Here is a 55631-nt window from a genome sequence, read left to right as displayed (position 1 = left end):
CGCTGAGCAGGTACAGCGCGGCCGAGCCGACTTCTTCCTGGGTGACGTTGCGCTTCAGCGGCGCCGCCTTCTCCTGGAAATGCAGCATGGTCCGCAGCCCCGAAATGCCGGAGGCCGCCAGCGTCTTGATGGCGCCGGCCGAGATGGCGTTGACGCGAATGTTCTGCGGGCCGAGGTCATGCGCCAGATAGCGGACCGACGCTTCGAGGGCCGCCTTGGCGACGCCCATGACGTTGTAGTTCGGCACGTATTTTTCGGCGCCGTAGTAGGTCAGCGTCAGCAGCGAGCCGCCGGGGTTCAGCATGGCTTCGGCGCGCTTGGCGACGGCGGTGAACGAGTAGACCGAGATGTTCATGGTCAGCGCGAAGTTCTCAGCGCTGGTGTTGATATAGCGGCCCTCGAGCTCTTCCTTGTTGGAAAAGCCGATGGCGTGGACGAGGAAATCCATCGTCCCCCACTTGTCCTTGAGCACGCGGAAGGTCTCGTCCATCGCGGCGTCGTTCGACACGTCGCATTCGACGAGCGTGGTGACGCCGATCTCGGCGGCCAGCGGCTCGACGCGCTTCTTCAGTGCTTCGCCCTGGTAGGAGAAAGCGATTTCTGCTCCCTGGTCGGCGAGGGCCTTGGCGATGCCCCAGGCGATCGAGCGGTTGTTCGCCACGCCCATGATCAGGCCCTTCTTGCCGGCCATCAGACCCTGCGCCATCGTCGTGCTCCCAGATGGAATGTCTCGTTGGCGCCGCTTGTCGCATAGCGACCGGTAGCGGGCAAGTTCGCCCTTGCGCCAACCCTGTCCGGGATTATCTTCCCCCGCCATGACCACGCTCACGCCCAAAGACATCGTCCGCGCCCTGAAGCCGCTGGTCGGCGAAGGCGGCGCGCTGCTCACCGATATCCGGGAGATGACGAGCTATCTCAGCGAGCCGCGCAAGCGCTTCCATGCGCCGGCGGTAGCGGTGGCGCTGCCGGGGAGCGTCGCGGCGCTGCAGGCGATCTGCCGCTGGGCCAACCAGCATCGGGTGCCGCTGATTCCGCAGAGCGGCAATACCGGCCTCGTCGGCGGCCAGGTGCCGCTCAGCGGCAACGAGGTGATCGTCAACCTTTCCCGCATCAACCGGGTGCGGGAGGTGAATGCCGCGGCCGGGCACATGACGGTGGAAGCCGGGCTGATCCTCGAAGAAGCGCATAAGGTGGCGGAAGCCGCCGGGGCGATTTTCCCGCTCTGGCTGGCGTCGCAGGGCTCGGCCCGGATCGGTGGCGTGCTCAGCTCCAACGCCGGCGGGGTGCAGGTGCTGGCCTATGGCAATGCGCGCGAGTTGACGCTGGGAGTCGAGGCGGTGCTGGCCGATGGCCGGCTCTATAACGGCCTCAATGCGCTGAAGAAGGACAATACCGGCTACGACCTCAAGGACCTGCTGGTCGGGGCCGAGGGCACCCTGGGGTTCATCACCGCGGCGACGCTGAAGCTGTTTCCGGTCCCCGAGGCGCAGGAGACGGCGCTGATCAACGTCGCCGACCCCGGCGTGGCGCTCGAACTGTTCTACCTGCTGCGCGAGCGCGCCGGCTCGCGGCTCACGGCGTTCGAGCTGATGAACCGGTTCGGCATCGACCTGCAGCTCGAATATGGGCTGTTGCCGCGCGACCCCACCGCAAGTCTGTCGCCCTGGTATGTGCTCGCCGAAGTCAACCGGATGAAGGGCGGCGCGCCCGGGGCGCTGCAGGCAGCACTCGAGGACGTGCTGGCCAGCGGTCTCGTCGCCGATGCCGTGGTGGCCGAATCGGAGGCCGATCGCACCCTGATGTGGGCGGCGCGCGAGCAGATGAGCGAGGTGCAATCGAAGGAAGGCGCCTCGATCAAGCACGATGTTTCGGTGCCGATCGGCGCGGTGCCGCAGCTGATCGCCGAGGGCAGCGCCGCGGTCGAGCGGGCCATCCCCGGCGTCAGGCCCTGCCCGTTCGGGCACATGGGCGACGGCAATATCCATTTCAACTTCAGCCAGCCCGCCGGCGCCGATCCCAAGTCGTTCATGGCGCGCGAGGCCGACGCCAATGCGGCGGTCTACGAGGTGGTGCGCCGGCTCGGCGGGTCGGTATCGGCCGAGCACGGCATCGGCCAACTGAAGGCTGGGCTGCTGCGGCAGGTGAAGGACCCGGTGGCGCTCGAGATGATGCAGGCGATCAAGGCGGCGCTCGACCCCAACGGCATTCTCAACCCAGGTAAGGTGCTTTAGAGCGTTGCTCTGCAGGTTCCCCGAACTCGGTGTCATCCCCGCGAAAGCGGGGACCTCCGTTTGCGATCGTGCGGCAGGCAAGAAAAACAGAGGTTCCCGCTTTCGCGGGAATGACCCGGTGCGTGGGGCACTACCCCTGACCTTGCGCGCGCTCCCGGAGGTGACATCGCGGATGGTGCAGTTCGTCCGTGAAACCCTCGGTCACCCCGAGGTACCCTGTTGACGGGTCGACCTGGTCGTCCCATCTCACGGCCATGCTGCTCGATATCGGATTTCTCGACGACGCCACCCGGCCCGCGCCGATCAGGCTCGAAGGCCTGACCGAGGCGCAACGCGCGCCCGGACTGCACCTCAAGGAGGTGCACGATCACCTGCGCGACAACATGAAGACCCTGGCGGTACTGATCGATCGTGCTGCCTCGGGTGAGATCGGCGCCAAGGCCGCGACCGACGAGGCCGCGAGCCTCGCCATGGTCGCCAACTACCGGCGCTTCGGCAACCTCTGCGGCCAGCACTGCAACATCGTCAATGTCCATCATTCGATCGAAGACGAGGCGATATTCCCTGCAATCGCCGCGCAGGGCGCCGTCTTCAAGGCAATCGCCGACCGGTTGCGCGCCGAGCACGTGGTGGTGCACGAGCTGCTGGTGCGGCTGATCGATAGGCTTGGCGAACTCGCCGCCGACCCGGGTCCGAGCCGCTTCGCCGACACGCTCGAAATCTATCGGGCGCTCGAGCGGGTGCTGCTCAGCCATCTCGGCTACGAGGAAGAGGCGATCGGCGACGCACTGGGCTATTTCGAGCTGTTCTAGAACAGGTCGAGCTGCCCGCCACCGCCGGCGGCGACTTTCTTCGGCTTTGCGACCGCTGCGGCTTCGGCTTCCGCCTGTTCGGGGCTGATCGGGCGGATCAGCTCCGGCCCATCGGCGTCGGCCCGGCCGACCGCCTTGCTCACCGGGTGGTATTTCAGCGAGCCCGGCGGCAGCGGCAAGGCCAGCTGGGTTGCTGCCTTGACGTCGAAATCGCGGGTGTTGAGCCACATGTCGACGGCATCGCCGGTGAGCATGGCCGGCATCCGGTCATGGACCGAGCTGATCCCAAGATTGGGCTCTACCGTGACGATGCAAGCGGTATCCACCTCCTCGCCCTGCGGCCCCGACCAGTTCGAGTAGAGCCCGGCAAAGATCATCGGCGAGTCGTCAGCCATGGTGATGTAGTAGGGCTGGCGCTTGCCATCCGGCCCCTTCATCCACTCGTAGTAACCCGAGGCCGGCACGATGCAGCGCGAATGGCGCACCGCGTCGCGGAACGAGGGCTTTTCCGCCATGGTCTCGGCCCGGGCGTTGATCAGGAGCGAGAACTCGCGCGGATCCTTCACCCAGTTCGGCACGAACCCCCAGCGCACCAGCTGGATGGTACGGCGCCCCGACTGCTCCCAGACCACCGCGATCGGCTGGGTCGGGGTGATGTTGTAGCGTGGCGGAAACTCGATCTGGTTGAGCAGGTTGAACAGCTCGACCAGCATTTCCGGCGGCAGGGTGGTGGCGTAGCGTCCGCACATAGTCGAGGCCTCTCTTCACCCCCTAGTTAGGCACTTGCCGCGGCGAGGACAAACCACAATCATCGGTTTATGCCCGAACTCAGACAGCCTCCCAATGCCGCCAGCGTCGCCCTGATCGATCGCGACAAGGTGCTGTTGATCCAGCGCGCCAGGAAGCCATATTTCGGCATGTGGAGCCTGCCGGGCGGGCGGCTCGAGCCGGGCGAAACACCCGAGCAGACGGCCGAGCGCGAGATCATGGAAGAGGTGGGCCTCCGGGTCTGGCGGCTGCACCCGATCCGACGGATGTTGCTCGGCGAGGGCAAGTTCGTATTGCAGGTCTATGCCACCGAAGCGTTCGAGGGCGAGATCGGCGCTTCGGACGAAGTCAGCGCCTGGCGCTGGGTGCGGCTCGACGAGATCGGCGGCATGTACACCACGCCGGACCTCGGCGAGGTGGTGGCGGGCGCCTTCCGGGTCTTCGATCGCAGTTGAGGCATTTGGGCGTTTCACATAAAGGTCAAGCCATGCGCCTTCGCCCGCTTCGCATTGCTGTCGTTGTCCTGTTGCTGGCGGTGGCTCCGGCACGCGCCATCGATCCGCCCTACCAGGCCGAAATGGAGCGGCTATCCGAGATCCTCGGGAGCCTGTATTTCCTCAATCCGCTGTGCAAACCCGACGCCCGCTCCGACTGGCGCAGCGAGATGGCCGACCTGATCGCGCTCGATGAACCCGACGACGACCGCCGGCAGCGGCTCAGCGGCGCATTCAACTCCGGCTACGAGGCCTATGCGCGGCTCTACCGGGTGTGCACGGTGTCGGCCGAGCAGGCGATGTCACGGCTGCTGGTCGAAGCGGAAAAAACCGCCCGCGACATCCACTCGCGCTACGCCGAGTAGGCCTGCGACAGGCTTTGTCCTTGCCGGTTAACAATAATTGCAGAGTGCATATTAACCTTTTGGAGACGGATGGGGCGCGCCATCGGTCGGCTCGTGCTAGGGCCGATAGCATGAAACTTTCCAAGACCCTCAAGGGTGACAACGGCAGCATCGAGCGACTCGCCGAGGCGGAGCGCGAAGAGCGCCAGGTGGCGCTCGAGTATATTGCCGAGGCCTGGAACACGGCCGAGGATGACGGCATCGCCACTGAGGCGCTGGCGCATGCCTCGCTGTTCGCGGCGATCACCTCGCTGGTCGAACACCATGGAGAGACGGCGATCGCCGAACTGATCGCCACCCTGCCCGACCGCATCCAGGCCGGCGAATACAGCCTCAGCCGCTCACTGCAGTAGCGTTCGCACGCCCTCTGACTACGGTCCCGTTGGCCACCGTACGGTGCAGCGCCGGGACTCGAGCGACGCTCCGCGCGTTCATCAAACTCGATGTCATCCCAGCGAAAGCTGGGACCCATTCATCCACGTGCGCTGTGGCGAGTTGGGTCCCTGCTTTCGCAGGGATGACACGCGGTGAGTGAGGCTCGACCTGTGGCTCCGCGCGGAGAAGACGACGGTAGGAGTGTCCCCTAAAGCGCTTCCAGAAACCGCATCGGCTGGCCAACGCTTGGCGTCACCAGCTCGCCCTGCCACATCACGGTGTTACCGCGTACGATCGTTCCCACCGGCCAGCCGGTGACGGTCACGCCATCATAGGGCGTCCAGCCGGCGCGGCTCTTCACCCAGGCGTTGGTGATGGTCTCGCGCCGCTTCATATCCACCACCGTCAGGTCGGCGTCGTAGCCCACGGCAATGCGGCCCTTGTTGGCGATGCCGAACAGCCGGTTCGGCCCGTGGCTCGACATATCGACGAAGCGCTCGAGGCTCATCCGCCCGGCATTGATGTGGTCGAGCATGATCGGCACCAGCGTCTGCACCCCGGTCATGCCGGAATGCGACTGCGGGTAGGGATGATCCTTTTCCTCGCGCGTGTGCGGGGCGTGATCGGAGCCGAGCACGTCGGCGACGCCGTTCTGAACCCCGGCCCAGATGCCCTCGCGATGCGCCTTGTCGCGCACCGGCGGGTTCATCTGCGCATAGGTGCCGAGCCGGGTGTAGGCCGTCTCGTCGAGCGTCAGGTGGTGCGGCGTCACTTCGACGCTCGCCACGTCCTTGTGCGCGGCCAGAAACACCATCTCCTCGGCGGTCGAAATGTGGAGGATGTGGACGCGCTTGCCGGTCTTTCGCGCCAGGGCCACCAGCCGCCGGGTCGAAAGCATCGCCGCTTCGGGGTCGCGCCACACCGGGTGCGAGCCGGGATCACCCGGGACGCGCAAGGGTTTACGCTCCTCGAGCCGATATTCGTCCTCGGAGTGGAAGGCAGCGCGGCGGGAGATGGCGCTGAGGATCGCCTCGACGCCATCGTCGTCCGGCACCAGCAGCGAGCCGGTAGAGGAGCCCATGAACACCTTCACCCCGGCGCAACCGGGCAGGCGCTCGAGCTCGGGCAGTTGCCCCACGTTGTCGTGCGTGCCGCCGATATAGAAAGCGAAATCGCAATGCATGCGGCGGGTGCCGAGGCGGATCTTTTCCTCGAAGGTCTCGCGCGTCGTGGTCAGCGGGTTGGTGTTTGGCATCTCGAACACCCCGGTGACGCCCCCCATCACCGCCGAGAGCGAGCCTGACTCCAGATCTTCCTTGTGGGTCAGCCCCGGCTCGCGGAAATGCACCTGGGTGTCGATGACGCCGGGCAGGACATGGAGGCCGGCACAGTCGACGATCTCGCCTGCCGACGCCGTGCCGAGGTTGCCGAGCGCGACGATCCGTCCGTCGTTCACTGCAATGTCGGTCTGGTGCACACCATCGTGGTTCACCACCGTGCCGTTCTTGAAGATCGTCTCGTACTGCGCCATGTCTCAAGTCCGCCTGCCGTTTCGGCGGGTGTAGCGGAACCATCCCATGCCCACAATCCTCCGTCCGTCCCGTGCTGCCTTCCGATTCTCCGGACCTGAGGCGCAGAAACTGTTGTTCGACGTGGTTACCGGACGATTGCTGGCGGCGCCCGGCCCGGCGGTGTGGTGGGCGCTGCTGTCTCCGCAGGGCAAGGTGCAGGCTGAAGGGTTGAGCGGCTGGGCCGAGGACGCCTTCTGGCTCGATGTCGACGCCACGGTGGCTGACGCCTTCTTGAAGAAGATGAAGCTCTATCGGCTGCGCGCCCAGGTGCAGATCGACGACCTCAGAGACACCCATTCGGTCGGTTGGAGCTTTGACGGCTGGACCGAAGGGATCGTCCATGCCGATCCGCGCGGCCTCGGCGAACGGGTGATCGCCGAGAATACCGCGACCGCCGGCTGGCTGCCGCCCGACGACAGCTTTGCGGCCCATCGGATCAGCGCCGGCATCCCCGAGGAGGGGCCGGATTTCGGCATCGACCAGAATTTCGCCCATGATATCGGGCTCGACCTGCTCGACGGCATCGACTTCGTCAAAGGCTGCTATATCGGCCAGGAAGTGGTGAGCCGGATGAAACATCGCGGCACGGCCCGTCGTCGCCCGGTGATCGTTTCGGGTATCGATGCGCCGGCCGGCACGCCGGTGGTAGCGGGGGGACGCGACGCGGGTCCGATCGGCGAGGTGGTGGACGGGCGGGCCGTCGCCATCCTCAGGCTCGACCGCATCACCGATCCGGCCGCCGTCACGGTCGACGGCAAGCCGGTGACGGTGACACTGCCGCCTTATGCTACCTACCAATTCGGCGACGCCACCACGGACGACTAACTCGCGAATCAGCGCCGTTCCCACTACGTTCCTCGGCTTCGGAACAGAGGGGTCGATGATGGCGCGTGGCAAGGAGCGGGCGTGGCAGCGCATGTTGTCGGGCAGGCGGCTCGATATCCTCGATCCGTCCCCGCTCGACGTCGAGCTGAGCGATATCGCGCACGGCCTCGCCCGCGTCGCGCGCTGGAACGGCCAGACCATCGGCGACTACCCGTTCTCGGTGGCGCAGCATTCGGTGCTGGTGCTCGAACTCTACCGCGCGCTGAACCGCGACGCCGAGCCGCGCGCCCTGCTCTATGCGGTACTGCACGATGCGCCCGAGTACGTGATGGGCGACATCATTTCGCCCTTCAAGGCGGCGATGGGCGGCAACTACAAGGAAGTGGAAAACCGGCTGCTGGGCGCGGTGCATCTGCGCTTCTCGCTGCCGGCAACGCCACCTGCAGCGCTGCAGAAGCAGATCAAGCGCGCCGACCGCGAGGCGGCCTTTCTCGAGGCGACACACCTTGCCGGGTTCGAGGCGGAGGAGGCCCGGCGGTATTTCGGCGAGCCGAGCTTCCCGGTGTTCGAATTCGAGCCGTTCGAAAGGCTGATCCGGCCCTGGCCGACCCGCGAGGCCTATGATCGCTTCGTCGAGGTGGTCGAGAAATTGGCGGCCGCGCTGCCCTAAGTGCCGGTCCGGCAAAGCCCTGGTTAAATTTACCTTAATCGCTGTTCCATTTTGACACGCCTTTCGGCGCCATGGTTGATGGTTGGTTAACAAACCGACCGGAGAACGGCCATGGACGCTACCAAGACGATCATGCTTGGAGGAGCAATCGGACTGGGGGCAGCTTTACTGTTGTCGCTGCCGAACGTGCTGCCGCGCGCCGTGGCCGAGGAAGAGCCGATGCGGACGTTGTTCAGCTCGCCGCGCGAGATCTGGCCGCCGGCGTTCGATCCGGACCGGCTGATGCGCTGGAACTACTATGTGCAGCCGGGCGTCTCGGTCGAGCCGATCCGCGAAACCGTGGTTCGCAAGATCGGTTATGGGCGCACCACGTTCGTGAACGTCATGGAAACGGCGAGCGGGGTCTACTCCACTGACGGGCTCGCCAGCCCTCACATCCAGTATCCCGGCATTGTCAAGGAAATGAAGCCGTCACCGAAGGCCGGCCTGTGGTTCTGGAGCGGCGGCCAGTGGGTGGCGAGCACATCGGCGGGCGCCGATTCGTTCGTCTCGATCATCCCGTTCGATGGCAACCAGGCAACCACCGGGGACGGCAACTGCATCGCCGTTGAAGACAGCTTCTACTGCTAGCCTACCCACCGGATGTCATCCCTGCGAAGGCAGGGACCCATCTGTCCATCCTGCGGTGGCTGTGAGTTGGGTCCCTGCTTTCGCAGGGATGACGCCGAGTTGGTGAGCCAATGGTACTCGAACAGGGTGACTACAGCTTCGGCCCCTCGGCAACGCTGGCGGCGCCGATCGACACCTGCTTGATCACCAGCGCATACTCACTGCGTCCATCAGGGAGGAAACGGAACACCCCGTCGCGGCCGTTGAAGCCCGCCGGCAAGGTCAGCTGGGCGCGATCGTATTTTGGCGTGCCATTGGCGAGCGAGCCGGCATTGGCGAGGATGGTCGCGGTGTAGGCGATGGTGGCGAATTTGTGCGGCGCCGAGCCGAACTTGGCCTGATACTCCGGCAATAACGCGTTATATCCGGTGTCGTCGATGGCGGGGAAGATCGCTCCGGCCAGCGTCGTGGTGTTGAGCACCGAAGGATCGCCGTCCCAGTCGGCCGAGCCGATCAACTGCACCTTGCCCGGCGCGATGCCAGCCTCGTTGAGGAGGTTGGCAAAGCTCGGCGCCGTCGCCCGGTCGGGGATGAACAGCGCATCGATCTGTCCGGCCTGCAGCATCGGCACCAGTTGGGTGACGACGTTACGGGCCTCGGCCTCGGACGAAAAGTTGTAGACGGCGCGGGCATTGAGCCCCAGGTCAGCCGTCGCCTGGCGGAAGGCGCCTTCCTGGATGCGGCCGAAATCGGTGGTCGGGAACACCCCGGCAAAGGCCTTCTTGCCGAGCTTTTTGGCATAGCCCATCGAGCGCTTCACTTCGCTTTCGGGCAGGATGTTGAGCAGGTAGACGCCCGGCGAGGCGGCGCCCGAATTGTTGGAGAAGCCGATCACCGGCACCCCGGCGGCCTTCGCCACCTGACCCGCCGCCGTCACCTGGTCAGCCCGCAGCGGCCCGAGGATCAGGCTCGCGCCTTCGCTCAGCGCCTGCTGCGCCGCCTGGGTGGCGCCGCTGGCGGTGGCGCCGGTATCCTTCAGCACCACGGTGATGTTTTCACCGATATTGGGGTTGGTCTCGACGAAGCTGATCGCCAGTTCCGAGGCATTGGCCATCGAGGTGCCGACGCTGGCAAGGTTGGGGTCGCCCGACAGCGGCAGCAGCAAGGCCACCCGCACCGGACCCTTGCCGAAGGTCTTGCCGGTGGCGAGCGGCCGTGAGGCGCCGCCGCTGGTGCCGCCGGCCGGACCGAAGTTGAAGTTGCCCGCCGAGCAGGCCGACAGCAGCGCTGCCGCGGCCAGGCCGAGCCCAACATACCTGAGCCCAGTCAGCACCCCGGCACCACCAGCAATTCTCACTTGCCCAACCTTTATCGAGTCCCGCACTGTGGCGTAGAGCGCCACTCCAAGCGTGGTCTATACAGAATCGAGCCCGGCTCATAAAGACCGAGCTTAACCTTGGCTTAACTTTCGGGGGTTGCGTGGACGATCGCCAAAAGAGCTATTTCATTGCCGGGACTGAGTTTCCGGCGCCGCCACTGGCGGCGGGGCTCTATGTGGTCGCCACTCCGATCGGCAATCTCAAGGACATCACGCTCAGGGCACTCGAGACGCTCGCGTCGGCCGACCTGATCCTCTGCGAAGATACGCGCCACTCGGCGACGCTGCTCGATCATTTCGGCATCCGCACCCCGCGCAAGTCGCTGCACGAGCATAATGAGCGGGCCCGCATCGGCGAGGTGATCGCTTCGATCGAGGCCGGCCGCGCCATCGCGCAGATCTCCGATGCCGGGACGCCTTTGCTCTCCGACCCCGGCTTCCCGCTGGTCCGCGCGGTGCGTGAGGCCAGGCTGCCGGTGTTCGCCAATCCCGGCGCTTCGGCGCTGCTCGCGGCGCTGGCCAGTGCGGGCCTCCCCACCGACGCCTTCGGCTTTATCGGCTTCCTGCCGTCCAAATCCGGGGCGCGGGCCAATGCACTCGCCGCGCTCAAGGCCCGCACCGACACGCTGGTGTTCTACGAATCGCCGCGCCGGCTCGGCGATACGCTCGCGGCGATGGCGGAAGCCCTGGGCGATCGGCCTGCCGCAGTGGCGCTGGAGCTGACCAAGCGCTTCGAGCGGGTGGAGCGCGGCACGCTTACCGAACTCGCGACGCAGTTCGGCGATGGCGACACCAAGGGCGAAGCGGTGATCCTTGTCGGCGGCGCCGAGGGTGTGGTGGTCGAAGCCGCGGACTGGCAGGCGGCGCTCGACGAGGCGCTGGCCACCGGCCCGCTGCGCGCCGCCGTCGACGAAATCACCGCCCGCTTCGGCCTCAAGCGCAAGGAGGTCTACGATGCCGCCCTGGCGCGCAAGGCCGAGCAATAACCGGACGCGCAGCAGCCGGCTCGGTGCCGAAACGTTCGGCCGCCGCAGTGAGACGCTGGCGGGCTGGTTCCTGCGGCTCAAGGGCTATCGCATCGTCGCAACGCGGGTGAAGACGCCGGTCGGCGAGATCGACCTCATCGCCCGCCGCTTCGGCACCACCGCCTTCATCGAAGTAAAGGCGCGGCAGCACCGCAACGAGGAAGCCGAGGCGCTCGAGGCGGTCAATACCAGCCGGATTTCCCGTGCTGCGCAGTACTATGTGGCGCGCCACCCGGCCCTTGCCGAAACGCCGCTCCGTTTCGACGTGATTTTCCTTGCACCGGGCACCTGGCCGCGCCATGTGATGAACGCTTTTCAGGGCGAGTGAGGCATCCTTCCTACCTCTCCTCGGTGTCTTTCCCGCGAAAGCGGGAACCTTCGTTTGCTGAGTACGCCTTGCCCTCGAAAACAGAGATTCCCGCATTCGCGGGAATGACACCGCTTGGTGCTTGAGCGTCGGAGCCAAAACGTGACTTTGAAGATCGCCGTGCAGATGGACCCCATCGCTTCGATCAACCCCCAGGGGGATTCGACCTTTGCGCTGATGCTCGAGGCGCAGGCGCGCGAGCACCAGATCGACTATTACGTGCCGCAGAGCCTGGCGCTGCACGACAACCACGTCTCGGCCGAAGTCGCGCCGATCACCCTGTTCGACAAGCCCAAGGGCGAGCACTACGCGCTGGGCGCATTCGCCCGCGTTGATCTTCAGAGCTACGACGTGGTGCTGATGCGGCAGGATCCGCCGTTCGACATGAACTACATCACGCTCAGCCACCTCCTGGAGCGGATCCACCCGAAAACCTTCGTGGTGAACCCGCCGGCGGCCGTGCGCAACGCGCCCGAGAAGATCCTCGTCACCGAGTTCCCCGAGCTGATGCCGCCGACGCTGGTAACCCGCGACCGCGGGATGATCCATGAATTCCGCAAGGAGCATGGCAACATCATCGTCAAGCCGCTCTACGGCAATGGCGGCGCCGGGGTGTTCCTGATCCAGGAGACCGACCAGAACCTCAACTCGCTGATCGAGCTGTTCGAGCAGAGCTTTCGCGAGCCGTTCATGGTGCAGAAATATCTGCCGGATGTGCGTAAGGGCGACAAGCGCATCATCCTCGTCGACGGCGAGCCGGTGGCCGGCCTCAACCGAATCCCGGCCGAAGGCGAAGCGCGCTCCAACATGCATGTCGGCGGCCGCCCGGAACTTTCGCCGCTCACCGACCGCGAGCGCGAGATCTGCGCCACCATCGGGCCGGCATTGAAGGAGCGCGACATGATCTTTGTCGGCATCGACGTGATCGGCGATTACCTCACCGAGATCAACGTCACCTCGCCCACCGGCATCCGCGAGATCAAGCGCTTCGGCGGGCCGGATATCGCCGTGCTGATCTGGGACGCCATCGAGAAGCGGCGGGCCTGAGCCCGGTGACCCCGCTCGCGACGCTGGTCGAGCGAGCGGGTTTTGCTCCCGGCACGCCGGTGGCGGTGGCGCGAGTGGTTGGCGACACCGTCGAGGATCACATCAGCGGCGCCTGGCCCAACGGGCGGCCGGTTGCGCCGAACGACCGGTTCTATGTCGCAAGCCTCGCCAAGCAGGTGACCGGTGCGGCGTTGGCGCTGCTGGTGCGCGACGGCCGGATCGATCCGGATCGGCCGGTTTCCGACCATATTGCCGGTCTGCCGCCTTGGTCGGCCCGCATCACGCCACGCCAGCTTGCCCATCACAGCAGTGGCCTGCCTCCTGCCGGCGAGTTGGAGGCGCGAATGGCCGGCGACTGGACCGATGCCTTCGTTTTCGAGGCGCTGGGCGAGCTCACCGAGCTGCCCTCCCCGCCGGGCGTTGCCCATAGCTATTCCAACGCCGGCTATGTCCTCCTCGGCCGTGTCATCGCGGAAGCCAGCGACATGCCGCTCGCCGAGTTCGCCACAGCGCGGCTGCTCGAGCCGCTGGGCCTCGACGGCATCGGCTTTCCCAGCACTCCCATAGGCCAGCCGCAATTGCCGCTGCTTGGTGCGCATCTGCCGCTCACCCACGGCGATGGCGGCTTGTGGTCCAGCGCCCGCAGCTTGGCGCAGTGGTTGCAGCAGCAGAACCGCGACACCCTCGGCATTGCCCACCTCGTCACCACTGCCGGCCACCTCAGTGACGGCAGCTCCGTCGACTATGGCTGGGGCCTCGGTCTACGCAGGCATTGCGGCGAGGCGCTGTTGATCCATGGCGGCGAATGGACGGGCGCGGCGGCGAAAGCGGTGCGCAGCCCGGCATTGGGGATCGCGGTGGTCGGCATGGCGGCGGGCGCACCGTTCGAGACGCTGAACCGGCTGGTCAGCGCGGTGCTCGAGGATATCGGCTGATCACTCGTCGCTCTCGGCGGCGGTGAGATAGTGCTCCTCCCACTGGTCGTGCGGGATGAAGCCGCCGATCGAGAACTCGAAGCGCTCGACCGTCGAGTAGTTCGCGGTGGCGGCACAACTGAACTTCACCTCGTACCATTCGCGCCGGCTGCGGAAGGCACCGCCATCGGCGATCAGCGCGCCGTCGCGGGTCGCCATGTCGGCCATGGCATAGGCGACGACAGTGTCGGGATCGAATTCCGGCCGAGCGCGGCGGATCTGCTCGATCGCCTCGATACTGCAGAGCTGGACCAGCCGCTCGCTGCCATCGAGCGTCTTCATGGCGGCACGGACCTTGGCGCTGGCGGGTTCGGCCAGCAGGTTGCCGGCATAGAACTGGGTGGCGCGAATGGTGCCGCCGGGTGGGGGCTTCGCAACAGGCGGTGCGGGATTGGAGGCTGACGGCGCTGCGGCGGCGGGCGCACTGGGTGCCGCTGCCGGCGGCGCTTCCTCGGGTGCGGTGAGGGCGGCAAACTGCGCCGCCGTCATCAGTTCGACCGCGATAGAAGGTGGCAGCACCGACTTCGGCGCGTCGCGATCCGGTCCCAGCAACACCAAACCGAGCAGTGCGGCGTGAATCGCGAGCGATGTGACAGTTCCCCACGCCGATCGCGGCGCGGGTGGCAGGTCGATCGGGGCTGCGTCGAGGGTGATGGACATGGCGACACCCTGTCAGTCGGGCGGCTTTGCGGCTGATTTGCGGAGCTTGTGGGGGCTCGGGGCGAAATCCTCAGGGCCCCCTCGCCTTTCGGCGCCGGCTCAGCCATTGTCCGGCCATGCCGATCGACACGTTCCTGCTTGCGCTGACCACCTTCTTCGCCACCCTCGGGCCGGCGGACCTCCTGGTCGTCTATGCGGCGCTGACGCAGAAGAACACCCAGGCCGAGCGGCGCGCCATGGCGCTGCGCGGTACGGTCATTGCGGCAGTGATCCTCTTATTCTTTGCAGTGTTCGGCGAGGTGCTGCTGCGGCTGTTCGGGATTACCCTGCCGGCGTTGCGCATCGCGGGCGGGATCCTGTTGCTGTTGATTTCGATCGACATGGTGTTCGCCCGCCATTCCGGCGGCACCGGCACGACGCCCGAGGAAGAGAACGAAGCGCAGAGCCGCGCCGATATCTCGGTGTTCCCGCTGGCAACGCCGCTGCTGGCCGGTCCCGGCGCGATCAGCGCGGTGATCCTGCTCACCACCGGCTCGGGCGGCTTCAACGTCGAATGGGCCGTGGTGGTGCTGGCGCTGCTGGCGATCCTGTTGCTCTGCTATGTGGTGATGCTGGTCGCCATTCCGATCCAGCGGCTGCTCGGCATTACCGGCCTTGCCGTGGTCAGCCGTGTCGTCGGCGTGCTGCTCGCGGCGCTGGCGGTGCAGTTCCTGCTCGACGGGCTCAAATCCAGCGGGTTGATCCCGGGGCTTGCCGGCTAGGTTGGCTGCAGTTCAGAGAAGAGCACCCAAATAACATCCGCCACCGGGTCATTCCCGCGAAAGCGGGGATGACATCGAGCGTGCGGCTCGCTCCACCTCTCAAAAGCAAAGGCCGCGGCGGGTGCCACGGCCTTCGCGAATTCAAGCTGCAAGTCGCCCCGTTACTTCTTCTTTGCCGGTGCGGCGGTGGCGGGGGTCATCCCGGCCGTGGCCAGCACTTTCGGCTTTTCCTTCTTGGGCTTCTTGGCTTCCTTGTTGGATCTCAGCTGACCTTTGGCCATCGGCATCCCCTTCCATTGTTGATCCGGCAGCAACTCCGGCAAATCACTAGCTGAGGCTAGAACCAAGGCAGAATCCTGACAAGGTCACCGCCAGGCGAGAGTCTTTGATTTGTCGCGCTTTCGAGGTGGAAAAGTCTGCAAGTTTTCCCGAAAACGCTCCGGCCGTTACTTGTGGCTCTGGCAGCGGCCCTGGGGGCCCAGCCGATCGACAGTGCGCGGATCGCACCCGGTAAGCAGGAACGTCACCCAGTCGCCTTCGCTGCCATAGAAGGCATTGCGATCGACCTCGGTGCGAATGCCCGACATGGTGCCGGTTTGCGTCCACTGCCAGAAGATCCACGGCCGGTCGCCATACTTGGTATGCGGCTCGGCGGCAGTCGAACGCAGCCAGAACGATGAATCGAAGTGCTCTCCGGCGAGGATGTCGTTGTAGAAATTCATGTCGGTATAGATGATCGGCACCTTGCCGGTGTGCCGTTCCATCTCATCGAGCATGACGTGGACCTTCTCCAGCACGTCAGTCCGGTTGAACTTGTTCTTGCAGCTCGAATGGTTGTTCCATTCGAGATCGAGCACCGGTGGCAGCGCGTCGGGATCGTTGGGCACCATCCTTTTGAACCAGGCGGCCTGCTGCGAGGCGAGACTGCACCAGGTCATGAAGTGGTAGGCGCCGCGCGCCATGCCGGCAGCCTGCGCGCCGCGCCAGTTGTCATAGAAATTGGGGTCGATGTAGTCCTTGCCTTCGGTCGACTTGATGTAGACGAAGTGCACCCCACCGCCGCGCGCCGCGTTGAAATCGATACGGCCCTGGTAGCGCGCCACGTCGAGCCCCTGGATCGGCAGGCCCCAGGCCCGGCGCACCCCGTCATGCGGGTCGTTATCGCCGGGGATGCCGCGATAGTCATGGGTGGGCGAGCGCCCGCAGGCAGCAAGCAGCAGGGTCAGCCCGACCAGCAGCAGGGTTCTGGCAAACGGCAGGGCGGGACGGGCGGCGGCGAACATGCTGGACGTCTGGCTTTCGGACGGAGATCGGAAGCCTTTGAATCAACATGGGCCGCTTAACGAAACCTTGCGCTAACCCTTTGTTATTCCAGCATGGTTAACGGCCGTGGTCCGGATCTGCCGGCATATCGATCACCTTCATGACCGCGCGGCGGGCTTACGAGGCACTGCGTCCCTGAGGCGGGATCGTCAGCGGCAATGCCGGTGCGTGAAGGGCCTCCGATGCCAACGCGGAGACAAGCCCGCCGTCCACGACGAGCGGACCCAAGCAATTGCGTCACGCTGGGCAGGCTGTTGGCCAGCCGACCTCCAACTGCAGGCAGGTTCACAACGCCCGTTACCTCGTGCATACTTGTTGTATTGGGGCGCCCGTCAGGGCTAGCTATACGGCATTGTGAGGGGACAGCGATGCGTTATATTTTGAAAGTGCTTCTGGCGGCGGTCGCTATTGCCGCGCTGTTCGCCGCGCCGAGCCATGCGGCAGACGCCGAGACTGCCTTGCTGCGCTCCTATATTGGGAACTGGAGCGGGAGCAGCGTGCTGCGCGGGGGAGACCAGCCCGAGGCGTTTAGCTGCCGCCTGAAAGTGACGCAGGGCAGGCTGGTTAAGATCAACTATGCCGGGCGCTGCAGCCTGGTGAACATGAACCTGTCGGTGTCGGGTACGATCTACTTCAACGACCAGGCAAACCGCTATGAGGCGACGATGCGCTCCAACGTTGGCCTCTCCGCCGGGGCGGTGGGGGTGGCGCGAGGCGGCAGCATCGTCTTCAGGCTGAGCGAAAAGCAGAGCGACCGGGTCGGCACGCCCATTCAGATCAACGCCATCCTCGAACTCAGCGGCAAGCAGATTACCGTCGATTTTACGGTTGAGCTCAATCGGTCAGGACAAACGTTGACGACGAAGGTGCCTTTCCGGCGGCAGTAACTCCAGCCGGCTCAGCGGCCCCCGGAGCGAAGGGCGCCATTGGCGCTCTCCGTTCCGGATCCGCGGTCGGCAGAGCCTATGCGCGCGCCTTCAGATAGGCGTCGCCCTGTCTGGTCAGCTCGGTCATGATCACGTCGAGGCCGGCCGCGTCGGCGGCCTTTTTCAGCTTGTCGAGCCCGGCATCGACGTCGCCGACGCCGTAGAACAGCGGGTTGGCGTACTGGGTCATCACGTTGCTCATCTGCGCCGCGGCTTCCTTGACCGGCGTCACATCGGCGATGAACGAGGCGAAGGTGTCCGAGGTGAAGTTGTCGTAGTTCTGCGCCCAGCCGAACACTTGCTTTTCCGACTCGGTCATCGACGAGGTGAGGCGCTCGAGTCCGGCGCGCCAGAGGATGGCGTAACTGGGGAAGCTGTAGGTGCTGAGCTGCTCGAAGCCGCGGTCGCCAACCGCCTTCCAGTCCGTGCCCTCGATGCCGAGCCCGACCAGATCGTGGTTCTCCTGCACCGAGAACCAGTCCTGCAGCGCCATGGCGCGATCGACGTCGCCGCCATTGGCATTGACCACGATCATGTTGTCGGCCTGGAAAGTCTGCACCGGCTTGACGCTGCCCAGCGGCCCGCCAAATGGCAGGACCTGACCCAGAGCCGCGGTGGGGACGGCTCGCTGCAATCCAGCCAACCGGTTGGATTGCAGGCCATCCGTCATCGACCAGAGGCCCGCGAAGCGGCCAGCACCGAACTGGCTTTCGATGGTGGCCTGATCGACGTTGAGCGCGTCGGCGTTGATGATGCCATCCTGGTAGTACTGGCGGATCTTGCGCAAAGCCGCGACCGTACCGGCATCGTCCCACCAGGGGATCGGCCGCGACGAGCCGGTGGTGGCGGCATCCTTGTCGAAGTAGAAGCGCAGGCCCGACCCCGCCAGCGAGTACTGCATGGTGTAGGGATTTTCCCACGAGTACTCGTTGAACATGCCGGTGGGGGTCGCCACTGCCGTCTGCCAGCCAGTCTGCGACGCGAGGGCGAACGGGGTGACCCCCGATTCCTTCTCCTTGATGGCGTAGAAGAACTTCTCGAGCGTACCGAAATCATTGATTTCGGCGAAGCCGTGTTTCTCCGCCAGATCCTGCCGAATGCCGAAGTGCTGGATGCGGCCGGCGCTGTTCACCTGCGGGATGCCCCAGAGCTTGCCACCCCAGGAATTGGCCTCGATAAGCTTGGGCGCGATCTGCTTCTTGAGGTTGGGCCACTTGTCGATCTGCCCGGTCAGGTCGGCGAGCGCTCCGCTCTGCTGCAGTTGCGCCATGTTGAGCCACAGGGCCTGCAGCGCCGTATCGAACTGAGCGCCGGCAGTGAATTTCAGCAGCGACTGCTGGCCGTAGTTGGACCAGTTGATGAACTGCGCATCGAAGGTGAAGCCATGCTCCTCCAAGAGTTTGGCATTGGCCTTGTCGAGCACGGCCTTCCAGTTGGTCGGCGCTTGCGACGGCAGCAGGGCCACCGAGGTGCCCGAGCTGGCGCCGAATGCCGGCGACAGGCCCGAAAGGGCCGTGGCCATGCCGGCGGCCCCACTGAGGGCCATGAACTGTCTGCGCGTGAGTCTCATCTTGGTAGTCTCCTCCTCATTTTGTGCGACGTGCTTGGGTGCCGTCGTCACCCCTTGGTGGCGCCAAGGGTGATGCCCTTGACAAAGAAGCGTTGTGCGAATGGGTAGGCGAGCAGAATGGGGCCGACGGTGAGCACCGTCATGGCGAAGCGCAGCTGGTAGACCGGCGCCATCGCAGCCCCGGCCGAGCTCGGCAGGCTGGCCGCATTGGTGACGTTGGAGATGAGGTTCTGCAGGATCAGCTGCAGCGGGAACCTGTCCGGATCGGAGATGAACAGCAGGCCGGTGAACCATTCGTTCCAGTAGGTGACGGCGTAGAACAGCCCGAGCACCGCGAGGATGGGTTTGGACAGCGGCAAGACGATCTGGAAGAAGATGCGCAATTCGCCGGCCCCATCGATGCGGGCCGCATCGAGGATTTCCTCCGGCATCTGCCGGAAGAAGCTCACCGTCACGAAAATCAGGAAGGGCGCCAGCATCAGTGGCAGAATCATCGCGAACCAGCTGTTGGTCAGGTTCAGCACCTGCGTCACCAGCAGGTAGAATGGCACCAGCCCGCCGTTGAACAGCATCGGCACATAGGCAAAGATAGTCAGTGGACGGCTGATGAACGGCAGCCGCCGGGCTATGACCCAGGCGATCGACGCGGTGCACGAGATCGAGAGGATCGTGCCCACCACAGTGATGAACAGCGATGCGATGTAGCCGTTGAGCAGCGATTGCCCGGTAAACAGCAACTCGTAGGCCCGCAACGAGAAGGGCTGCGGGAACAGGCTGTAGCCATTGAGGCCCAGCACCGACTCGTCGGTCAGCGAGCCCGCGACGATCATCCAGAGCGGCACGAGGCAAAACAGCCCGAACAGCGTGACGGTGACATAACTGACGGCCGCGAACGGCTCCAGCCGGCGTCGCGCCGGCTTTCGAACGGGTTGCGCAGCGATGTTCGCCGCGCCCCCCGGAGCTGCGCTCTGCTGATCGATGGCGCTCACAGGATGCTGCTCTCTTTGTGGAAGCGGCGCTGCACGAGGACCGCTGCCGCGACAAAGACGAAGCCGACGACCGACTGGAACAGGCCGATGGCAGCCGTGGTGCCGAAGTCACCGATCGTTCGCAGCGAACGGAAGACGTAGGTGTCGATGACGTCGGTGGTCGGAAACAGCACGCCATTGTCCTGGACGATGGCGTAGATGGTGGCGAAATCGCCGAAGAACATGCGGCCGACGCCAAGCACCACCAGCACCGCGAAGGTCGGCAGCAGCAGGGGCACGGTGATCGACAGCGCCATGCGCCAGCGGCTGGCGCCATCGAGCGCCGCCGCCTCGTAGACCTCCTCGGAGATCGAGGTGATGGCGGCGAGAAAGATCACCGAGGTGTAGCCGCCCAGCTGCCACACCTTGACGATGGTGAGGATCCACGGCCACGCCCCGGGCTCGGTGTACCAGCTGACCTGCGGCAGATCGACGACGCTGAGCAGGTTGTTGACGAGGCCGCCCCGCCCGCCGACCCCTGAGAGGATCACCTGCAGCATGATGGAAATGACGATCGGCGAGACGAAATAGGGAAAGAAGATCACCGACTGCATGAAGCGGCGATACGGGCCGCCGCGGATCTCGTTCAGCATCAGCGCCAGCACGAGCCCGGCGAACAACGACGCGCCGAGAAACAGCGCGTTGAGAAACACCGTGTTGAAGACGACGGTCACCGCATCGCCGCTGGTAAAGAAGTAGCGAAAGTTGGCAAGCCCGTTCCAGGGGCTTCCGAAGATGCCGTCGCGGATGTTGAAGGCCTTGAACGCCACCACGAGGCCAACCATCGGGCCGTAGGCAAACACCAGGAACCAGGCGATGCCAGGCACCGCCAGCAGCAGCAGCACCAGGCTGTCGCGCGACGACAACCCGCCGCGGCGCGCGCCGACGCGAGTCTTTGACTCCCTGACGGTCATTGATTGCTCGGCCGGCCGGCGCCGCCAATGACGCGCAAGATTCGATGAGTCACCGGACTCCTCCCGTAACCGTATGGCGTTTGAGTTTCTTATTTGAAACTCTTGGTACCATATGATAACCGTGGAGGACAAACCGATGGGATGTCAAGCCGTGCGTGAGTCTGAGATCGAGGCGCAGAACCGCAATCCGACGATCGAGCGGATGATGGCCATTCTGCAGCAGCTGGAGCGGGCGCCGAACGGACTGGGCCTCAAGCGCCTGGTCGAGCAGTCGGGAGTAACGCGCTCGACCGTCTACCGCATCCTCAACTCACTGTCGGCGCACGGGCTGGTGCGGCAGCTGGAGAATTCCGACTACGTGCTGGGGAGCCGGCTGCTGTCGCTGGCAGATGCCGTGGGGATGCCGTCCGGCGGGCAGGTCGCCAAGGCGGCGCAGCCGCATCTGGACTTCGTGGCGCGCTCGCTGGGGGAGACGGCGAAGGTCTCGATCTACGATCGCGGCCATGTGCTAGTCGTCGCCGTCGCCCCCGGCATCAAGCAGCATGCGTTGCATGCGAGGGTCGGCGAGCAGTTGCCGATCCATGCCGGCGGCAGCAGCAAAGCGCTGTTCGCCTTCCTGCCCGAGGCGGAACGCCAGCGCATCTATTCGCGACCGCTGACGCTCTACAACGAGCGTACTCTCATCGAGCCGGAGGCGCTGGAGGAGGAGCTGACGCGCGTGCGTGAACAGGGATGGGCGCGCGACCATGGCGAGTTCAGCGCCTCGGTCAATTCCTACGCCGCGCCGATCCGGGACCGCTCGGGCGACGTCGTCGCCGCCGTCAGCATCCCGTTCCTCGCCGGCCGCGACGCCGAATACGAGCAGCTGGTGCGCGCTACGGCGCTCGCCACCGCCGATCGGATCGGCGGCGGTCTCGGATGAGACGCAGCCTGCTTTCTCCAACAGAGCGGTGAAAAACCAGCGCCGAGCAGCGGTAAGCCAAGGAGGTCGCCGCACCATAGATCGGCACCAGAGCAGGTGGGCATTCTCAAGCGACGGAGGATGTCTACATGCCCGACCGTTCACCGCGAACAACAGCACCTTACCGGGTTCAGCCGCTCGGGAGATACTTGCGCCAGTTGTGCTGTTCCTTGAATCCGAGAATGGTGCGGATCTTGCGGTTCGAAAGGGGGGCTTCGCGCTCGCCCATCGGGCGTGTGATCGGCGTGTTCTGCGCGTACTTGCGCAATACGGTCTCTGTCGGCTCGTTGGCGACGATCTCGTCATTGACCGCGTTGAAGACCTGAAACCCCAGCCCATCCTTGCCGATGCACAGATCGACGATCTGGCCGAGGTCGCGGGCGTCGATATAGCTCCAGGCATTGCGCTTGCGCGACGGTGGATCGGCCAGATAACCGGGGAAGTTCGCATAGTCCTCCGGCGACATCACGTTGCCGATGCGCAGGGCGTAGATGTCGGCGCCGGTGCGCGCGGCAAAGGCGCGCGCGGTCTTCTCGTTGACCAGCTTGGAAAGTCCATAGCTGTCCATCGGGTCGATGTCGTAGTCTTCCTCGAGCGGGAACGCCTGGTAGTCACGGTCGCCTTCTGCAAAGCACACGCCGTAGGTGGTCTCGCTGGAAGCGATGACGATCTTGCTGATCCCGAGCTTGGTCGCGGCCTCGATCACATTGTACGTCGAAACGACATTGGCCTTGAACGTCTCGTTGTCGGGCTGCAGCAGCACACGGGGAATGGCAGCGAAGTGCACGACGGCGTCGACCGGAGCTGGCCCCTTTCCGGTCCTGAAGCCGTCGAAGTCGAAATGCATCGAAAGAGCGTTGAACACCTGGCCGCTGTCCGTGAGATCGGCATTGAGCGTGTTGACGCCCTCGATGTCGAGCGGCTTGAGGTCAAGGTTGAAGACGCTGTGACCCTGGGCAAGAAGATAGGCAACGGCATGCCGCCCGGCCTTCCCACTGCCGCCGGTGAATACTATGCGTTTGCTCACTTGAGTTCCTTGCAGCGATTCATGAAGCGGTGAAATGCTCTAGATCGGACGGGACAGCGTCGTGGCGCGGCCCGTGGCGTGGAAGGTCTTGATCGCAGCATACTGATCGCAGCCGGGAGCCATTTCCATGATTTCGATCCGATTGCCGTCGGGATCGACAATCCACATGCCGCGATTGCCATCCACGCCGCGTCTGGTGGGATCGAGCGGCGAGACGAGAGGAATGCCGACGCTCGCCAGGTGCGCGGCTGTGTCCTCGATGTCAGGCGTCGTCAGGCAGAGGTGATTGAGGCCGGCGGCCTGCTGGTCACCGGCGCGGCCGGTGCCTCCCGGCAGCAGCTCGATATAGAGCTCGTCGGTGATGCGCAGGTAGACGATCCAGGTGCGGCCGTCCGCCTGGGTCAGGCGCAGGAATTCGGGAAAGCCGAGCTTGGCATAAAAGTCGATCGAGGCCTGAAGATCGTTGGCCTTGAGGTTGAAGTGACCGAGGCTGGTGAAAGGCTGCACGTTGATCTCCAAATCCAGGGGCGCGAGGCTCAGGCCGCTTTGCGCATCGGTCGGCTACATGGGCGAAGCGCCGGCTGTCGGGGGCCGGTCGAAACCGGGAGGACCGGCAGGGAGTTGGGAGCTCTCCCCGCCGGCCACGAACGGTCAGTTGAACGTCAGGTCGTACGCGTCCTTGAGTGCTGCGACGGCATCGTCCGTCGTCTGATTCTTGTCACTCCAGAAGTTGTACATTGCCGTCCAGATGCCGTTGTTCCAGTCGCCGGTGATGACGTTGAAGGGGTTCTTCACCGCGCCGTCTGGCTTGTTCATGGCGTCCATGGCGACCTGGTTGCAAGCATCGCGGAACTCGGTCGGAGCGTCGGCGCGCGGGCTGGTCGAACCCTTCTGCTGATTGGCCTTGGCCGAGACGACCGGGTCGACGAAGGCAGCGACGAGGTCGAGTTCGGCCTTGTCCTTTTCCGGCGGCTGGCCGCCGAGGATGCCCATGGCATCGGAGGTCACCGGAACGGCGAGGGCGCCGGGGATGACTTCACAGCCAAAGTCGACCCCCGGGACCTTGCCCGCGGCGAGCCATTCGCCCTTCATCCAGTCGCCCATGATGTGGAACAGGGCCTGGCCGGCGATCACCGTATTGGTGGTCTCGTTCCAGGGACGATTCTCGCTTTCCGGGGTGGCTTCGTTGGAGAAGGCCCGTACGACTTCGATGGCCTTGCGCACTTCGGGCGTATCGAAGGCGGTCGGGTCGGGGGCTTCCGAATAGATGCGGTCGTAGATGTCCGGCCCGGCTATGGCAGCGACCATGGCATGGAACAGGTATCCGACCTGGAAGGCTTGGCCACCGACGGCAGCAGGCACGAAGCCAGCGGCTTTGACTTTGGGGAAGTCGGCGATCATGTCGTCGACGCTCTTCCAGGCGGTCGGATCGACACTGGCTTTTTTGGCGACCTCCATGTTCCAGTAGACCATGCCGTCGATGTGGAGGAAGAGCGGCACCTTCACCATCTTGCCGTCGACCGTGGAGAGATCCTGCACGATCGGGAAGAAATTGTCGGCCGCACCGATTTCCTTGTAGTAGTCGGTCAGGTCACGCTCGAGGCCGAGACCGGCAAGGTCGCGGAAAATATGCGGATCGGAGGTGACGAAGGCGTTCGGGGGATCGCCACCAGTCACCATGTTGACGATGGAGACGTTAACGCCCGAATTGTGCGGAATCGCCAGATCCTTCCACGTGTGGCCCTTTTCGTTGAGGGCAGCCTGAAGGATGTTCAGGGCCGCGACTTCGGCCTTGGACGACCAGCCGTGATAGACGATCAGTTCTTCGGCGGTGGCACCGAGCGGCGCGGCGCTGAGCAGCAGTGTGGCCGCCATGGTCGCCAGTGATTTCATATGCATTCGTGTCTCTCCCTTTGGGCTCGCCTTCCGACGAGTCGACGTTTCACGTCCCTGTCTTGCGGCAGGGCCTGCCGGAAGATCCGGCCATCGGTCACGCTCAAGCCCTTCCTCCAAGGCTCGCGTGCGGTTCGCCCGCTACCCGGGAGAACCTGGTAGGCTCGGGCCGGTGAGCCCGGGCATTGGCGTCCCGTTGCCTTTCGGCCGGGTCGCCTCATCGATCACCGCCACCCTCAGCAGAATAGGGGGTGCGACGCTCGATCTAGAGTCGGCGCCCACTCTGGGCGTCGAAGACATGCAGCTTCCCCTGTGGGAAGGAAATGTTGACCGTATCGCCCTGCCTGAAGCGGCCGATCTGTTCGGGGTCGACACGGGTGGCAATCAGGCCATCGCCGAATTTGAGATAGGCGGTGGCGTCGCTGCCGGTCTTTTCGCTGTACTGGACGGGCAGCGAGAAATTGCCTGCGGGATCGGTTACGGCCGCGTCGGGCTCGCCGAAATGTTCCGGCCGCAAGCCGACGACGACGCTCTGGCCATCCTGCGGCGGGCTGACAAAACCGTAGCGGCTGACGTCGAGGTCGACGCCGGCGGCGCGCGCGGCGACCTTGCCGCCGGCCACCGAAAGGGTGGCGGGGCGCAGATTCATGGCGGGGGAGCCGATGAAGCCGGCGACGAACAGATTGGCGGGGCGGCCGTAGATCTCGTCGGGCGATCCGAACTGCTGGATGACACCGGCATCCATGACGGCGATGCGGGTGGCCATGGTCATGGCCTCGATCTGGTCGTGCGTCACGTAGACGATTGTCGACTTGAGCTCGTCATGGAGCTTTTTGATCTCGAGCCGCATCTCGGTGCGCAGCTTGGCATCAAGATTGGAGAGCGGTTCGTCAAAGAGGAACACGCCGACCTTCTTGACCAGCGCCCGGCCGATGGCGACGCGCTGGCGCTGGCCGCCCGAGAGTTGGGCCGGCTTGCGGTCGAGCAGCGGCTCGATCTGCAGCAAGCGGGCGGCCCAGGCGATACGTTGCTCGATCTCGGCGGCTGGCAGCTTGTGAGCAGCCAAGCCAAACTTCAGGTTTCCGCGCACTGTCTTGGTGGGATAGAGCGCGTAGGACTGGAAGACCATGGCAAGGCCACGGTCCTTGGGGTCGAGGTCGGTGACGTCGCGGTCGCCGATCGTAATCCGGCCCGCAGTAACGTCGAGCAGGCCGGCCAGCAGATTGAGCAGGGTGGTCTTGCCGCAGCCCGAGGGGCCGAGCAGCACCAGGAACTCGCCGTCGTCGATGGCCAGATCGAGGTTCTTGAGAACCGTCAGCTTTCCGTAGCTCTTGATGATGTCTTCAAAGGTGACCCGTGGCATGCCCGCTTACCCCTTGATTGCGCCGGCAGTGATGCCTTGGACGAAGAACTTGCCGAGAATGAAGTAGATGACGAGTGGCGGAATAGCGGTGAGCAGCGCTGCCGCCATGTTCTCGTTGTAGGCCGCCTCGCCGGTGGTGGTGATGACGACATTGGCGAGTACGACGCTCATCGGCTGGGTACCGAGGCCGCCAAAGGTCAGGCCGAGCAGGAAGTCGTTCCAGATCGAAGTGACCTGCAGGATCAATACGACGATGAAGATGTTGCCGCTCATGGGCAGGATGATCTCGCCGAAGACGCGCCAGAAGGAGCCGGAGTCCATCATCGCGGCACTCATGATCTCCTGCGGAATGCCCTTGTAGTAGTTGCGGAAGACCAGCGTCAGGAACGGCATGGAGAGCACCGCATGGATGATGGCGATGCCCCATATGGTGCCGTAGACCTTGAGGCCCGAACTCAGAATGATGAGCGGGATCATGATGATCTGGAAAGGCACGAAGGCGCAGATGAAGAGGATGAAAAGGAAGGTGCCGGCCCAGCGCACATGCCATAGCGCCAGCGCGTAGCCGGTGACCGACGACAGCGTCATCGACAGCACCAGGCTGGGGAAAAGGATCGCCACCGAGTTCCAGAAGCCGACCTTGAGACCTTCGCAGCGGATGCCGGAGCAGGCATGGTCCCAGGCGTTGACCCAGGGCTCGAAGGTGATGGGCGAGGGCAGCGAGAAGATCGCGCCTTCGCGGATCTGTTCCATCGTCTTGAAGGAGGTGGTGACGATCACATAGAGCGGCACGCAGAAGAAGGCAGCGCAGATGCTCAGGAAGACCAGGATGGCGATTGAGCGCCCCGAGATGCCCTTGCGCTTGCGGGGGAACCGCGGCGCGGCCTCGACGCGGGCCTCGCCCGATAACAGACCGGTGCTCATGAGGTCCTCGCCCGTTCGCGCCAGGCAGTGAGCAGCACCAGCGGCAGGAAGATCAGCGCCGTGATGCCCAGCATCAATGCGGCGGCGGCGGAGGCATAGGCGAGGTTGGACTTCACCCAGTAGGCGTTGATGGTGAAGTAGCCCGGCACCCAGGTGGCCTGCCCCGGCCCGCCATTGGTCATGGCCACGACGATGTCGTAGGCCTTGACCACGCCCAACGAGAGCAGAATGGCGCAGGTGAGGAAGGTGAACTTCATCATCGGGATGATGATCTCGGCGTAGAGCCGCCAGAAGCTGACCCCATCGAGCCGGGCCGCGCTCCAGATCTCGGTGTTGATGGATTTGAGGCCCGAGAGCATCAGCGCCATGTAGAAGCCGGCCCCCTGCCAGACCGAGGCGAGGATGATGCCATACATGGCGGTCTCGGGCTTGGAGAGCCAATCGAAGCTGATGAAGGTGAGGCCGATGGAATGCAGCGCACCCTGCAGGCCGAAGCTGGGGTTGAACATCCAGCGCCACGCCACGCCGGTGACGATCAGCGAGACCGCCAGCGGATAGAGGAACACCGTCCGGAAAAAGCCCTCGCCGCGCTTTTCACGATCGATCAGGGCAGCCAGAATGAACCCGAAGACGATGGCCAGGAAACTGCCGATGCCGAGCACCAGCATGTTCTTGAGCGCAATGGTCCAGCCCTTGTCCTTGAACAGCCGTTCGTATTGGCGGGCCCAGTCGGTGAAATCGATGCCGTAGGTCGCAAAGGCCTTCGATGAGGTGAACGAAACATAGATCGTCCACAGGATCGAACCGATGAAAGCGACGAGCGTTATCGCCACCGCCGGTGTCAGCGCGAGCTGCGGCGACATTCGGCTCCACCGAAAGGCCATGCTTCCCTCCCTGCAGCGCCACCCGGCCTCTGGACCGTGGTGCGCCTCCCTGACCGTTGAGGTCGTATTATCGCTAATCTAAGTACGCGCTGCCGGCCTCGTCAATGGTCAATAATCCGAGCAGAGCAGATCCCCCCGGGTGGATGCGCTTGCGGAGCATGATGAAAGCCGACGATACGCGCCGAAATCGCCACCAAAACTATCTATTTATTTCAATGGGTTAATACATCATGCCGCAAGAGGTCGACATGCGGGCATTCTGGCAAACGAAGAAAATGCCGATTGACAGGACCCCACGGTTTGGATGATCCCTTGGTATTAGCGTTCACACAAAATGCGCGGACGAGCCGTTTGAGCCGGATCGACAAAGTCGCTTGAGGGGAGAAAAATCATGCACGGAATCAATGGCGTCGGCCATGTGGCGATCAAGGTCACCGACCTCGATCGCTCGCTCGACTACTACATCAACAAGCTCGGCTTTCCCGAGATGCTGCGGCTCCACAAGGACGACGGAAGCGTCTGGCTGGTCTATCTGCGGATCACCGACGCACAGTATCTCGAGGTTTTTCCGGGGGCCGAAAACGATCGTGCGCCGGGCTGGAACGCCAACGGCATGAACCATATGTGCCTTACCGTTGAGAACATCGACGATACGCTGGCGCAAGTGGCGGCCGCTGGGCTCGAGCTGCTGTTGCCGCTCAAGACAGCGATCGACGGCAACCGCCAGGCGTGGCTGGAAGACCCGGACGGCAACCGGATCGAACTGATGGAGATGGCCGAGGACAGCCTGCAACTCCAGGCGATCCGCCGGCTGCAGGAAACGGGAGCGATCGCCTGAGCGCGATGTCCGTTCGGATGGACGATCGAGCCAAGGTGACCGGCGCGACACCGGCATGCTATCGGTGTCGCACAGCGACGGGCGACGTATCGCCGGTGCAGGAATTGGGTGCCGAATTTGGGTAAGGGGATCGTGCGGTTACGTGACATTGCTGCGCGCACCGGCTTTTCACTGAACACGGTGTCACTGGCGCTACGCAACAGCGAGCGCATTCCCGTCGAAACCCGGAACAAGATCCAGTCGGCGGCGCTTGAGCTGCGCTACGTTCCCAACCATGTGGCGCAGTCGCTGGTGAGCCGAGCGACCCGCACCATTGGCCTGGTGCTGACCGACATCCTCAACCCGACGCTGACGCAGACGGCCCAGTCGGTCGAGATCGCGCTGGCGGAGAGGGGCTACGGCACGCTGTTCGCCACCTCGAACAACACGCTCGAGGAAGAAATCCGGGTGGTCGACATGTTCCGCTCCCGCCAGGTGGACGGCATCCTGATCTACCCGGCGCGGCATCGCGACCTCGAACACCTCAGGCCGTTGCGCCGCGCCAATTTTCCCCTCGTCCTGCTGATTGCCGATCCCGACGCCGGCATTGACGGGGTGAGCGTCAATGATCGCAGCGGCGGCTACCAGGCGACCCGCTACCTGATCGGCCGGGGCCACAAGCGCATCGGCTTTCTCGACGCCTCGCATGCCAATGGCAATGACGAAAAGCTCGAAGGCTACCAGCAGGCCCTGCTGGAGGCCGGCATCGGCGTCGATGTGGAGCTGATCGCGCCGACCAATGGCCACTATGCGCGGCACGGCTATTTCGCGCTCGACATGCTCATGAACGGGCCGAAGCGGCCGACCGCGGTGCTGACCGACAACGACTCGCTGGCGTTGGGGGCGCTGCGCTGGTGCCACAAGCAGGGCGTGCGCATTCCCGACGACCTCGCCATCATGGGCTATGACAACATCGCCTTCACCGAATTCGGAGAGCCGCCGCTGTCGACGGTGAACTACGACGCCCAGGCCGTCTCGCAAATGGCCGTCGATCGCCTGATGCACCTGATCGCAGCCGGCGAGAAGCTACCGCCGCCACGGGTTACCTTGATCGATCCCGAGCTCATCATTCGCGAAAGTACCTGACCGATCGTGACGATGCTCTCGCCCGCCCCCCGCCCCGCCCCGCTCGCCAATAGTCCGTTGCCCCTTCTGCCGATGGCGCAAGGCGGCTCGTGGTACGCCAAAGACGCGACGGACACCGATCTGCTCGGCGCGCTGCATGCCGCGTATCTGGCTGGAATACGGCACTATGATACTGCCGCGGGCTACGGCAACGGCAGGTCGGAAACGCTGCTCGGCCAGTTCCTCGAGGGCAAGCGGGAGAGCGTCTTCCTCGCATCCAAATCGCACACGGATGAGCTGACCGCAGCCGCCGCTATTACCGAAGTCGAAGGCAGCCTCAACAGGCTCGGTGTCGACTTCATCGACCTCTACTACATTCACTGGCCCCGCGCCGGCAGAGATATGCGCCCGGTCATGGAAGGTCTCGAAACCGCCCGCGCTCAGGGCAAGATCGGCGCCGTCGGGGTGAGCAACTTCAGCATCGCGCAGATGGAGCAGGTTGCTGAAGTCGGCAAGATCGAAGTCCATCAACTGGGATACAACCTGCTGTGGCGCTATGCCGAAGCTGAAGCAATTCCATACTGCCGCGCCCACGATATCGCCGTGGTGGCCTACAGCCCGCTTGGTCACGGGATCCTTACCGGCAAGTTCGGCCGCGATCCGGGTCTGATTGCCGGTGACCAGCGTCACTCGATCCTGCCATTCCGGGCTGACATCTGGCCGCATGTGCATGCCGGCGTGGAGCAAATGAAGCGGCTCGCCGCCGAGCTCGACCTGCCGCTTTCGACCCTCGCGATCCGCTGGATCCTCGGTCAGGTCGGCGTCAAGGCGGTCGTCGCCGGAGGCCGGACGAGGGAGCAGGTGGCAATCAACACGGCGGCACTCGAGGCGGCAATCCCGGCCTCGGCCTTCGAGGAGCTTGCCGAGATCAGCGATGCGATCATGGCCCACATCCCGGACGCCGGAAATCTGTTCAACCACTACCCGTAGGCACCGTTCGGCGGTCCGGCGATCGAGATTCGATCCAGCGCTCTGTTCTCTAAATGTTCTTGCCTGCTCCGCAGACCTCCTGCTAGCGTGCCGCGCGGATGTTGGGGGTAGTCGATGGTCACGCGGGTCGCCACCGTGGCGTTTCAGGGGATCGAGGCGGTGCCGGTGGATGTGCAGGTGCAGATCGCGCCTGGTCTGCCCAAGTTCTTTCTTGTCGGGCTGCCCGACAAGGCAGTGAAGGAATCGGGCGAGCGGGTGCGGGCGGCGCTCTATGCCTCGGGCCTCAGCCTGCCGCCCAAGCGCATCACCGTGAACCTCGCCCCGGCCGACCTGCCCAAGGAGGGCAGCCACTACGACCTGCCGATCGCGCTCGGGCTGATGGCGGCGATCGGCGCCATTCCCTCCGATGCGCTCGAAGGCTATCTGGCGCTGGGCGAGCTCGGGCTCGACGGCCAGTTGGCGCCGACCGCCGGAGTGCTGCCGGCAGCCATCGCCGCGCTGTCACGCGACATGGGGATCATCTGCGCCGAGGCGTCGGGGCCGGAAGCGGCTTGGGCGGGTGAGGACCTCGAGATCGTCGCGCCGCCAACGCTGCTGGCGCTGGTCAATCATCTCGGCGGCTTCCAGCTCTGCAGCCGGCCGGTGGCGCGGCGGCGGGAGGAGACGGTGGGGCTGCCCGATCTCAGCGAAGTGCGCGGCCAGCAGGTGGCGCGCCGGGCGCTCGAGGTCGCAGCAGCCGGTGGCCACAACATGTTGATGGTCGGGCCGCCGGGCGCCGGCAAATCCATGCTGGCGGCGCGGCTGCCCTCGATCCTGCCGCCACTCAACCCACGCGAACTGCTCGACGTGTCGATGATCCAGTCGATCGCCGGCGAGTTGGCGGGTGGCGCACTCAGCGACCGGCGACCGTTCCGCGCCCCGCACCATTCGGCCTCGATGGCGGCGCTGGTGGGCGGCGGTCTCAAGGTGCGGCCGGGCGAAGCGAGCCTCGCGCATAACGGCGTGCTGTTCCTCGACGAGTTGCCGGAGTTCTCGCCCTCGGTGCTCGACAGCCTGCGTCAACCGCTCGAAGCCGGCGAGACGGTGATCGCCCGCGCCAATGCGCATGTGAGCTTTCCCGCCCGGTTCCAGCTGATTGCGGCGATGAACCCCTGCAAATGCGGGCTCGCCGGCACGCCCGGCCATGTGTGCAAGCGCGGCGATAACTGCGCGCTCGACTATCAGGGCCGGGTGTCGGGTCCGTTCCTCGACCGCATCGACCTGAGGATCGACGTGCCGGCGGTTTCCGCCGCCGACATGATCGGCCCGGCCGACGCCGAACCCTCCGCAGCCGTCGCCGCCCGGGTCGAAGCAGCGCGCGAGCGGCAGCGCCAGCGCTATATCGAGGCGGGCCATCCCGATGTCTTCACCAATGCCGCCGCCGGGCCATCGCTGATCGAAAAGCTGGTCAACCCGGACAAGGAGGGCCAGACCCTGCTGCTGCAGGCCGCCGAGCGCTTCAACCTCTCGGCCCGCGCCTACCACCGCGTGCTGAAGGTGGCACGCACCCTCGCCGATCTCGCGGGCGCCGACAAGGTCGGCCGCCCGCATCTGGCGGAGGCACTGAGCTATCGGCTGAACCTGGCGCTGGGGTGAGCCAGCTTGCCTGTCAGGTTCTGCGACACAAGCACTGGCGGCAGCGGTTCCCTCGAGTTTGCCGCCTTCCATAGCTGTTCAGCTGATCCGCCGATAGCCGCCACGCACCCCGCCGGGGCTCAGCACCAGTTGCCACAACTGGATGTTGCGGGCCCGGAACATGGCGGCGAACACCTGCAGGTAGAACCGCCACATACGCCAGAAGCGATCGCCATACTTTTCGCGGAGGCTGGGCCAGGCGGCGTCGAAATTGGCCCACCAGGCCATCAGCGTCCTGTCGTAGTCGGCGCCAAAATTGTGCCAGTCCTCCATCACGAACACCCGCTCGCTGGCGGCGGCGATCTGTTTGATCGAGGGCAGCATGCCGTTGGGAAAGATATACTTTTCGGTCCACGGATCGCCGTGCGTCGAGGTGAAGTTGTTGCCGATGGTGTGGAGCAGGAACAGCCCGTCGGGCGCGAGCAGCGAGCGGATCTTGCGCAGGTAGGCGTCGTAGTTCTTGTAGCCGACATGCTCGAACATGCCGATGGAGATCACCCGGTCGAACTGGCCCTCGAGCGCCATGTAGTCCATCAGCCGCGTCTCGATCGGCAGCGATCCCTTGTTGGCCTCGGCAAAGGCCGCCTGTTCCTTCGAGATGGTGATGCCGACGCCTTCGACGCCATAGCGTTCGGCGGCGAACTTCAGAAAGCCGCCCCAGCCCGAGCCGATGTCGAGGATTTTCATCCCCGGCTCGAGCCCGACTTTCTTACAGATCAGGTCGAGCTTGGCCTCCTGCGCCGCGTCGAGCGTCGTCGCCTCGGCCCAGTAGCCGCAAGAATAGATCATCCGCTTGTCGAGCATCGCCGCGTAGAGGTCGTTGCCGATGTCGTAGTGCCGCTCTCCGACCTCGGCTACCCGCGAGCGTTGCAGGTTGAGCAGCTTGCCGCGCACGAAGCTCAGGGCCAGCCCGAGATCGGGTTTGAGGTGGGCGTAGATGTCGTATTCGAGCAGCTTGTAGATGAACTGGTCGAGCGCATCGGTGTCGAACCAGCCATCCATGTAAGCTTCGCCGAACCCCAATGTGCCGTGGCTGATGGCGCGCCCCCACAATCGGTCGTCATGTACGGTGACATCGAAGGGCCGGCTGCCGCCGAGTTCGATGCCTGCGTCTTTGAGGATGGAGGTGAAATAGGACTTTGGCCCGGCGCTCATCGCGGAACCTCGATAGTTATGATCCTAATGAAATTTTAGCGCCACTCCGATCGCCGGGCAAGCCCCGGCAACGCCATGCTGCCATTCGCTTTTCCGGGTTGTCGAACTGGTTTGGCTACCGTCGTCAGCGAGCGAACGCGGCGAACGGGTTGGCCACGGTGAGTTGCCGAATGGTGGCCTCGTCGACCCCTTTGCTGAGCAGCAGTGGCAGCATCACATCGCTCAGATGCGTGTATGGCATCGGAGTACCGCCACCGGGAATGGCCGGATCGTACCAGCCACGGTCGTGGCTGAGCAGCAGTTGTGAGCCGAGGCCGGCATCGAGGGCGCGGAGGATCAGTTCGCTCACCGCCGCATCGGGGGCGCGGCCGACATGGTCGTATTCGATCCAGGCGCCACGCTGTGCCACCGCGATGTTGAGGCCAAAATCCGTTTCTTCCTGGGTGTGGATCGAGATGAAGCGATCGGCCCGATAGCCCTCGGCCTCGATGATATCGAGCTGGTCCATCACCACCCGGCCCTTGATGGTGTGGCTGCCGATCACCGCGCCGGTGCGCTGCGCCGCCCGCGCTGCGGCCCGGAGAATTTTGCCCTCCATCGGGGTTATGCCGTCGTCGCCGGCCGAGACCTTGATCCAGGCGGCCTTCACCCCGGTGTCGCCGACTCCTTCGGCAAGGTCGCTGTACATCCGGGTCTCGAGTTCGGCCTCATCGGCATCGCGCACCCAGTCGGGGATCCACGGCTCGCGATAGTTGCCGGTGGGGACGACGATCGGCAGGCCGGTGGCCCGGCTGACTGCGAGATCGATATCGACCCTGAGGCCGACGCCGCCGGTCGAACATTCGACCAGCGCGGTGATGCCGCGCGCCTTGATCGCCTCGATCTCAGGGCCCATCAGCCGCACCACATCGGCGGGATCGGCCTCGGCGTAACCAGGCTGATCAGGTGTCCTGAGATCAACGAACACGTGCTCGTGCGGCAGGATCATGCCCAGTTCATCGGCCCGCTTCGGCCCGAGCGTGGTGTGCAGAAGTTTCATCGGTGTCTCCTCGTCGGGCGGAAGAAAAGCCGAGTCAGGGGCCGGAGGCAAACCCTAAGGTTTGGGCTCCTCCACCTCGCCCGGGACGAACTTCAGCAGGTCGCCCGGCTCGCATTTCAAATAGGTACAGATCGCTTCGAGCGTATCGAAGCGCATGCCCTTCACCTTGCCCTGCCGCAATAGCGACAGGTTGGCTTCGGTGATGCCGACGAACTCCGCCAGATCCTTGGACTTGATGCCGCGTTCGGCCAGCAGCACGGCGAGGTTGACCTTGATCGGCATCAGATGAACTGCGCGTTTTCTTCGGCAATGGCGGCGGCCTCGGCCAGCGCCCAGCCGACGAGGGTCAGCACAGCGCCGACGAGCAGCATCAGCAGCATGTCGGAACTGACCGAGATCGCCAGCTGCTTCTGCCCGGCGGGTGCATTCCAGCTCAGCACCACGCTCAGCAGTGCCCCCGTGATCAGTTTCAGCACCGTGCAGGCGAAGACACCAATGGCGAAGTCCCGCATCCCGGTGGCGGCGGCGAGGCCAAACGGATGGCCCTGACGGAAGGCCGAGAGCGCCGCCGCTAGCCGCAGCAGACCCCAACTGAGGGGCAGGACCGGCAGCAAGGCCAGGACTGTCGCGAGCAACCGCTGAGCCAATCCGAACTCGGCCAACCAGGTTGCCGGCACCAAAGCAGCGCCCGCCAGGGTCCCGGCAGGTGCAAACCCCCAATAGAGCAGACCGGCCAGCGGCAGCACCGCCGCAATGACCAGCGCAGCGATGCGCGTTACCCCGCTGAGGGTGGCAATGCGCTTCTGGCGCATTGCATCTCGGGCAATTGGCTGCGGCATGGGGCGCTCCTTTGCGTCACTATCCATATCATACAGCAACAAATTATCGTTGCGCAATAAGAAATCGCTGTGTAACAAGCTCGCCGTTCGCTTTTCAACAGGAGCCTCGCATGTCTCGTATCCGTTTGCCTCTCCTCGCCCTGCTGCTCGTCGCCGCTGCGCCGGCGATGGCCGCCACGTCAAGCACCTCGAAAGGACAGATCTCGGTGGCACAGGTGATGGAAATGCTCGACCGCGCCAATACCGACAAACATGCCGGTCAACTGCTCTACGCCTACCTGGGCGGCGTCGGTGAATCGGCCGGCGTGCTGCTCAACGCCACCGACGCCAAGGGCAAACCCTATGTCACCTGTTCCAAGCCGATGGCACTCGACGCGGCGCTGGTGCGCGACGTGCTGAGCAATGGCGCCCCCAGCGCCAAGAGCTGGGGGGAGACCGCGGCGACGCCACTGCTGATCAACGCCCTGGTCAGCATCGCTGGCTGCCGCTGAACAAACGAACGAGGCGGCAGTCGCCTGCCGCCTCGTCAGACTCTACTCGGAGGCCTCTGCACCTGGGCTCCGCCTCAACCCGAGCTGCACAGGCCCAGCAGCTTCTCGCCCAACTCGGTCAGTTTTGCCCTCGTTGCGTGTCTTTTCTCCCAGTCGCGCGGGTCGCCCGGAAAGGCGTCGCGCCTGGGGTGGTCGAGTTTCGCGCCACACGCCGCGGCAGTCCGGGCAGAGAATCTCTACCGGGCGCCGCTAAAGCCCGGTCGGCTTGACCGAGCACGGCGCGCCGGCGGCGCCGACCCCGTCGAGCACGTCGGCAACGCGCACATCCGCACCGACCTGAAGGCCGCGCTTGAGCTGAACATAGCCTTGGGCGCCATAGCGCTTGACGCTCCAGCGCAGCTTGGTGCCGGCCGGAATATCGATGGTGCCGACATTGGCGACCAGCAGATCGGCGCCGCCGACGCGACAATCGAGGGCGAGGCTGCCGTTCCGTACCGCCGACCGCAGCTTTGCGCCGCTGCGCACGGCGCCGCTGAGCACTGCGTCGTTGAGGCCGGCCTCGGGGTTGGTGAGGACCGCCCGGTTGATATGATCCTGGGTCGTCGGCATCACCGCATCGTTGATGCTGTCCTGCGGCGAAGGACTGATCTGGCTATTGAGGCCGCCGATCGGATCGTAGGCCGAAGCAACGCCGGTGCCGAGCAACAGCGTGGTCATCGCCACGAGGGCGATGCAGTTCATGTTGTGCATTGGGATTTCCCTTGGAGCGGCAGGGGTTGCCGCGTCTTTGGGCGCCGTATCGCTGCCGCGGCTTGAACCCGGATTGAGCAGCATGTTCAGGCGAAGTTCACGGGCTGAGGTCCCGGCGAACGACCGGGACCTCGCCGTGGGTCAAAGTCCGGCTACTTTGGCCGAGCAGTTGGTGCCCTTGGCAACAGTGCCATCGAGCACGTCGGCGAGCCGGACGCTTTCGCCTGCCTCGAGACCGCTGGTCAGCCGGGCCGTCCCCTTGTCTCCGGTGGCCTTGACCTTCCAGGCGAGCCTGGTGCCGGCCGGCAGATCGATGTCGCCGGCGTTGGCCAGGCGCACGTCGTCGCCGCCGGCAATGCAACTGAGCACCAGCAGCCCCTGCCGCAGGGCAAGCTTCATCTGCTTGGTTTGCTTGGGGTGGTACAGGACGGCATCATTGACGCCCGGGTGGGTGATGACGTGCGGGTCAACCAGGCGGGCAAGGCCGTCGATATCGGCATCGACCATCTCGGAATGCCGGATCTCGATGTCGACATCGCGGTCACCGATCGAGTCGATGACATCGTTGAAGACGTCGTGGGTGGTCTCATTGCGGTCCTCGCGATCGAAAATGCTACCGGCAGTTGCGAGGCCGCTGCTGAGCACGACAGCTGCGAGGGCGAGGGTGGTGAGCTTGGTCAGGGTGTTCATTTCGGTTCTTTCCTGTGCGCGGCGGAAGCCGGCTTCAATGCCGCGCCATATCGCCCCCTTGGCTTGAACCGCAGTTGAGCGCAGGATTTAGGTCCGGTTCATAATTGCGTCCATGTGGAAATAATGTCCGATCCGACTGTATCTGCCTTCACGGTCGAAACCGGCAGCCCGCTGGAGCAGTACGAACGGGTCATGTTCACCTCGATCATGCTGTCGATGGCGCGGGCGCTGCGGAACGATAATCTCAGCCTCGCGCAGGTGGCAGCGCTGCATTTGCTGGAACAGCGGGGCGAACTGCGGGTCAGCGACGTTGCCGAGGCGCTGGCGATGCAATTGTCCGGAGCCAGCAAAGTGGTGGCCGATCTGGTCGATCGCGGACTGGTGGTCAGGCGCGAGGACGCCGTCGATCGGCGGGCCAAGGTGCTGACCATCAGCCCGGCCGGCAGTGCGCTGATCGAACGGATGTCGAAGCAGCGCGCCCTCGAAGCGCCGCTGACGATGGCGGGGCTCGAGGGCGAAGTCACCGAGAACTTCAATCGGCTGTTCGTGGCGATGTTCGAGGCCGGCCTGACGCGCGCGCCGGGAAAGCCCGGTTGAGGAACCCGGCCGACCCAAGCCGGCGGGGCTCCCCGGTTGCTGTCAAAGCCCGATGGCCTTGGCCGAGCAGACGGTGCCGGCTTCGACACCGCCCGGCAGCACGTTGCTGAGCTTGAGCGCCTTGCCCGGCTGCAGCGTCTTGCCGAGGCTCGCCACGCCGCCAAGCCCGGCCGCCTGCCACTTGATGGCGGTGCCGGCCGGCAGCGCCACCACACCGGAATTGGCGATGCGGATATCGTCCGGAAACTCGCTCGGCGTGCCTGAGACGACGCAGGTAAGCACCGCGCCGAACTTCACCCTGGCGTCGAGCTGCGTCTTGCCCGGAGCCGGCTTGCCACCGTCGCGGACGCCCATGTCGATCTGCTCCAGCGGCGGATTGAGCGCCTTGAACACCTCCTTCTTGACGGTGATCTCGGGCTGCGGGTTGAAGATCCTGTCGAAATCGGGAGGGTCGCTATGAGGCCGCGCCTGCTCAAAAACGTCGCCGCCCGAGTGGCTGCTCGAACCCGAGTCGCCAAGACCCGGAATATGGAGGCCGCCGGCGCCGGCGAGGCTGGTGCTGACGAGGATTGCTGCGATCGCAAGGCTCGTGGATTTCACGAAGGTCATTGTTGTCTCCTGTGCCGGGAGGAAAACGGCGCCGGTTCTGCGGTCACCGGTCCAGCATTCCCGGTGGATGACTGGACGGCGGCCTTATGACGGGCTTCCACTGAACCGGCTTTGAGGGCAACATTCAGTACGCGTTCACAATAGTTGCATATTTGAAAGTATTGTCCATATGAAATCAAAGTCCATCGAGCCGGTCGACCAGCTCGCCAGCCCGCTGGAACTCTACATGCGGGCGATGTTCACTCATCTGCTTGCGGCCATGGCCCGCAGCCTCAGCACCCAGGACATGTCGCTCAGGCAGCTGGCGGCTCTGCACGTGCTGGACCAGAAGCAGGAAATGCGGATTGGAGAGCTCGCCGAAGTGCTGGCGCTGCCGCTGCCCAGTGCCAGCCGCCTCGCCAGCGAAATGGTGCAGCGGGGGATGTTCATCCGGGAGGAGGTCGCCACCGATCGGCGTGCCAAAGTCCTGCGCTTGAGCCAGGCCGGTCGTCAGCTGATCGATGCCATCAGCCGCCAGCGCGTCGATGAGGGCAACGTTGCGCTGGCCGCCATCGGCGGCGAGGTCGGCGAGATGTTCAATCGGGTGTTTGACGAAATGCGGTCCCGCGGGCTTTCTTCAGTATCTGGCGGCGACCCGGCAGGCGACGCGAAGAGGAAAGAACCGTGACCATTGCCACCCGCATCATGCGCAAACTGGCGCAGAACAACCGGCTCGCCAACCACCGGCTACTCACCGCCTGCCTCGGGCTGCAGCCCGGCGAGTTCGAGGCGGTGCGCACGAGCTTCTTTCCGACCTTGAAGATGACTCTCAATCACATCCTCACCATCGACTGGTTCTACGTCGATGCGCTGGAGGGCGGCACACTGGGGCCAAAAGCCTGGGATCCGGAGGAGCCGTTCGACGCCATCGGTCCGCTGGCGGCAGCGCAGTTCGCTGTCGACCAGCGCCTCCTCGCTTTCTGCACCGGCCTCACCGATGCGCGGCTCGCCGCCGAGACCCGGGTGCACCGCACCGGCCGCATCCAGGTGGAGCGCACCGACGACCTGCTGCTACACCTGTTCATGCACCAGACCCACCACCGCGGCCAGGTGCATGCCATGCTGGCCGGCAGCTCGGTGAAACCGCCGCAGCTCGACGAGTTCCTCACCGCCAGCGATTTCCGCGACCGGATCGACGACATGGCGGCTCTCGGCTGGAGCGAAGCCGAGCTCGGGGCGTAGCGGTGGCTCGGCACAATGGCGAACTGGTGCAATGGAACGATGAGCGCGGCTTCGGCTTCATCGCCGGCGACGATGGCAGACGCAGCTTCGTCCATATCAGCGACATCGGCCGGATCGCGACGCGACCCCGTGCCGGCGATCGCGTATCCTTCACGCTCGGGCGCGGCATCGACGGGCGGCCGGCTGCCAAGGAGGTGAAGATCGCCGGAGCCAACCCGCTCAACGTGGAAGCGAGGCGACGCGGCGCCCCAACACCCACCGCACCGAGCATTGGCGGGCGTGGGGTAGCAGCCGGCAGCATCGTGGCGCTCGGCCTCGCCGATTACCTACTTGGTCGAGTGCCCGTCTGGCTGCCCATCGCATACCTGGTGCTGGGGGCGGTCAGCATCGCGGTCTACTGGTTCGACAAGCGGGCGGCCGAAGCGGACCGGTGGCGGGTGACAGAGAAAAGCCTCCATCTCATCGACGCGATCGGCGGCATTGCCGGTGGGCTTGTCGCGCAGCAGCTGCTCCGCCACAAGACCAGCAAGCAGGGCTTTGTCGCGGTGACCGTGCTGATCGCCATCATGCACCTTGCGGTGCTGGCGAGCCTCGGCCTCGGGTGGTGGACACTCGCCGATATCCTGCCTAGCGGTTGACTGTGACGGCATCGGCAATTACTAAAGCTGCGACTTAAGTGAGGTCCGCCATGGACGATCTTGCGCCCGCGCCCGATCACCGGTTCGATATCGTCACCAGCCGCGTGCTGAACGCCCCTCCGACGGCGGTGTTCGCCGCCTTCGCCGATCCACAGGTGCTGTCGTGCTGGTGGGGACCCAAGGGGTTTCGCGACACCATCCATGCCTTCGATTTTCGCGTCGGCGGCATCTGGCGGCATACGCTGCACAATCCGGACGGCCGCGACCATGACAACGAGGCCCGCTTCACCGTCATCGAGCCGGACTCCCGCGTCGAATACGAGCACAACTCCGGCAAGTATATCACGCTGAGCTTCAGGCCGGCGCCAGGTGGCAAGACGCTGTTCTCGCTCGGAATGACGTTCGAGAGCGCCGAGGCGCAGCGCGCGGCGCGAGAGCTGGTCAGCCGCTCCAATGACGAGAATATCGACCGGCTGGCAGCGGTCCTGAGGCAGTAAGGGCGGGCAGACCTGCTCCCCTCCCCCTCGAGGGCAGGGAGTGGGGGTCAATCGGTGATCACAGAACTACCCCCCTCAGTCCCTCCCCATGGGGAGGGACGCCGACGGCCGGCGCGCGAGCTCTAGATCAGCTTGCCGAAGAACGTCCTGATGTCCTCGACCAGGAGGTCGGGCGCGTCGGTAGCGGCGAAGTGGCCGCCGGTGGGCATTTCGGTCCAGTGCACGATGTTGTTGGCGCGCTCGGCAAAACTTCTGACCGAGCGGAAATCCCAAGGGAACACCGCGACGCCGGTCGGCGTGTCGTTGCGGGCTTCGCGGTAGCCGGAGCCGGAGCGCACGTCCTCGAGATAGATATTGCCGGCGGAGCCGCCCGAGGCGGTGAACCAATAGATCGAGACGTGCGCGAGGTACCGGTCGCGATCGACATACTGCACGCCCTCGCCTTCGAAGCCGAAGAACAGCTCGGTATTCCAGGCCAGTTGTCCGATCGGCGAATCGACGAGGCCATAACCGAGCGTGCCGGGGCGCTTGGACTGGATGTCCTGATAGCCGTTGTATTTCGAGAACTTGTCGAGGTTGGCGAAGCCTTCCTTCTCGAAGGCACTGAGCTTCTCCATCTCGCCCGCGGCGCCGGTCGGGAAGGCGAAGATCTGCTGCAGGTGGGTACCGACGAGGCCGTCGGGCGCGAGAATGCCGAGCTCCTTGCCGACGAGCGAGCCTATGTCGCCGCCCTGCGCGCCGTAACGGGTATAGCCGAGGCGCTTCATCAAGGCGTCCCAAGTCTTCGCCACTTTGGCAGTATCCCAGCCCGGCTCGGCAAGCGGTGTCGACCAGCCGTAGCCGGGGAGCGAGGGGATCACCAGGTCGAAGGCCAGCGCCGGGTCGAGGCCGTGCGCCCGCGGGTCGCTCAGCGGCCCGATCACCTCGAAGAACTCGAGGACGGTCGAGGGCCAGCCGTGGGTAAGGATCAACGGGAAGGCGTTGGGTTCCTTCGACTTGATGTGGAGGAAGTGGATGGTCTGGCCGTCGATCTCGGTGCGGAATTGCGGATAGGCATTGAGCCGCGCCTCCCAGGCGCGCCAATCGAACTGGTTCAGCCACTGGTCGGCCAGCTCCCTGATGAAGGCCACAGGCTGCCCGCGGCTCCAGTCGGTGGTGGTGGCATGCGGCCAGCGCGCCATAGTCAGGCGCTCCCTGAGGTCAGCGATCTCGTCGTCGGACACCTGAACCTTGAACGGGGTGATGGTCATTTCGTCTGCTCCGGTTGCATGGGAAACCAAGGCGCCGAGCGCCGGGACGACTGCCGCCGCAGCTGCGGCCTTCAAAAAGCTCCTGCGATCCAGATCGGTCATCGTCGGCTCCTCAGTCACGCGGGACCACCATGGCCCGGCGTCTGAGGAGACCTTCCGCCTACCCTGCTGACAGGGCGTGGCAGCAGCGTTATCCGGTTGTTACGAAAGCAAAGTCCCCGCTCTGGGCGGGGATTTTTGGAGGTCACGGCCAGGGTCGTCCACACGCCGGGACCTCAGCCCGGCTGGCTCGCCCAGTCCGGGTGCCGTCGCGCCCATTCCTCCCGCCATTCCCTGGCGAGTTGCAGGCGGCGGCGGCCGTAACGTTGCTCGGTTTCGGCGGCCGAGACGATACGGTCGGTGCGGAAGTTGCGGAAGGCTTCGCGCATGCAGCACCAGCCGGCGACGATCTGCTTGCCTTCGTAATAGGCGAGCTGCACCGGCCAGATGTCGCGCTCGGACTGCCTGCCGCTCTCGTCGGCGTAACCGATATGCAGTGCCTTCTCGTTGCGCATGGCGGCACGGACCAGCCCGAGCACCGGGGTCGGCTCTTGCGGGCCGCGCATCAGCACCGGCCAGAGCCCGGTATCCTTGATGCGGTCGCGCAGGTCGTCGGGCGAGGCGGTGGCGATCTTGGCGAGGGCGTTTTTCGCCGCACCGGCAAGGCCTGCATCAGGCTGCGCCTCTACCCAGCGGCCGCCCAGCACCAGTGCCTCAAGTTCCTCGGGGGTGAACATCAGCGGCGGCAGGAAGAAGCCCGGCCTCAGCATATAGCCCACTCCGGCCTCGCCATCGATCGGCGCGCCCAGCCCGATAAGCGTCTGCACGTCGCGATAAAGCGTGCGGACGGAGACCCCCTGCTCCTCTGCCAGCGCGGCTGCCGTAACCGGGCGGCGGTGGCGGCGCAGCGCATCCATGACGGCAAACAGGCGTTCAGTCTTATCCAAGCAAGCATCTCCCGAGGTCCCTGGTTCTAGCCAGTTTTTTGGCCTGCCGCACCATGCGAAGCGTGAGCGGTGGCCGCGCTGACGGCCACCCCACTCGAGCGCTAGCTGCGTCGGGTGATTTCCCGATGGAACGCCCGGATGTCACCGGCCAGCACGTCAGGCACCTCCAGCGCCGGAAAATGCCCGCCCTGCCGCGCGTCGTTCCAATGAATGAGGTTCTGGAGATTCCTTTCACCCCAGGCGCGCGGCGCCGGCAGGTCGCTTTCGGCGGGTACCAGCACGCCTTGCAACACGCCGTGCGTCGGCATGGGCGCGAGCAGTTCCTGATCGGCGAAGGCTTCCTTGTAGAGCCGGACCGAGGAGCCGATCGTTTCGGTGAACCAGTAAACCGAGAGCAGCGTCGCCAGCGTCTCGAATGGGAAGACGCTCTCGACATCGCCACCGGTATCGCCCCAGTGGTGGAACTTCTCGATGATCCACGCCGCAAGGCCGGCGGGCGAATCGTTGAGCCCCACCGCCAGCGAGGTCGGCTTGGTACCGTGCAGCAGCGCGTAGGCGCCCTCGGCGAAGCCGGAGTAGTCGACCCGCTTGAAGTACTCGACTTCCTCCGCCGTAAGCTCAGGCGGCCGCGGATACCCAGAAAACACGTTGCAGTAATGTGCGCCGAGAAGGCGCTCCGGGTAGTGACGCACCAGCCCCAGCACTGCGCCGCCGCCGAGATCCGAGCCCGACACGAGGAAACGGGAATAGCCGAGTTGCCCCATGAGTTCGGCCCAAAGATGCCCGATCTGCGTCAGGTTCATGCCCTTCTTCCGGGGCCGGCTGGAAAAGCCGTAGCCGGGCAGCGAAGGGATGATCACGTCGAACGACACACCGTCGGTCTCGGCGGTCAGCCGGTCGACCAGCGGCAGCAGCTCGACGAAATTGCTTGGCCAGCCATTGGCGAGAAGCAGCGGCACCGGGCTGGCGCCCTTGCCGCGCACGTGGACGAAATGCACCGTCTCGCCATCGACCAGATCGGTGAACTGGGGGGTGCGATTGAGTCGCGCCTCGGCAGCGCGCCAATCGAACTCAGTCCCCCAGTAAGCGACGAAGCGGCGAAGGAAGGCGAGGCTGGTGCCATAGTCCCAGCCGGCATCCTCGACTTCATCGGGAAAGCGGGCGTGCTGCAGCCGGCTCCTGAGTTCGGCAATTTCAGTGTCGGCAATGGCGATGGTGAACGGGGTCATGCAGTCGTCTCCACATTGGGTGCCCAAAGACGAATGCCTGATGCCTGCTGCCAGATGGTGTCAGCAGTCTGCGCGCTGGCCGGAGCTGTTGCGCTGGAGGCGGGCAAACGGCGATGATGGCGCCGAACTGGAGCGTCGCAGTGGATCAGATGGTTTTCTGGGTGGCGAGCGCCGCCGGATTGGCGGTCGCCTATCTCCTGGGCGCAACCCCCTCCGGCTATCTTGCGGGAAAGCTGCTCAAGGGCATCGACATCCGGCAGCACGGCTCGGGATCGACCGGCGCCACCAACGTGTTGCGCATACTGGGCAAAGGGCCGGCCGCGGCGGTGCTCGCACTGGATGTGCTGAAAGGCGCGGCGGCCGTCACGTTTGCCGGCTGGCTGACGCAATGGCTGTCATCGGTTGCGGTGGCGGCCGATCTCGAGCGAACCAGCCTGCTGCCCTGGGCCATCTGCTTTGCCGGCCTTGCCGCGTTGCTGGGGCATAGCCGCTCGATCTGGCTCGGTTTCACCGGCGGCAAATCCGTGGCGACGGGCCTGGGCGTGTTGCTGGCGCTGTCATGGCCAGTCGGCCTCGGCGCGCTGGCGGTGTTCGGCGTAGCGCTGGCCGCGTCGCGAATCGTCTCGCTCAGCTCGGTGCTGGCGTCGTCGGCGGCGATCGCCCTGGTCCTCGTGCTCGAGCAACCGCTACCCACTCGCCTGCTGGTGATCGCCGGCGGCATCTATGTGATCGTGCGGCATCGGGCGAATATCCGGCGGCTGCTGGCCGGCACCGAGCCGCGGCTGGGGCAGTCGTCGAAGGCGGGCCCCTAGAGCACTCCACGATTGGGCTGCACCGGCGAAACTGCTCGGGCTCGGCGCTAGACACACCCACCGGCTGTCATCGTGGTTGGGGTGATTTCAGTGTGTCAGCACGACCACGGCGCGCCATTAGGACGACCCATCGGCTCTCACTCGCGGGGATGACACCGCGGGCGGCTCGTCCGAACATGAAACGCCTGAGCTCAGGTCTTCGCCAGCGCCGCACCCTTGGTGGCAAGGCCGGCGAACACCGTCCAGTTGCGCTGCGTCATGCGGGCGCCGAGGCGCTTTTCGATGTTGAGTTTCGTCGTGCTGATGCCCTTGGGATAAGCGACGATCAGCTGGGCGCCGACCGTCGCCAGGAGTTCCGGCCCGTCCCAACCGCCGAGCGGCGTCCAGTCGGGGGCTTTGTGGAAGGAGCAGATGCCGAGTTCGTGCGGGCGCTCGGCCGCCACCTCGGGGAACGGGTTGGCCGCAACCACCGCGGCCATATCCTTCGGCTTGACCACGAACACCTCGTTGGCCGGGCCGAGACCGAAACTATCGACCGCACCCTGGACGAGCTTCCGCACCGCGACGAGCGTCTGAGGGGAACGAAGGATGATGTTTCCGGTATTGCCGATGGTCGAGACATCGTCGAGGCCGGCGGCGGCGCAGGCATCGCGCAGCGCCGCCATCTTCATTTTGGCATGCGTCACCGGGCCGATTGCGCGAATCAGGGCGACGTAGGCCGCCATCAGGCGATCTCGATATCGACGCGGTGGCTGTAGTCGCGGCCCGGCCCATAGATGGTCGAGGGGAAGTGCGGGTGGTTCACCGCATCCGGCAGATCCTGGTCTTCGAGGCAGAAACCGCAATGGTTGCCGTAGTGCTTGCCCTCGGCGCTGACATCGGTGGTCACCGAGTTGTAGACCTGCAGACCCGGCCGGTCGGAATAGAGCTTCAGCGTCAGCAACTTATCCGGCCCGGTGACCACGGCCACCGGATCCTCGAAGCGACGGTCGGTATTGAGCACCACGTTACCGTCATAGTCGATCGGCTTGCCGGCAGCGTCGCGCATGGTGCGCCCCTGGCGGAAATCCCAGATGGTGCCATCGACCGGCAGGATGGCGCCGGTGGGGATCAGCGGGCCGCCGAGTTCGGTGTAAGCGGCCGCATCGATCTTGAAGCTGTGGTCGAGCGCATCGGCGCCGGTGCCGAGGTTGAAGTACTGATGCTGCACCACGTTGATCGGGGTGCGGCGGTCGGCCGTGGCGCTCAAGTCCAGCCGTAGCCGGTTGCCGGTCAGCGTGTAGGTGGCGGTGAATTTCACATTGCCGGGAAAGCCCATGGCGCCATCGGGCGAATCAAGGGTGAAGCGCACGGCATTGTTGGAGCTGTCGGCCTCGCCATCCCAAACCAATCGGCCGATGCCCTCGGGCCCACCATGCAGGGTGTGGCCGACGAAGTTGGTCTTCAATTGATAGGTCGTGCCGTCGAGGGTGAACTTCGCATCCTTGATGCGGTTGGCGACGCGGCCGGCAAGCGAGCCGAAATAGGGCGAATGGGCGGGATAGCTGTCGAATTTGTCGTAGCCGAGCACCACCGAGCGGAGGCCGCCGGCGACCGGCACGCGCCAATCGCGCACCACTACGCCCCACGAAATGATGTCGACTTCGACCCCGGTGGCGCTTTTCAGCTTGAACTGCTCGACCCGCTTGCCATCGAAGCTGCCGAACTCTTCCACCGCGACGCTCATTGCCGTTATCTCCTCTTTCGTGCGACGGGTTGATAACCGCAATCGTCACCAAGCGGAAGTCTGAGCGGAAACTGGGGAGGGGGAGGCGATGGACGAAGTGAAGCGGCGGGCCACCGTGCACGACGTGGCGCGCGAGGCCGGCGTGTCGCTGGCGACGGTGGATCGCGTGCTCAACGGCCGGCCCGGCGTGCGTACCGAAACCGCCGACAAGGTGGCCGAGGCGATCAAGGCGCTCGACTTCCGGCGCGACCTGTCGGCGTCACTGCTGGCGCGGGCGCGCGACCTCGGCGTCACCTTCCTGATTCCCGATGGCCGCAATGAATTCATGCTGGGACTGGTCGACGCCATTGCCCGACGCGCCCGCACCACCAAGGGCGAGCGCATCTCGATCACCACCAGACTGGTGCATGCCTTTGATCCGACGGCACTGGCGAGCGCACTCGGTGGCCTCGACCCCAAAAGCTGCGACTGTGCGGTGGTGGTTGCCACCGAAGACGACAAGGTGCGCCGCGCCATCGACCAGGCGTCGCGCCGCGGCATCGCAGTGGTGACGCTGGTTTCCGACCTGCCCGGCTCGGCCCGCCGGCATTTCGTCGGCATCGACAATGTCGCGGCAGGGCGCACTGCCGCCTCGCTCATCGGCCGCTTCTGCCCGGCAGGTGGGATCGGTCTCATCGCCGGCTCGCTCAGCCTCGCCGACCACCACCAGCGCCGCGAGGGTTTTGAGGCGGTGCTGCGCACCGAGTTCCCCGGCCACGAAATCGTCGGTCCGTACGAGGGTTTTGACGATGACCTGAAAACCGAGGCTGCGGCGATCGAACTGCTGAAGCAACCGCTCACCGGCATCTACAACATGGGGGGTGGCTATGCCGGGTTGCTCAGGGCGCTGGAGCGCAGCGGCAAGACCGGCAAGGTGCGCGTCGTGGCGCACGAACTGACCGAAGCGACCCGCATCGGACTCGCCAGCGGCGCCATCGACGTGGTGATCGACCAGAACCCGGATGGCGAAATCGCCGCGGCGCTCGCCGTGGCCCGCGCCCTGGCGCTGGGGCAGGATGTCGAGCGGCGCCCCGCCCCCATTGAAATCGGTCTCTATCTGCGCGACAATCTCCCCAGAGGGTAATCCATCATAACGACGCCCCGGGAGGACTACGGCATGTTGCGTATGCGCAGTCTTGAGGTACGTGCCTCATGACTTATCTCGGCATCGATATCGGCACGTCCGGCGTCAAGGCGCTGCTCATCGACCGGGCCGGGCAGCCGCTCGGCGAAGCCACCGCCAAAGCGGTCGAGCCGACCCGCCCGCATCCGGGCTGGTCCGAGCAGAACCCGGCCGACTGGTGGAACGCCACGCTCGAGGCGATCGACAAGCTGTCGAAGGCGCATCCGGCGGAGATGGCGAAAGTCCGCGGCATCGGGCTTTCGGGCCACATGCATGGCGCGACGCTGCTCGACAAGAACGACCAGGTGCTGCGCCCCTGCATCCTCTGGAACGACGGCCGCTCGGCCGCCGAATGCGCCGAAATGGAAGCGGCGCTGCCGCGCCTGCGCGACATCGCCGGCAATATCGCCATGCCGGGTTTCACAGCCCCCAAGATCGCCTGGGTCCGGAAGCACGAGCCGGAGATCTATTCAAGGATCGCCAAGGTGCTCTTGCCCAAGGCCTATATCCGGCTGCTGCTGACCGGCGAGCATATCGAGGAAATGTCGGACGCCTCGGGCACGCTGTGGCTCGATGTGGGCCAGCGCGACTGGTCGGACGAACTCCTGGCGCTCACCGGCCTCAATCGCTCGCACATGCCGCAACTGGTTGAAGGCTCCGCCGCCTCCGCGAAGCTGAAGCGCGAGTTCGCCAGCCGCTGGGGCATGGCCGATGATGTCGTGGTGGCCGGCGGCGCCGGTGACAATGCCGCGGCGGCCTGCGGCATCGGCGCCATCCAGCCGGGCGAAGGTTTCGTATCGCTCGGTACCTCCGGCGTGCTGTTCGTTTCGAACGATCGCTTCCGTCCCAACACCCAGGGCGCAGTACACGCGTTCTGCCACGCGATCCCCGACACCTGGCACCAGATGGGGGTGATCCTCTCTGCCACCGACAGCCTCAACTGGCTGGCAAAGATCACCGGCCAGGACCCGGCAAAGCTCGCCGGCGCCGCCGAGGCCGGGTTCAAGGGACCGGGCGAGGAGATTTTCCTGCCCTATCTCTCGGGCGAACGCACCCCGCACAACAATGCCGCGGCGCGCGGCAGCTTTGCCGGCCTCAGCCACTCCACCGATGCGGCGCTGCTCGCGCAGGCAGTGATGGAAGGCGTCGCCTTTGCCTTTCGCGATTGCCAGCGCGTGCTCAAGGACGCCGGCACCGAAATGGGCCAGTTGCTCGCTGTCGGCGGCGGTTCGAAATCCGAGCTGTGGCTGAAGCTCATCGCCACCAATCTCGATGCCGAGATCGCGCTGCCGGAAGACGGCGATTTCGGCGGTGCGTTGGGCGTCGCCCGGCTGGGGCTCTGCGCCGCCGAGGGCGCCGACCCCGCCGAGATCATGACCATGCCGGCGATCAAGCGGGTGATCAAACCCGACGCCGGCCTGAAGACTGCCTATGCCGAGCAATATGCGCGCTACCGCGCCCTCTACCCCGCCATCGAGGAGGCCCGTAAGTGACTGATTTCTTCAAGGGACTGAAGCCCGTCAAGTTCGAAGGACCGGCGTCCAGCAACCCGCTCGCCTACCGGTTCTACAACAAGGACGAACTGGTGCTGGGCAAGCGGATGGAAGATCACATCCGGCCGGCGGTTGCCTACTGGCATACCTTCGCCTGGGAAGGCGGCGACCCGTTCGGCGGCCGCAGCTTCGACCGGCCGTGGTACGACAAGGGCCTCGAGGGCGCCAAGATCAAGGCCGATGTCGCCTTCGAACTGTTCGACCTGCTCGATGCGCCGTTCTACTGCTTCCACGACGCCGACGTCGCCCCCGAGGGCGCGACGCTGAAGGAGAGCAACAAGAACCTCAGGACCATCACCGACATCTTCGCCAAGAAGATGCAGAGCTCGCGCACCAGGCTGCTGTGGGGCACCGCGAACCTGTTCAGCAACCGCCGCTATATGGCGGGCGCCGCCACCAACCCCGACCCCTATGTGTTCGCCTATGCGGCCGGGCAGGTGAAGGAGATGCTGGAGATCACCCATGAGCTGGGTGGCGCCAACTATGTGTTGTGGGGCGGCCGCGAGGGCTACGAGACACTGCTCAATACCCGCATCAAGCAGGAGCAGGACCAGGCGGCGCGCTTCCTGTCGCTGGTCATCGAGCATGCCAAGAAGATCGGCTTCAAGGGGCAGCTGCTGATCGAGCCCAAGCCGCAGGAGCCGACCAAGCATCAGTACGACTACGACGTCGCAACGGTGTACGGGTTCTTGAAGACCTACGGCCTCGAGAAGGAGGTCAAGGTCAACATCGAAGTCGGCCACGCCTTCCTCGCCGGCCATAGCTTCGAGCACGAACTGGCGGTGGCCGGCGGGCTCGGCATTCTCGGCTCGGTCGATGCCAACCGCAACGATCTGCAGTCGGGCTGGGACACCGACCAATTCCCCAACAACCCCGGCGAGATGGCGCTGGCATTCTACCAGATCCTCAAGGCCGGCGGCCTGGGCAAGGGCGGCTTCAATTTCGACGCCAAGGTCCGGCGCCAGTCGATCGAACCGGTCGATCTGCTCTATGGCCATGTCGGCGGGCTCGATGTGCTGGCTCGCGGCCTCAAGGCGGCCGCCGCCATGATCGAGGACGGCACCTTCGACAAGGCACAGGACGTCCGCTACGCCGGCTGGAACGAGAAGGGCGCCGCCGCGATGCTGAAGGGCGAACGCACGCTCGAGCAGATCGCCCAGTGGGTGGAAGCCGACAACATCAACCCCGAACCCCGCTCCGGCCAGCAGGAATATCTCGAGAACCTGGTGAACCGGTTCGTGTGAGCCCCAGCCTCACCCTCCCCCTTGCGGGGAGGGTGGCGCAGCTCGGGAGCGCAAGCGACCTAGCGTAGCCGTGGTGGGGGGAGCGTCGCGCTGTGCCCGCCTCTCACCCCCACCCAGCGCCGCTAGGCCTTCGGCCAAGCTTTGCTACCTCCCCCGTCGAGGGGGAGGTGATCCTGACTGAAACACCCGAGTACGAACATGCCCACAATCCGCAATCCGATCCTCCCCGGCTTCAACCCCGATCCCTCGATCCTCAGGGTCGGCGATGACTATTACATCGCCACCTCCACCTTCGAGTGGTACCCCGGGGTCCAGATCCATCATTCGAAGGATCTGGCCAACTGGGAGCTGGTGACCCGGCCGCTGAGCCGCAAGTCGCAGCTCGATATGCGTGGCGATCCGGATTCGTGCGGCGTGTGGGCGCCCTGCCTCAGCCATGACGGCGAGCAGTTCTTCCTCATCTACACCGACGTGAAGCGCAAGGACGGCTCGTTCAAGGACGCGCACAACTACCTCGTCACCGCGCCTTCGATCGAAGGGCCGTGGTCCGACCCGGTCTACATGAACTCCTCGGGGTTCGACCCCTCGCTGTTCCACGACACCGACGGCCGCAAGTGGTTCGTCAACATGCTATGGGACCATAGGACCCGGCCGCTGCTGTTCGCCGGCATCGCGCTGCAGGAATACGACCATCAGCAGCGAAAGCTCGTCGGGCCGATCAAGAACATCTACCAGGGGACCGACCTGAAGCTGGTCGAGGGCCCGCATCTCTACAAGCGCCGTGGCAAGGACGGGCGGCCCTGGTATTACCTGCTGACCGCCGAAGGCGGCACCGGATACGAACATGCCGTCACCTTCGCGCGCTCGCGCAACATCGACGGGCCGTACGAGACGCATCCGATCAAGCACATCCTCACCGCCAAGGATGCGCCGCTCAACCCGGTGCAGCGCGCCGGGCATGGCGATATCGTCGAGACGCCCGACGGCAAGACCTTCCTCGTGCACCTGATGGGTCGGCCGACAACGCAGAAGCGCCGCTGCGTGCTCGGCCGCGAGACCGGCATCCAGGAGGCCTATTGGGGCGCCGATGACTGGCTGTGGGTGAAGAACGGCCCGGTGCCGTCGCTCGAGGTGGAGATCCCCGGCACGCGCGACGACAGCGGCTACTGGGCCGAGCAGCGCTACGCGTTCGAGACGCTGCACCCGGATTTCCAGTGGCTCCGCACCCCCGACACCGAGCGCATCTTCAAGCTCGGCGACAACAAGCTGACGCTGTTCGGGCGCGAGTCGATCGGCAGCTGGTTCGAGCAGGCGCTGGTCGCCAGGCGGCAAACGCATTTTTCCTACGATGCCGAAGTGACGCTCGATTTCGCACCCGTCGATGAGCGGCAGTTTGCCGGGATAACCGGCTATTATGGCCGCTACAATTTCCACTACCTGACCGTCACCGCGCATTCGGATGGCAAGCGGGAGCTCTTGATCATGAGCTCGCTCGCCAGCCATCCGGATGGCAAGCTCAGCTATCCCGCCGCCCCGGTGCCGTTACCGCAGGACGGCCCGGTGCGTTTGAAGATCGAGATCCGCGGGCCGAAACTGCAGTTCTTCTACGCGGCGGGCGATGCCAGGGCCGCCGGCAACTGGCAGCCGGTCGGCGGCACGCTCGATGCATCGCTCCTCTCCGACGAATGCGGAGGCCATGCCGAGCATGGCAGCTTTACCGGGGCATTCGTCGGCATGGCGGCATCGGATCTGAATGGGACGGCGAAGGAAGCGGTGTTCTCGGATTTCGTGTATCGGCCGGTGCGGGATCCGAGCGATCGGTATTGAGGGTCGCTGCGGGGCCGGTGCGGGCTGACCCCCACCCCTGTCCCCTCCCCCTGAAGAAGGGGAGGGAGACCCTCTCACGGACATCGAGGCTGTCGTCTCCCGCCCCCTTCTTAGGGGGAGGGATCAAGGGTGGGGGTCAGCTCGCGCCGGCTCCTCACTGTGGACCGCGCCCCCGACTCAGTTGCCCGCTCCCCCCAAACCCCCTAACGTCCCGGCCTCCCTGTACTTGCTGCCGAGCCGATGGACCAAGCGCCCTATTCTGCCCCGAGTGCCGTCGAGAGCGCGCCCATCACGCCGATGATGTCGCAGTTCCTCGAGATCAAGGCGGTCAACCCGGGGTACCTGCTGTTCTACCGGATGGGCGACTTCTACGAGATGTTCTTCGAGGACGCCGAGATCGCCAGCCAGGCGCTCGGCATCGTCCTCACCAAACGCGGCAAGCACCAGGGACAGGACATCCCGATGTGCGGCGTGCCGATCCATGCGGCGCAGGACTACCTCAAGAAACTGATCGGGCTGGGCCATCGCGTCGCCATCTGCGAGCAGGTGGAAGACCCGGCGGAAGCCAAAAAGCGCGGTTCGAAATCGCCGGTAAAGCGCGACGTGGTGCGTCTCGTCACACGCGGCACCATCACCGAGGATGACCTGCTGCCAACGCGCGGCTCGGCTTATCTCGCGGCGCTGAGCATGGTGCGGCACGGCGAAACCGATTTCGCCCTGGCCTGGGCCGATGTCTCGACCGGCGAGGTCGCGGTGCTCGACGTCTCGGCCATCGCGCTCGGCGATGAACTGGCGCGCATTGCCCCGGCGGAGCTGCTGCTCACCGAAGCCACACTCGCCACACTGTCCAGCGCCAAAGTCCCGTTGCCCGACGCGGCGCTGGTCAACCTCGATACCGGGGCCTTCGACAGCGAACTCGCCAGCAAGCGGATTGCCGCCGCCTTCCCCGCCGGCGAAGTCGACCCCACCGCCTATTCGCGCGCCGGGCGTGCGGCACTGGGGGCGCTGCTCGACTATATCAGGGACAGCCAGAAGGGTGTGCCGGTGGCGCTCCGCCCACCCGCGGCCGAGCGACTCAGCGCCCACATGGCAATCGACGCCGCAACCCGCGTGTCGCTCGAGCTGCTCGAAACGCAACGCGGCCAGGAGAAGGGTTCGCTCCGGCACGAGATCGACCTCGCCGTCACCCCGCCCGGCTCGCGCCTCCTTGCCCGCCGGCTGGCGGCGCCGCTTTGCGACGCGAACCAGATCAATGCCCGGCTCGATGCGGTCGAGTGCCTCGTCGCGGATGGCCTCCTCAACCAGCGGCTGCGTGGCGAGCTGAAGTCGGTGCCCGACCTGACCCGGGCGCTGACCCGGTTGGCGCTGGGCCGCGGTGGCCCGCGGGACCTCCGCGCCACGGGCGGCGCCATTGCTGCCGCCATTGCGCTCGCGGAGCGCCTCCTAACGCTCGATCGGCCGCCGGCCGAACTCCGGTCGATCGCGGCTCGCCTCGCCGATGCGCCGGCGGCGCTTGCGGCAGAGCTGGCGGCGGCGATCGACGAGGAACCACCGCCGCTCGCTCGCGACGGCGGCTTCGTCAAACGCGGCTATGATGCACCGCTCGATGCGGAGCGGGCGCTGGCGTCGGAAACCCGCGCCGTGGTCGCGGCGCTGCAGGCTCGGCTGATCGACGAGACCGACGTCAAGTCGTTGAAGATCCGCCATAACGGCGTGCTCGGCTATTTCGTCGAGGTGCCCGCCGGGCATGGCGGGAAACTGCTCGAAGCGCCGCATCGCGACACCTTCATCCACCGCCAGACCATGGCCAATGCCATGCGCTTCACCACCGCTGAGCTGGCCGAGCTCGAGGGGCGCATCGCCAAGGCGCATGACGCCTCGCTCGCCATCGAGGCGACGATCTTCACCCGGCTAGCCGATGCCGTCGCCGCCGAGAACACCCGGCTCCGCGCCATTGCCGATGCGCTGGCCGAACTCGATGTCGCGGCGGCGCTGGCGCAACTGGCGATGACCCGCAATTTCTGCCGTCCGACCATCGACGACAGCCTCGCCTTCTACATCGAAGGCGGCCGGCATCCGGTGGTCGAAAGCAATGTGCGAGCCCAGCACGAGGTGTTCGTCGAGAATGGCTGCGATCTCACCGGCGGGGCGCTGTGGCTGGTCACCGGCCCGAACATGGGCGGTAAATCCACCTTCCTCAGGCAGAACGCGCTGATCGCCATCCTTGCGCAGATGGGCAGCTACGTACCAGCGTCGGCAGCGCATATCGGCGTTGTCGACCGGGTATTCTCGCGCGTCGGCGCCAGTGACGATATCGGCGGCGGCCGCTCGACCTTCATGGTCGAGATGGTCGAAACTGCCGCCATCCTCAACCGCGCCACGCAGCGCTCGCTCGTCATCCTCGACGAGATCGGCCGCGGTACCGCCACCTTCGATGGGCTCTCCATCGCCTGGGCGGCCGTTGAAGCGCTGCACGACCAGACCGGCTGCCGCGCCCTGTTCGCGACGCACTTCCATGAGATGACGGCACTCTCGAAGACCCTCTCGCGTGTCTCCAACCACACCATGAAGGTGCGCGAGTGGGAGGGGGAAGTGGTGTTCCTGCACGAAGTGGCCGACGGCGCGGCCGATCGCAGCTACGGCATCCAGGTGGCGAAACTCGCGGGCCTGCCAGAATCGGTGCTGGCCCGGGCCCGCCAGGTGCTGGGCGTGCTCGAACAGCGCTCTTCCGGCGGAAAAGCCGTCGTGCTAGACGATCTGCCGCTCTTTGCGCATCAACCGCCCACGAAGGCGGCCGTTAATCCCATCCATGACATGCTCGATCAGGTGCGCCCCGACGACCTTACGCCCCGCGCGGCCATCGACCTGATCTACGAGCTTAAGAAAATCCGCGATGCAGCTCGCCGAAATTGACGCCCGACCGCGA

Annotated in this window: 58 protein-coding genes and 1 pseudogene (1 of these 59 running past the window's edge); 31 read left to right on the top strand and 28 right to left on the bottom strand. The window is 65.1% G+C overall.

What is annotated here, in order from left to right; translation table 11 throughout:
* On the bottom strand, window positions 1–706 hold the 5' portion of the coding sequence (locus tag VGV07_RS06360; RefSeq protein ID WP_326867849.1) for an enoyl-ACP reductase FabI. Its footprint begins 98 nt before the window's first position; 706 of the gene's 804 nt are visible here — the first part of the coding sequence; it begins with the start codon at window positions 704–706; the stop codon falls past the left edge of the window.
* Window positions 707–815: 109 nt separating this feature from the next.
* Between VGV07_RS06360 and VGV07_RS06355 the strand changes: the two genes are divergently transcribed.
* Entirely contained in the window at window positions 816–2231 is a 1416-nt protein-coding gene (locus VGV07_RS06355) for an FAD-binding oxidoreductase (protein ID WP_326867848.1), read from the top strand.
* 254 nt (window positions 2232–2485) lie between these two features.
* Window positions 2486–3043 carry a hemerythrin domain-containing protein gene (locus VGV07_RS06350; RefSeq protein ID WP_326867847.1) on the top strand — a complete coding sequence of 186 codons (558 nt, stop codon included), beginning with the start codon at window positions 2486–2488 and terminating at the stop codon, window positions 3041–3043.
* Here VGV07_RS06350 and VGV07_RS06345 read toward each other — a convergent pair.
* A complete protein-coding gene (locus VGV07_RS06345) occupies window positions 3040–3792 on the bottom strand; it encodes an SOS response-associated peptidase (protein WP_326867846.1) in 753 nt (250 codons plus the stop codon). The genes VGV07_RS06350 and VGV07_RS06345 overlap by 4 nt on opposite strands.
* A 69-nt stretch (window positions 3793–3861) precedes the next feature.
* On the opposite strand from VGV07_RS06345, the gene VGV07_RS06340 reads away from it, so the two are divergent.
* The 3 genes from VGV07_RS06340 to VGV07_RS06330 all read left to right on the top strand — a co-directional run bounded on the left by VGV07_RS06340 (window position 3862) and on the right by VGV07_RS06330 (window position 5062).
* A complete protein-coding gene (locus VGV07_RS06340; RefSeq protein WP_326867845.1) occupies window positions 3862–4266 on the top strand; it encodes an NUDIX domain-containing protein in 405 nt (134 codons plus the stop codon).
* Window positions 4267–4298: 32 nt separating this feature from the next.
* Window positions 4299–4670, top strand: coding sequence for a TIGR02301 family protein (locus tag VGV07_RS06335; protein ID WP_326867844.1), 372 nt, complete (start codon window positions 4299–4301; stop codon window positions 4668–4670).
* A 110-nt stretch (window positions 4671–4780) separates the two neighbouring features.
* Window positions 4781–5062: a hypothetical protein gene (locus tag VGV07_RS06330; protein ID WP_291309962.1), complete on the top strand. Its 282-nt coding sequence runs from the start codon at window positions 4781–4783 to the stop codon at window positions 5060–5062.
* Between the two features lie 230 nt (window positions 5063–5292).
* Here the strand turns inward: VGV07_RS06330 and VGV07_RS06325 are convergent, their stop codons facing one another.
* Complete coding sequence (locus VGV07_RS06325; protein WP_326867843.1) at window positions 5293–6615, bottom strand: dihydroorotase; 1323 nt, start codon at window positions 6613–6615, stop codon at window positions 5293–5295.
* 46 nt (window positions 6616–6661) lie between these two features.
* Between VGV07_RS06325 and VGV07_RS06320 the strand changes: the two genes are divergently transcribed.
* From VGV07_RS06320 to VGV07_RS06310, 3 genes are all read left to right on the top strand, one after another.
* Window positions 6662–7480, top strand: a complete 819-nt coding sequence (locus VGV07_RS06320; RefSeq protein ID WP_326867842.1) for a folate-binding protein — start codon at window positions 6662–6664, stop codon at window positions 7478–7480.
* 58 nt (window positions 7481–7538) lie between these two features.
* Entirely contained in the window at window positions 7539–8150 is a 612-nt protein-coding gene (locus tag VGV07_RS06315) for a hydrolase (protein WP_414649916.1), read from the top strand.
* 111 nt (window positions 8151–8261) lie between these two features.
* Window positions 8262–8780: a hypothetical protein gene (locus VGV07_RS06310; protein ID WP_326867840.1), complete on the top strand. Its 519-nt coding sequence runs from the start codon at window positions 8262–8264 to the stop codon at window positions 8778–8780.
* Window positions 8781–8910: 130 nt separating this feature from the next.
* Here the strand turns inward: VGV07_RS06310 and VGV07_RS06305 are convergent, their stop codons facing one another.
* Window positions 8911–10116: a penicillin-binding protein activator gene (locus tag VGV07_RS06305; RefSeq protein ID WP_326867839.1), complete on the bottom strand. Its 1206-nt coding sequence runs from the start codon at window positions 10114–10116 to the stop codon at window positions 8911–8913.
* Window positions 10117–10238: 122 nt separating this feature from the next.
* Here VGV07_RS06305 and rsmI point away from each other — a divergent pair, with 122 nt between their 5' ends.
* From rsmI to VGV07_RS06285, 4 genes are all read left to right on the top strand, one after another.
* The gene (rsmI, locus tag VGV07_RS06300) at window positions 10239–11123 is read left to right on the top strand and encodes a 16S rRNA (cytidine(1402)-2'-O)-methyltransferase (protein ID WP_326867838.1); all 885 of its coding nucleotides are present in this window, start codon (window positions 10239–10241) and stop codon (window positions 11121–11123) included.
* Entirely contained in the window at window positions 11092–11490 is a 399-nt protein-coding gene (locus VGV07_RS06295) for a YraN family protein (RefSeq protein ID WP_326867837.1), read from the top strand. Before rsmI ends, VGV07_RS06295 begins: the two co-directional genes overlap by 32 nt.
* Before the next feature lie 141 nt (window positions 11491–11631).
* Window positions 11632–12576, top strand: coding sequence for a glutathione synthase (gene gshB, locus VGV07_RS06290; protein WP_326867836.1), 945 nt, complete (start codon window positions 11632–11634; stop codon window positions 12574–12576).
* A gap of 5 nt (window positions 12577–12581) precedes the next feature.
* Window positions 12582–13511 (top strand): serine hydrolase domain-containing protein, encoded by a 930-nt coding sequence (locus tag VGV07_RS06285; RefSeq protein ID WP_326867835.1) that lies wholly within the window; start codon window positions 12582–12584, stop codon window positions 13509–13511.
* Here the strand turns inward: VGV07_RS06285 and VGV07_RS06280 are convergent, their stop codons facing one another.
* On the bottom strand, window positions 13512–14210 hold the full coding sequence (locus VGV07_RS06280) for a DUF930 domain-containing protein (protein ID WP_326867834.1): 699 nt from the start codon (window positions 14208–14210) through the stop codon (window positions 13512–13514). It lies immediately after the preceding gene.
* 116 nt (window positions 14211–14326) lie between these two features.
* On the opposite strand from VGV07_RS06280, the gene VGV07_RS06275 reads away from it, so the two are divergent.
* Window positions 14327–14971: a MarC family protein gene (locus VGV07_RS06275; RefSeq protein ID WP_326867833.1), complete on the top strand. Its 645-nt coding sequence runs from the start codon at window positions 14327–14329 to the stop codon at window positions 14969–14971.
* Window positions 14972–15417: 446 nt separating this feature from the next.
* Here VGV07_RS06275 and VGV07_RS06270 read toward each other — a convergent pair whose 3' ends face one another.
* Window positions 15418–16254 (bottom strand): GH25 family lysozyme, encoded by an 837-nt coding sequence (locus VGV07_RS06270; protein WP_326867832.1) that lies wholly within the window; start codon window positions 16252–16254, stop codon window positions 15418–15420.
* Between the two features lie 408 nt (window positions 16255–16662).
* Between VGV07_RS06270 and VGV07_RS06265 the strand changes: the two genes are divergently transcribed.
* Window positions 16663–17181: a hypothetical protein gene (locus VGV07_RS06265; RefSeq protein WP_326867831.1), complete on the top strand. Its 519-nt coding sequence runs from the start codon at window positions 16663–16665 to the stop codon at window positions 17179–17181.
* Window positions 17182–17257: 76 nt separating this feature from the next.
* Here VGV07_RS06265 and VGV07_RS06260 read toward each other — a convergent pair whose 3' ends face one another.
* The 3 genes from VGV07_RS06260 to VGV07_RS06250 are packed head-to-tail and all read right to left on the bottom strand — an operon-like array spanning window position 17258 to window position 20732.
* A complete protein-coding gene (locus VGV07_RS06260) occupies window positions 17258–18790 on the bottom strand; it encodes a DUF3502 domain-containing protein (protein WP_326867830.1) in 1533 nt (510 codons plus the stop codon).
* A 47-nt stretch (window positions 18791–18837) separates the two neighbouring features.
* Window positions 18838–19779 carry a carbohydrate ABC transporter permease gene (locus tag VGV07_RS06255; protein ID WP_326867829.1) on the bottom strand — a complete coding sequence of 314 codons (942 nt, stop codon included), beginning with the start codon at window positions 19777–19779 and terminating at the stop codon, window positions 18838–18840.
* A complete protein-coding gene (locus VGV07_RS06250) occupies window positions 19776–20732 on the bottom strand; it encodes an ABC transporter permease (RefSeq protein WP_326867828.1) in 957 nt (318 codons plus the stop codon). Before VGV07_RS06250 ends, VGV07_RS06255 begins: the two co-directional genes overlap by 4 nt.
* 151 nt (window positions 20733–20883) lie before the next feature.
* On the opposite strand from VGV07_RS06250, the gene VGV07_RS06245 reads away from it, so the two are divergent.
* Complete coding sequence (locus tag VGV07_RS06245; protein WP_326867827.1) at window positions 20884–21654, top strand: IclR family transcriptional regulator; 771 nt, start codon at window positions 20884–20886, stop codon at window positions 21652–21654.
* Window positions 21655–21823: 169 nt separating this feature from the next.
* Here VGV07_RS06245 and VGV07_RS06240 read toward each other — a convergent pair whose 3' ends face one another.
* From VGV07_RS06240 to VGV07_RS06215, 6 genes are all read right to left on the bottom strand, one after another.
* Window positions 21824–22720 carry an NAD(P)-dependent oxidoreductase gene (locus VGV07_RS06240; RefSeq protein WP_326867826.1) on the bottom strand — a complete coding sequence of 299 codons (897 nt, stop codon included), beginning with the start codon at window positions 22718–22720 and terminating at the stop codon, window positions 21824–21826.
* A gap of 39 nt (window positions 22721–22759) precedes the next feature.
* Window positions 22760–23227, bottom strand: coding sequence for a VOC family protein (locus VGV07_RS06235; protein ID WP_326867825.1), 468 nt, complete (start codon window positions 23225–23227; stop codon window positions 22760–22762).
* A 144-nt stretch (window positions 23228–23371) separates the two neighbouring features.
* Entirely contained in the window at window positions 23372–24619 is a 1248-nt protein-coding gene (locus tag VGV07_RS06230; RefSeq protein WP_326867824.1) for an ABC transporter substrate-binding protein, read from the bottom strand.
* Window positions 24620–24878: 259 nt separating this feature from the next.
* On the bottom strand, window positions 24879–25976 hold the full coding sequence (locus VGV07_RS06225; RefSeq protein ID WP_326867823.1) for an ABC transporter ATP-binding protein: 1098 nt from the start codon (window positions 25974–25976) through the stop codon (window positions 24879–24881).
* A 6-nt stretch (window positions 25977–25982) separates the two neighbouring features.
* Window positions 25983–26900: a carbohydrate ABC transporter permease gene (locus tag VGV07_RS06220; protein ID WP_326867822.1), complete on the bottom strand. Its 918-nt coding sequence runs from the start codon at window positions 26898–26900 to the stop codon at window positions 25983–25985.
* Window positions 26897–27763, bottom strand: a complete 867-nt coding sequence (locus VGV07_RS06215; protein WP_326867821.1) for a sugar ABC transporter permease — start codon at window positions 27761–27763, stop codon at window positions 26897–26899. Before VGV07_RS06215 ends, VGV07_RS06220 begins: the two co-directional genes overlap by 4 nt.
* A 412-nt stretch (window positions 27764–28175) precedes the next feature.
* Here VGV07_RS06215 and VGV07_RS06210 point away from each other — a divergent pair, with 412 nt between their 5' ends.
* The 4 genes from VGV07_RS06210 to VGV07_RS06195 all read left to right on the top strand — a co-directional run bounded on the left by VGV07_RS06210 (window position 28176) and on the right by VGV07_RS06195 (window position 32351).
* Complete coding sequence (locus VGV07_RS06210) at window positions 28176–28622, top strand: VOC family protein (protein ID WP_055874056.1); 447 nt, start codon at window positions 28176–28178, stop codon at window positions 28620–28622.
* A 132-nt stretch (window positions 28623–28754) separates the two neighbouring features.
* Window positions 28755–29747: a LacI family DNA-binding transcriptional regulator gene (locus tag VGV07_RS06205; RefSeq protein WP_326867820.1), complete on the top strand. Its 993-nt coding sequence runs from the start codon at window positions 28755–28757 to the stop codon at window positions 29745–29747.
* A gap of 57 nt (window positions 29748–29804) precedes the next feature.
* Window positions 29805–30716 (top strand): aldo/keto reductase, encoded by a 912-nt coding sequence (locus VGV07_RS06200; RefSeq protein ID WP_326867819.1) that lies wholly within the window; start codon window positions 29805–29807, stop codon window positions 30714–30716.
* A gap of 114 nt (window positions 30717–30830) precedes the next feature.
* Window positions 30831–32351 (top strand): YifB family Mg chelatase-like AAA ATPase, encoded by a 1521-nt coding sequence (locus tag VGV07_RS06195; protein ID WP_326867818.1) that lies wholly within the window; start codon window positions 30831–30833, stop codon window positions 32349–32351.
* Window positions 32352–32429: 78 nt separating this feature from the next.
* Here VGV07_RS06195 and cfa read toward each other — a convergent pair whose 3' ends face one another.
* From cfa to VGV07_RS06175, 4 genes are all read right to left on the bottom strand, one after another.
* On the bottom strand, window positions 32430–33545 hold the full coding sequence (gene cfa, locus VGV07_RS06190; protein ID WP_326867817.1) for a cyclopropane fatty acyl phospholipid synthase: 1116 nt from the start codon (window positions 33543–33545) through the stop codon (window positions 32430–32432).
* Between the two features lie 124 nt (window positions 33546–33669).
* The gene (locus VGV07_RS06185; RefSeq protein WP_326867816.1) at window positions 33670–34584 is read right to left on the bottom strand and encodes an esterase; all 915 of its coding nucleotides are present in this window, start codon (window positions 34582–34584) and stop codon (window positions 33670–33672) included.
* A gap of 54 nt (window positions 34585–34638) precedes the next feature.
* Window positions 34639–34866, bottom strand: coding sequence for a helix-turn-helix transcriptional regulator (locus tag VGV07_RS06180; RefSeq protein ID WP_326867815.1), 228 nt, complete (start codon window positions 34864–34866; stop codon window positions 34639–34641).
* A complete protein-coding gene (locus VGV07_RS06175; RefSeq protein WP_326867814.1) occupies window positions 34866–35423 on the bottom strand; it encodes a hypothetical protein in 558 nt (185 codons plus the stop codon). Before VGV07_RS06175 ends, VGV07_RS06180 begins: the two co-directional genes overlap by 1 nt.
* Before the next feature lie 110 nt (window positions 35424–35533).
* Here VGV07_RS06175 and VGV07_RS06170 point away from each other — a divergent pair, with 110 nt between their 5' ends.
* On the top strand, window positions 35534–35914 hold the full coding sequence (locus VGV07_RS06170) for a chlorophyllide reductase (protein ID WP_326867813.1): 381 nt from the start codon (window positions 35534–35536) through the stop codon (window positions 35912–35914).
* Window positions 35915–35988: 74 nt separating this feature from the next.
* Here VGV07_RS06170 and VGV07_RS06165 read toward each other — a convergent pair.
* The 3 genes and pseudogenes from VGV07_RS06165 to VGV07_RS06155 form a co-directional block, all read right to left on the bottom strand.
* Window positions 35989–36108, bottom strand: a pseudogene (locus VGV07_RS06165) (phytanoyl-CoA dioxygenase); the annotation flags it as partial.
* A gap of 55 nt (window positions 36109–36163) precedes the next feature.
* A complete protein-coding gene (locus VGV07_RS06160; RefSeq protein WP_326867812.1) occupies window positions 36164–36664 on the bottom strand; it encodes a hypothetical protein in 501 nt (166 codons plus the stop codon).
* 141 nt (window positions 36665–36805) lie between these two features.
* On the bottom strand, window positions 36806–37354 hold the full coding sequence (locus tag VGV07_RS06155; RefSeq protein ID WP_326867811.1) for a hypothetical protein: 549 nt from the start codon (window positions 37352–37354) through the stop codon (window positions 36806–36808).
* Between the two features lie 123 nt (window positions 37355–37477).
* On the opposite strand from VGV07_RS06155, the gene VGV07_RS06150 reads away from it, so the two are divergent.
* Entirely contained in the window at window positions 37478–37951 is a 474-nt protein-coding gene (locus tag VGV07_RS06150) for a MarR family winged helix-turn-helix transcriptional regulator (RefSeq protein WP_326867810.1), read from the top strand.
* Window positions 37952–37993: 42 nt separating this feature from the next.
* On the opposite strand, the gene VGV07_RS06145 is transcribed toward VGV07_RS06150, so the two are convergent.
* Window positions 37994–38560 carry a hypothetical protein gene (locus tag VGV07_RS06145; protein ID WP_326867809.1) on the bottom strand — a complete coding sequence of 189 codons (567 nt, stop codon included), beginning with the start codon at window positions 38558–38560 and terminating at the stop codon, window positions 37994–37996.
* A 226-nt stretch (window positions 38561–38786) separates the two neighbouring features.
* Between VGV07_RS06145 and VGV07_RS06140 the strand changes: the two genes are divergently transcribed.
* From VGV07_RS06140 to VGV07_RS06125, 4 genes are read left to right on the top strand one after another with little or no spacing between them, the layout of a single operon-like run.
* Entirely contained in the window at window positions 38787–39227 is a 441-nt protein-coding gene (locus VGV07_RS06140; protein WP_326867808.1) for a MarR family winged helix-turn-helix transcriptional regulator, read from the top strand.
* A gap of 17 nt (window positions 39228–39244) precedes the next feature.
* Window positions 39245–39781: a DinB family protein gene (locus VGV07_RS06135; protein ID WP_326867863.1), complete on the top strand. Its 537-nt coding sequence runs from the start codon at window positions 39245–39247 to the stop codon at window positions 39779–39781.
* A 2-nt stretch (window positions 39782–39783) separates the two neighbouring features.
* Window positions 39784–40419: a DUF1294 domain-containing protein gene (locus VGV07_RS06130; protein ID WP_326867807.1), complete on the top strand. Its 636-nt coding sequence runs from the start codon at window positions 39784–39786 to the stop codon at window positions 40417–40419.
* A 50-nt stretch (window positions 40420–40469) separates the two neighbouring features.
* A complete protein-coding gene (locus tag VGV07_RS06125) occupies window positions 40470–40916 on the top strand; it encodes an SRPBCC domain-containing protein (protein ID WP_326867806.1) in 447 nt (148 codons plus the stop codon).
* A 122-nt stretch (window positions 40917–41038) separates the two neighbouring features.
* Here VGV07_RS06125 and VGV07_RS06120 read toward each other — a convergent pair whose 3' ends face one another.
* The 3 genes from VGV07_RS06120 to VGV07_RS06110 form a co-directional block, all read right to left on the bottom strand.
* Window positions 41039–42268, bottom strand: a complete 1230-nt coding sequence (locus VGV07_RS06120) for an epoxide hydrolase (protein ID WP_326867805.1) — start codon at window positions 42266–42268, stop codon at window positions 41039–41041.
* Window positions 42269–42441: 173 nt separating this feature from the next.
* Complete coding sequence (locus VGV07_RS06115; protein WP_326867804.1) at window positions 42442–43152, bottom strand: YafY family protein; 711 nt, start codon at window positions 43150–43152, stop codon at window positions 42442–42444.
* A 101-nt stretch (window positions 43153–43253) separates the two neighbouring features.
* Window positions 43254–44381, bottom strand: a complete 1128-nt coding sequence (locus VGV07_RS06110) for an epoxide hydrolase (RefSeq protein ID WP_326867803.1) — start codon at window positions 44379–44381, stop codon at window positions 43254–43256.
* 149 nt (window positions 44382–44530) lie between these two features.
* Here VGV07_RS06110 and plsY point away from each other — a divergent pair, with 149 nt between their 5' ends.
* Entirely contained in the window at window positions 44531–45193 is a 663-nt protein-coding gene (gene plsY, locus VGV07_RS06105; RefSeq protein WP_326867862.1) for a glycerol-3-phosphate 1-O-acyltransferase PlsY, read from the top strand.
* Window positions 45194–45384: 191 nt separating this feature from the next.
* On the opposite strand, the gene VGV07_RS06100 is transcribed toward plsY, so the two are convergent.
* A complete protein-coding gene (locus VGV07_RS06100) occupies window positions 45385–45918 on the bottom strand; it encodes a DUF1697 domain-containing protein (RefSeq protein ID WP_326867802.1) in 534 nt (177 codons plus the stop codon).
* The gene (locus VGV07_RS06095) at window positions 45918–46919 is read right to left on the bottom strand and encodes an aldose epimerase family protein (protein WP_326867801.1); all 1002 of its coding nucleotides are present in this window, start codon (window positions 46917–46919) and stop codon (window positions 45918–45920) included. Before VGV07_RS06095 ends, VGV07_RS06100 begins: the two co-directional genes overlap by 1 nt.
* Window positions 46920–47007: 88 nt before the next feature.
* Here VGV07_RS06095 and VGV07_RS06090 point away from each other — a divergent pair, with 88 nt between their 5' ends.
* From VGV07_RS06090 to mutS, 5 genes are all read left to right on the top strand, one after another.
* Window positions 47008–48042: a LacI family DNA-binding transcriptional regulator gene (locus VGV07_RS06090; RefSeq protein WP_326867800.1), complete on the top strand. Its 1035-nt coding sequence runs from the start codon at window positions 47008–47010 to the stop codon at window positions 48040–48042.
* Between the two features lie 68 nt (window positions 48043–48110).
* Complete coding sequence (gene xylB, locus VGV07_RS06085; RefSeq protein ID WP_326867799.1) at window positions 48111–49574, top strand: xylulokinase; 1464 nt, start codon at window positions 48111–48113, stop codon at window positions 49572–49574.
* On the top strand, window positions 49571–50878 hold the full coding sequence (xylA, locus tag VGV07_RS06080; RefSeq protein ID WP_326867798.1) for a xylose isomerase: 1308 nt from the start codon (window positions 49571–49573) through the stop codon (window positions 50876–50878). The genes xylB and xylA overlap by 4 nt, the downstream gene beginning before the upstream one ends.
* A 198-nt stretch (window positions 50879–51076) precedes the next feature.
* Window positions 51077–52705, top strand: coding sequence for a glycoside hydrolase family 43 protein (locus VGV07_RS06075; protein WP_326867797.1), 1629 nt, complete (start codon window positions 51077–51079; stop codon window positions 52703–52705).
* A gap of 240 nt (window positions 52706–52945) precedes the next feature.
* Window positions 52946–55618 (top strand): DNA mismatch repair protein MutS, encoded by a 2673-nt coding sequence (mutS, locus tag VGV07_RS06070; protein WP_326867796.1) that lies wholly within the window; start codon window positions 52946–52948, stop codon window positions 55616–55618.
* Window positions 55619–55631 lie beyond the last annotated feature (13 nt).

This window comes from Devosia sp. (assembly GCF_035944845.1).
Lineage (GTDB): Bacteria > Pseudomonadota > Alphaproteobacteria > Rhizobiales > Devosiaceae > Devosia_A.
Note: the sequence above shows the minus strand (reverse complement) of the source record. Positions and strands in the feature narration are given on the sequence as shown.

Bases quoted from the DNA above. Each gene is read 5' to 3' on its own strand.
- VGV07_RS06355 (WP_326867848.1), top strand. From the start codon at position 816: ATGACCACGCTCACGCCCAAAGACATCGTCCGCGCCCTGAAGCCGCTG.
- VGV07_RS06350 (WP_326867847.1), top strand. From the start codon at position 2,486: ATGCTGCTCGATATCGGATTTCTCGACGACGCCACCCGGCCCGCGCCG.
- VGV07_RS06345 (WP_326867846.1), bottom strand. From the start codon at position 3,792: ATGTGCGGACGCTACGCCACCACCCTGCCGCCGGAAATGCTGGTCGAG.
- VGV07_RS06340 (WP_326867845.1), top strand. From the start codon at position 3,862: ATGCCCGAACTCAGACAGCCTCCCAATGCCGCCAGCGTCGCCCTGATC.
- VGV07_RS06335 (WP_326867844.1), top strand. From the start codon at position 4,299: ATGCGCCTTCGCCCGCTTCGCATTGCTGTCGTTGTCCTGTTGCTGGCG.
- VGV07_RS06330 (WP_291309962.1), top strand. From the start codon at position 4,781: ATGAAACTTTCCAAGACCCTCAAGGGTGACAACGGCAGCATCGAGCGA.
- VGV07_RS06325 (WP_326867843.1), bottom strand. From the start codon at position 6,615: ATGGCGCAGTACGAGACGATCTTCAAGAACGGCACGGTGGTGAACCAC.
- VGV07_RS06320 (WP_326867842.1), top strand. From the start codon at position 6,662: ATGCCCACAATCCTCCGTCCGTCCCGTGCTGCCTTCCGATTCTCCGGA.
- VGV07_RS06315 (WP_414649916.1), top strand. From the start codon at position 7,539: ATGGCGCGTGGCAAGGAGCGGGCGTGGCAGCGCATGTTGTCGGGCAGG.
- VGV07_RS06310 (WP_326867840.1), top strand. From the start codon at position 8,262: ATGGACGCTACCAAGACGATCATGCTTGGAGGAGCAATCGGACTGGGG.
- VGV07_RS06295 (WP_326867837.1), top strand. From the start codon at position 11,092: ATGCCGCCCTGGCGCGCAAGGCCGAGCAATAACCGGACGCGCAGCAGC.
- VGV07_RS06280 (WP_326867834.1), bottom strand. From the start codon at position 14,210: ATGTCCATCACCCTCGACGCAGCCCCGATCGACCTGCCACCCGCGCCG.
- VGV07_RS06275 (WP_326867833.1), top strand. From the start codon at position 14,327: ATGCCGATCGACACGTTCCTGCTTGCGCTGACCACCTTCTTCGCCACC.
- VGV07_RS06270 (WP_326867832.1), bottom strand. From the start codon at position 16,254: ATGTTCGCCGCCGCCCGTCCCGCCCTGCCGTTTGCCAGAACCCTGCTG.
- VGV07_RS06265 (WP_326867831.1), top strand. From the start codon at position 16,663: ATGCGTTATATTTTGAAAGTGCTTCTGGCGGCGGTCGCTATTGCCGCG.
- VGV07_RS06260 (WP_326867830.1), bottom strand. From the start codon at position 18,790: ATGAGACTCACGCGCAGACAGTTCATGGCCCTCAGTGGGGCCGCCGGC.
- VGV07_RS06250 (WP_326867828.1), bottom strand. From the start codon at position 20,732: ATGACCGTCAGGGAGTCAAAGACTCGCGTCGGCGCGCGCCGCGGCGGG.
- VGV07_RS06230 (WP_326867824.1), bottom strand. From the start codon at position 24,619: ATGCATATGAAATCACTGGCGACCATGGCGGCCACACTGCTGCTCAGC.
- VGV07_RS06225 (WP_326867823.1), bottom strand. From the start codon at position 25,976: ATGCCACGGGTCACCTTTGAAGACATCATCAAGAGCTACGGAAAGCTG.
- VGV07_RS06220 (WP_326867822.1), bottom strand. From the start codon at position 26,900: ATGAGCACCGGTCTGTTATCGGGCGAGGCCCGCGTCGAGGCCGCGCCG.
- VGV07_RS06215 (WP_326867821.1), bottom strand. From the start codon at position 27,763: ATGTCGCCGCAGCTCGCGCTGACACCGGCGGTGGCGATAACGCTCGTC.
- VGV07_RS06210 (WP_055874056.1), top strand. From the start codon at position 28,176: ATGCACGGAATCAATGGCGTCGGCCATGTGGCGATCAAGGTCACCGAC.
- VGV07_RS06195 (WP_326867818.1), top strand. From the start codon at position 30,831: ATGGTCACGCGGGTCGCCACCGTGGCGTTTCAGGGGATCGAGGCGGTG.
- cfa (WP_326867817.1), bottom strand. From the start codon at position 33,545: ATGAGCGCCGGGCCAAAGTCCTATTTCACCTCCATCCTCAAAGACGCA.
- VGV07_RS06185 (WP_326867816.1), bottom strand. From the start codon at position 34,584: ATGAAACTTCTGCACACCACGCTCGGGCCGAAGCGGGCCGATGAACTG.
- VGV07_RS06180 (WP_326867815.1), bottom strand. From the start codon at position 34,866: ATGCCGATCAAGGTCAACCTCGCCGTGCTGCTGGCCGAACGCGGCATC.
- VGV07_RS06175 (WP_326867814.1), bottom strand. From the start codon at position 35,423: ATGCCGCAGCCAATTGCCCGAGATGCAATGCGCCAGAAGCGCATTGCC.
- VGV07_RS06170 (WP_326867813.1), top strand. From the start codon at position 35,534: ATGTCTCGTATCCGTTTGCCTCTCCTCGCCCTGCTGCTCGTCGCCGCT.
- VGV07_RS06160 (WP_326867812.1), bottom strand. From the start codon at position 36,664: ATGCACAACATGAACTGCATCGCCCTCGTGGCGATGACCACGCTGTTG.
- VGV07_RS06155 (WP_326867811.1), bottom strand. From the start codon at position 37,354: ATGAACACCCTGACCAAGCTCACCACCCTCGCCCTCGCAGCTGTCGTG.
- VGV07_RS06150 (WP_326867810.1), top strand. From the start codon at position 37,478: ATGTCCGATCCGACTGTATCTGCCTTCACGGTCGAAACCGGCAGCCCG.
- VGV07_RS06145 (WP_326867809.1), bottom strand. From the start codon at position 38,560: ATGACCTTCGTGAAATCCACGAGCCTTGCGATCGCAGCAATCCTCGTC.
- VGV07_RS06140 (WP_326867808.1), top strand. From the start codon at position 38,787: ATGCGGGCGATGTTCACTCATCTGCTTGCGGCCATGGCCCGCAGCCTC.
- VGV07_RS06135 (WP_326867863.1), top strand. From the start codon at position 39,245: ATGCGCAAACTGGCGCAGAACAACCGGCTCGCCAACCACCGGCTACTC.
- VGV07_RS06125 (WP_326867806.1), top strand. From the start codon at position 40,470: ATGGACGATCTTGCGCCCGCGCCCGATCACCGGTTCGATATCGTCACC.
- VGV07_RS06120 (WP_326867805.1), bottom strand. From the start codon at position 42,268: ATGACCGATCTGGATCGCAGGAGCTTTTTGAAGGCCGCAGCTGCGGCG.
- VGV07_RS06110 (WP_326867803.1), bottom strand. From the start codon at position 44,381: ATGACCCCGTTCACCATCGCCATTGCCGACACTGAAATTGCCGAACTC.
- plsY (WP_326867862.1), top strand. From the start codon at position 44,531: ATGGTTTTCTGGGTGGCGAGCGCCGCCGGATTGGCGGTCGCCTATCTC.
- VGV07_RS06100 (WP_326867802.1), bottom strand. From the start codon at position 45,918: ATGGCGGCCTACGTCGCCCTGATTCGCGCAATCGGCCCGGTGACGCAT.
- VGV07_RS06095 (WP_326867801.1), bottom strand. From the start codon at position 46,919: ATGAGCGTCGCGGTGGAAGAGTTCGGCAGCTTCGATGGCAAGCGGGTC.
- VGV07_RS06090 (WP_326867800.1), top strand. From the start codon at position 47,008: ATGGACGAAGTGAAGCGGCGGGCCACCGTGCACGACGTGGCGCGCGAG.
- xylB (WP_326867799.1), top strand. From the start codon at position 48,111: ATGACTTATCTCGGCATCGATATCGGCACGTCCGGCGTCAAGGCGCTG.
- VGV07_RS06075 (WP_326867797.1), top strand. From the start codon at position 51,077: ATGCCCACAATCCGCAATCCGATCCTCCCCGGCTTCAACCCCGATCCC.
- mutS (WP_326867796.1), top strand. From the start codon at position 52,946: ATGGACCAAGCGCCCTATTCTGCCCCGAGTGCCGTCGAGAGCGCGCCC.